At 67.0% G+C, this 42,756-nt stretch carries 32 protein-coding genes and 3 pseudogenes (1 of these 35 cut by a window edge); 18 read left to right on the top strand and 17 right to left on the bottom strand.

Features of this window, described 5'->3' with window-relative positions; genetic code table 11:
* Positions 1 to 97: 97 nt before the first annotated feature.
* Positions 98 to 691: pseudogene (locus tag ABIC51_RS22690) on the bottom strand (IS256-like element ISBcen18 family transposase); the annotation flags it as partial.
* A gap of 222 nt (positions 692 to 913) precedes the next feature.
* Between ABIC51_RS22690 and ABIC51_RS22685 the strand changes: the two are divergent.
* Positions 914 to 2,095, top strand: a complete 1,182-nt coding sequence (locus ABIC51_RS22685) for a hypothetical protein (RefSeq protein WP_275934596.1) — start codon at positions 914 to 916, stop codon at positions 2,093 to 2,095.
* Here ABIC51_RS22685 and ABIC51_RS22680 read toward each other — a convergent pair.
* Positions 2,067 to 3,265, bottom strand: a protein-coding gene (locus ABIC51_RS22680; RefSeq protein ID WP_166488176.1) for an IS3 family transposase whose coding sequence is annotated in 2 segments (ribosomal slippage) — positions 2,067 to 2,950 and positions 2,950 to 3,265 — 1,200 coding nt in all. Because the reading frame shifts where the segments join, the coding sequence is not laid out codon by codon here. The two genes, ABIC51_RS22685 and ABIC51_RS22680, sit on opposite strands and share 29 nt — an antisense overlap.
* 66 nt (positions 3,266 to 3,331) lie before the next feature.
* Between ABIC51_RS22680 and ABIC51_RS22675 the strand changes: the two genes are divergently transcribed.
* Positions 3,332 to 4,075, top strand: coding sequence for a hypothetical protein (locus ABIC51_RS22675; protein WP_275934598.1), 744 nt, complete (start codon positions 3,332 to 3,334; stop codon positions 4,073 to 4,075).
* 363 nt (positions 4,076 to 4,438) lie between these two features.
* On the opposite strand, the pseudogene ABIC51_RS22670 reads toward ABIC51_RS22675, so the two are convergent.
* Positions 4,439 to 4,960: pseudogene (locus ABIC51_RS22670) on the bottom strand (mechanosensitive ion channel family protein); the annotation flags it as partial.
* A gap of 493 nt (positions 4,961 to 5,453) precedes the next feature.
* Here ABIC51_RS22670 and ABIC51_RS22665 point away from each other — a divergent pair.
* Entirely contained in the window at positions 5,454 to 7,172 is a 1,719-nt protein-coding gene (locus tag ABIC51_RS22665) for a SulP family inorganic anion transporter (protein ID WP_175897537.1), read from the top strand.
* A gap of 8 nt (positions 7,173 to 7,180) precedes the next feature.
* On the opposite strand, the gene ABIC51_RS22660 is transcribed toward ABIC51_RS22665, so the two are convergent.
* Positions 7,181 to 8,056 (bottom strand): LysR substrate-binding domain-containing protein, encoded by an 876-nt coding sequence (locus ABIC51_RS22660; RefSeq protein ID WP_175897536.1) that lies wholly within the window; start codon positions 8,054 to 8,056, stop codon positions 7,181 to 7,183.
* Positions 8,057 to 8,151: 95 nt separating this feature from the next.
* On the opposite strand from ABIC51_RS22660, the gene ABIC51_RS22655 reads away from it, so the two are divergent.
* Positions 8,152 to 8,751 carry a LysE family translocator gene (locus ABIC51_RS22655; RefSeq protein ID WP_027791871.1) on the top strand — a complete coding sequence of 200 codons (600 nt, stop codon included), beginning with the start codon at positions 8,152 to 8,154 and terminating at the stop codon, positions 8,749 to 8,751.
* A gap of 36 nt (positions 8,752 to 8,787) precedes the next feature.
* Here the strand turns inward: ABIC51_RS22655 and ABIC51_RS22650 are convergent, their stop codons facing one another.
* The 5 genes from ABIC51_RS22650 to ABIC51_RS22630 all read right to left on the bottom strand — a co-directional run bounded on the left by ABIC51_RS22650 (position 8,788) and on the right by ABIC51_RS22630 (position 12,757).
* Positions 8,788 to 10,242 (bottom strand): DHA2 family efflux MFS transporter permease subunit, encoded by a 1,455-nt coding sequence (locus tag ABIC51_RS22650; protein WP_175897535.1) that lies wholly within the window; start codon positions 10,240 to 10,242, stop codon positions 8,788 to 8,790.
* Positions 10,239 to 10,802 (bottom strand): isochorismatase family protein, encoded by a 564-nt coding sequence (locus tag ABIC51_RS22645; RefSeq protein WP_175897534.1) that lies wholly within the window; start codon positions 10,800 to 10,802, stop codon positions 10,239 to 10,241. Before ABIC51_RS22645 ends, ABIC51_RS22650 begins: the two co-directional genes overlap by 4 nt.
* 68 nt (positions 10,803 to 10,870) lie before the next feature.
* The gene (locus tag ABIC51_RS22640; RefSeq protein ID WP_027791868.1) at positions 10,871 to 11,326 is read right to left on the bottom strand and encodes a MarR family winged helix-turn-helix transcriptional regulator; all 456 of its coding nucleotides are present in this window, start codon (positions 11,324 to 11,326) and stop codon (positions 10,871 to 10,873) included.
* 73 nt (positions 11,327 to 11,399) lie between these two features.
* Positions 11,400 to 11,633 (bottom strand): DUF7661 family protein, encoded by a 234-nt coding sequence (locus tag ABIC51_RS22635; protein ID WP_027791867.1) that lies wholly within the window; start codon positions 11,631 to 11,633, stop codon positions 11,400 to 11,402.
* A 41-nt stretch (positions 11,634 to 11,674) separates the two neighbouring features.
* Entirely contained in the window at positions 11,675 to 12,757 is a 1,083-nt protein-coding gene (locus tag ABIC51_RS22630; RefSeq protein ID WP_146253924.1) for a serine hydrolase, read from the bottom strand.
* A 230-nt stretch (positions 12,758 to 12,987) separates the two neighbouring features.
* Between ABIC51_RS22630 and ABIC51_RS22625 the strand changes: the two genes are divergently transcribed.
* A complete protein-coding gene (locus ABIC51_RS22625) occupies positions 12,988 to 13,977 on the top strand; it encodes a YxiH-YxzG fusion protein (RefSeq protein ID WP_175897533.1) in 990 nt (329 codons plus the stop codon).
* Here ABIC51_RS22625 and ABIC51_RS22620 read toward each other — a convergent pair.
* Entirely contained in the window at positions 13,974 to 14,252 is a 279-nt protein-coding gene (locus ABIC51_RS22620) for a hypothetical protein (protein ID WP_059854141.1), read from the bottom strand. The genes ABIC51_RS22625 and ABIC51_RS22620 overlap by 4 nt on opposite strands.
* Before the next feature lie 51 nt (positions 14,253 to 14,303).
* Between ABIC51_RS22620 and ABIC51_RS22615 the strand changes: the two are divergent.
* Together ABIC51_RS22615 and ABIC51_RS22610 are read left to right on the top strand one after the other, a co-directional pair.
* Positions 14,304 to 15,179 (top strand): annotated as a pseudogene (locus ABIC51_RS22615) (LysR family transcriptional regulator).
* Between the two features lie 75 nt (positions 15,180 to 15,254).
* On the top strand, positions 15,255 to 15,539 hold the full coding sequence (locus ABIC51_RS22610; protein ID WP_027791863.1) for a transcriptional regulator: 285 nt from the start codon (positions 15,255 to 15,257) through the stop codon (positions 15,537 to 15,539).
* A gap of 70 nt (positions 15,540 to 15,609) precedes the next feature.
* Here the strand turns inward: ABIC51_RS22610 and ABIC51_RS22605 are convergent, their stop codons facing one another.
* From ABIC51_RS22605 to ABIC51_RS22595, 3 genes are all read right to left on the bottom strand, one after another.
* Positions 15,610 to 16,353: a transporter gene (locus ABIC51_RS22605; protein WP_175897532.1), complete on the bottom strand. Its 744-nt coding sequence runs from the start codon at positions 16,351 to 16,353 to the stop codon at positions 15,610 to 15,612.
* 79 nt (positions 16,354 to 16,432) lie between these two features.
* Positions 16,433 to 19,198: a magnesium-translocating P-type ATPase gene (gene mgtA / locus ABIC51_RS22600; RefSeq protein ID WP_146253928.1), complete on the bottom strand. Its 2,766-nt coding sequence runs from the start codon at positions 19,196 to 19,198 to the stop codon at positions 16,433 to 16,435.
* Positions 19,199 to 19,910: 712 nt separating this feature from the next.
* A complete protein-coding gene (locus ABIC51_RS22595; RefSeq protein ID WP_059697405.1) occupies positions 19,911 to 21,572 on the bottom strand; it encodes a S8 family peptidase in 1,662 nt (553 codons plus the stop codon).
* 421 nt (positions 21,573 to 21,993) lie between these two features.
* Between ABIC51_RS22595 and ABIC51_RS22590 the strand changes: the two genes are divergently transcribed.
* The 3 genes from ABIC51_RS22590 to ABIC51_RS22580 all read left to right on the top strand — a co-directional run bounded on the left by ABIC51_RS22590 (position 21,994) and on the right by ABIC51_RS22580 (position 25,083).
* A complete protein-coding gene (locus ABIC51_RS22590; RefSeq protein ID WP_049098212.1) occupies positions 21,994 to 22,890 on the top strand; it encodes a glutamate/aspartate ABC transporter substrate-binding protein in 897 nt (298 codons plus the stop codon).
* A gap of 396 nt (positions 22,891 to 23,286) precedes the next feature.
* Positions 23,287 to 24,540: a multidrug effflux MFS transporter gene (locus tag ABIC51_RS22585; RefSeq protein WP_027791858.1), complete on the top strand. Its 1,254-nt coding sequence runs from the start codon at positions 23,287 to 23,289 to the stop codon at positions 24,538 to 24,540.
* Between the two features lie 21 nt (positions 24,541 to 24,561).
* Positions 24,562 to 25,083 (top strand): GNAT family N-acetyltransferase, encoded by a 522-nt coding sequence (locus tag ABIC51_RS22580; RefSeq protein WP_175852993.1) that lies wholly within the window; start codon positions 24,562 to 24,564, stop codon positions 25,081 to 25,083.
* Positions 25,084 to 25,135: 52 nt separating this feature from the next.
* Here the strand turns inward: ABIC51_RS22580 and ABIC51_RS22575 are convergent, their stop codons facing one another.
* On the bottom strand, positions 25,136 to 25,828 hold the full coding sequence (locus tag ABIC51_RS22575; protein WP_354006641.1) for a hypothetical protein: 693 nt from the start codon (positions 25,826 to 25,828) through the stop codon (positions 25,136 to 25,138).
* A 208-nt stretch (positions 25,829 to 26,036) separates the two neighbouring features.
* On the bottom strand, positions 26,037 to 26,354 hold the full coding sequence (locus ABIC51_RS22570) for a hypothetical protein (RefSeq protein WP_134255110.1): 318 nt from the start codon (positions 26,352 to 26,354) through the stop codon (positions 26,037 to 26,039).
* Between ABIC51_RS22570 and ABIC51_RS22565 the strand changes: the two genes are divergently transcribed.
* Together ABIC51_RS22565 and ABIC51_RS22560 are read left to right on the top strand one after the other, a co-directional pair.
* Positions 26,353 to 27,546: a TPM domain-containing protein gene (locus ABIC51_RS22565; protein WP_175897529.1), complete on the top strand. Its 1,194-nt coding sequence runs from the start codon at positions 26,353 to 26,355 to the stop codon at positions 27,544 to 27,546. The two genes, ABIC51_RS22570 and ABIC51_RS22565, sit on opposite strands and share 2 nt — an antisense overlap.
* Before the next feature lie 81 nt (positions 27,547 to 27,627).
* Positions 27,628 to 28,254, top strand: coding sequence for a LemA family protein (locus tag ABIC51_RS22560; protein ID WP_175897725.1), 627 nt, complete (start codon positions 27,628 to 27,630; stop codon positions 28,252 to 28,254).
* 41 nt (positions 28,255 to 28,295) lie between these two features.
* Here ABIC51_RS22560 and pbpC read toward each other — a convergent pair whose 3' ends face one another.
* Both pbpC and ABIC51_RS22550 read right to left on the bottom strand, forming a co-directional pair.
* A complete protein-coding gene (pbpC, locus tag ABIC51_RS22555) occupies positions 28,296 to 30,539 on the bottom strand; it encodes a penicillin-binding protein 1C (RefSeq protein ID WP_226127899.1) in 2,244 nt (747 codons plus the stop codon).
* A 10-nt stretch (positions 30,540 to 30,549) separates the two neighbouring features.
* Positions 30,550 to 36,606 (bottom strand): alpha-2-macroglobulin family protein, encoded by a 6,057-nt coding sequence (locus tag ABIC51_RS22550; protein ID WP_175897527.1) that lies wholly within the window; start codon positions 36,604 to 36,606, stop codon positions 30,550 to 30,552.
* Positions 36,607 to 36,916: 310 nt separating this feature from the next.
* Between ABIC51_RS22550 and ABIC51_RS22545 the strand changes: the two genes are divergently transcribed.
* The 6 genes from ABIC51_RS22545 to ABIC51_RS22520 form a co-directional block, all read left to right on the top strand.
* A complete protein-coding gene (locus ABIC51_RS22545; RefSeq protein WP_027791852.1) occupies positions 36,917 to 37,423 on the top strand; it encodes a sugar dehydrogenase complex small subunit in 507 nt (168 codons plus the stop codon).
* Complete coding sequence (locus ABIC51_RS22540; protein WP_027791851.1) at positions 37,423 to 39,042, top strand: GMC family oxidoreductase; 1,620 nt, start codon at positions 37,423 to 37,425, stop codon at positions 39,040 to 39,042. Before ABIC51_RS22545 ends, ABIC51_RS22540 begins: the two co-directional genes overlap by 1 nt.
* Positions 39,043 to 39,044: 2 nt before the next feature.
* Positions 39,045 to 40,322 (top strand): cytochrome c, encoded by a 1,278-nt coding sequence (locus ABIC51_RS22535; RefSeq protein WP_175852984.1) that lies wholly within the window; start codon positions 39,045 to 39,047, stop codon positions 40,320 to 40,322.
* 185 nt (positions 40,323 to 40,507) lie between these two features.
* On the top strand, positions 40,508 to 40,927 hold the full coding sequence (locus ABIC51_RS22530) for a DoxX family protein (protein WP_027791849.1): 420 nt from the start codon (positions 40,508 to 40,510) through the stop codon (positions 40,925 to 40,927).
* Between the two features lie 63 nt (positions 40,928 to 40,990).
* Complete coding sequence (locus tag ABIC51_RS22525) at positions 40,991 to 42,097, top strand: porin (RefSeq protein ID WP_027791848.1); 1,107 nt, start codon at positions 40,991 to 40,993, stop codon at positions 42,095 to 42,097.
* A gap of 619 nt (positions 42,098 to 42,716) precedes the next feature.
* On the top strand, positions 42,717 to 42,756 hold the start of the coding sequence (locus ABIC51_RS22520; RefSeq protein WP_354006640.1) for a type VI secretion system Vgr family protein. The gene runs 2,465 nt beyond the window's last position; the window shows 40 of its 2,505 coding nt (coding positions 1-40); its start codon is at positions 42,717 to 42,719; its stop codon lies beyond the right edge, outside the window.

Raw genomic sequence — 42,756 nt, 5'->3', positions numbered from 1 at the left:
GAACCCATTCGATCACGTCGCCGGTTGATCACCGTCCGAACAGGGTGGGGAATTTTACTTCGACACTTCTGGGGAAATTACGTCCGAGGTTGACACTGACCACCCCGTCGTCGCGGATCTTGACCCGCAGCGCATCGAAGAACACGACCGGATACATCGCCTCGAGTGGGCGGCTCTGCCAGCTTAGCGCCTCGGCCATCACCTCGTCGGTGACCGAGCTGATGAAGTCGGGCGACACTTCGGTGCCGTAGTGCTCGGCCAGAAACCCTTGAATCTCGCGCACGCTCATGCCACGCGCGTACATCGCGATGATGCGTTCGTCGAAGCCGGTGAAGCGGCGCTCGTGCTTGGGAATCAGGATCGGCTCGAAGCTGCCGTCACGGTCACGAGGGACTTCGACACGAACCGGGCCGCGATCCGTGATGACCGTCTTGCCGCTGGCGCCGTTGCGCTCGTTGGCTTGTCCGGCCGGCTTGGACTGGCCCGACGGGTAGCCCAGATGCAGATTCATCTCGGCGCCCATCGCGCGTTCGATGACCGCCTTGTTGAACGCCAGCATCAGATCCTGAACCTCGGTCGGCGTCATCGGCCCCTTGACCAACTGGTCCAGCAGTTCCTTGGGCAACTCGGGCAGCGGCCCGCGGGCCGCTGCCTGACGCGCTACGGTTTGTCTCTTCTTTTTCATCGGCATATCCATGACTTTTATACCTCATGATATGCCCCGCCCACGAAATGACGGATAGGTCCCGCTGCGCTGCATGCGCCTCATCGATCTCTGGTACCGACAATTCAGTTCATCGGGCGATTTGCTCGTGTTGACCGAGCGACAGGAAAAGGCACTCTCATCGCTCCGCTAGCTCGCGTCCAGAATGCGACTACCGCGCTCCTGAAAGAGGGTGTTGATCTTGCGCGAATGATTGATGAAGCGGCGGCCGCTGAGCTGGCGGGGGATGCAGACGGCCAAGCGCTACTCGAACGCCTTCCCGTCAAGCGAATCGCAGAGTCTGACTACGAAGCGGTTTCGCCTTTGGCACTGGAGCTTTACGCCCACGTGCGGGTATTCCACTGTTCTCAAGCTCCCGACTTTGCGGCAATCGGGGACCGCATCACGCGCCACGTGCGGGTGATGAAGCAATGGTCCTCGGACGACGGGACCGTCAGCCTCCTACTTACTGCCGACGAAAATCCGCCCAGCTGGGCAACGTCGGATGTGCTGTCGAACATTCGCCATGATGCATTCCTTTTTATCTATTATCCGACTACCCAGCGGTGTTATATCGGCTCGACACGACGTACAGAGAAAATATACCTTGGGCTAATGAACAAGGTCTGTCCGTCGGCACATCAAGCACTAAGCTATGAAGAAACGAGTCGTGCGCGCGCGGGACTGCAGGCCGTTAAGTTCTATAACGTAGGCCTAAAAAACAATACGTTCAACTCGCAAGCGGAAACCTATAGAACTCTTACAGGGCCAGCCGCAGAGCGGGCGGTGAATGCGGGAGACGGCCGTGCTTACTCTCAAGGCCACTACTTCGGAAGCGGTATAGCTGGTGACATCAAGGAGACCATTGGGGCGAGCAGCAGTTCTCGGATTTGGAGCAATCAGCGACTAACTGTAGCGGAGTTTTTGAGTTGGGTAGGGAGAATAGACACTCGGCTGACAGGAAGTGCACCGTTTGCAGCAACACAGCTGGACCTGGTTCGCGCGACCACAACATTACGTGTGCTTCCGGATACGGTTATAGCGGGAACTTGGCCGAAGGCAGGCTTCAAGGCGAATCACCGCATACGTTACCGCCGTGGTGCCGGAGAGCGACCAATGTACCGACGACTTACTGACTGGGAGTTTTGCAGTTTTGAATCGCGCCCCGCTGAAGCACGGTTGCATTTTTCGGTGACGTCCGAAGATATCAGCGTGCGCATGAGATTCGCAGTTGGCCAGGGCAATATGGTTTCGCAGGCCGAGGAGGATGCAAGGCTGGAAATCGAGTCGGCCATCGACTCGTGGATGCCCCTCGCTGAGTGGTTGTGGAGTTGCCCCTGTAACTCAGGACACGCGGACACCGTTAGGTTGATGACACCGCATTACGCCTGAACTCGCGAGGCGAGCGGTATTTCAAGGCTTTGTGCGGGTGGCGCTCATTGTAGTGTTCAAACGCGATAGCCAGACGCGAGAGCGCTGTTGGTGCGTCAGACTTGTCCATATAGGCGACGTAATTGTCCTTCATGGTCTTCACGAACGATTCCGCCATGCCATTGCTCTGCGGCGAACGGACCGGTGTGGTCAGCGGCTCAAGACCCAGTTCGCGAGCGAAGCTGCGCGTGCGGTGGTCGATGTAGGCCGAGCCGTTGTCCGTCAGCCATTCAATGGGCTGCGCGGCCTGCGTGGTGCCGAAGCGCTGTTCGACGGCGGCCAGCATCACGTCGCGCACCACATCACCGCTATGCCCGCCGGTCGTTGCTGCCCAGCTAATCGCCTCGCGGTCGCAGCAGTCCAGCGCAAACGTCACGCGCAGCGGCGTACCATCGTCGCACCGAAACTCGAAGCCATCGGAGCACCAGCGGGTGTTGCTGCGGTCCACCGCAACGCGACCGTCATGTCGCCGCTTATCTCGCCGCACGCCAGGGCGGCGCAGCAGCAACTGATGCTCCCGCATGACCCGATACACGCGCTTGACGTTGATGCACGGCGCACCGCTCTGCTCCCGACTGCGGCGCAGCAGCGCCCAGACACGGCGGTAGCCGTAGGTGGGAAGGTGCGCCACATGGGCCTGAATCTCCTCGACCAGCCCGGCATCGTTGGTCACGCGGGCACGGCGACCATCGCGCCAGTCGGACGAGCGAGCTCGCTTCACCGCCACGGCAGAGCGCGCCACGCCGAGAACTTCGCAGACCGTCTTCATCGGTCGTCCCCCGGCAGCAAGGGCGAGCGCGCAATCAGGTTTTTTGAACGGCCCCATTCCACGGCTTCTTTCAGGATTTCGACCTCCAGCGTCTTCTTCCCAAGTAGCCGTTGCAGTTCCTTGATTTCCTTGATGGCGGCGGCCAGCTCAGATGCCGGCACAACGGTTTCGCCTGCCTTCACCGCCGCCAGACTGCCTTCCTGGTATTGCTTGCGCCAGCCGAACACTTGGTTGGCGTTGACGCCGTGCCGACGTGCAACGGCCGACACCGACGCTCCCGGCTCCAATGTTTCCTGCACGATGGCGATTTTTTCTTGCGCCGTGCGCCGACGACGGCGCTCCGGCTCGGTCAGAATTTCGATGCTTTCCACGTAATGACTAGGCTTACTGATAGGCACAAGACTATCCCTTATTTTAAGAGAGTCCTCGTGTCCTCAGATACGTGGGGTCGCTCCAGGTTGTCCGAGCATCCCCCCATTTTCTACGCAGCTGACAAATCATCATTTGAAGGGATGAATTTGATGGCGGCGCCACAGCTCCAGACCCGTGCACTCGCCCAAGGTGACGCCGAAGTGATTGACTGGAACGGTTGCGATGTGACCATAGAGTTTCTCGTCGATGATGGGACACCGCGCGCGCTGGAGCGCAGAGCGCAACTTGCAGGGCGCGCGACTGTGCAAGAACACTTGGAGCGACATCTTCTGGACCAGGTAGACGTCATTGCGCTGTTCTACGACCACAGGTCTGGCGAGGCTGCAGACTACATAGCTGTAAGTGTTGGGCAACACGCGGACGTCAAGATTACCCTGTACCACTGCAAGGGGGCGGGGGGCTCCCCGAGTGGTGGGCGGGTTGGCGACGTGTACGAAGTCGCTGGGCAGTTGGTCAAATCGGTCTACTACTGTGATGCGAGCATCCTGCTTGGGCATATGCAAGACAGAATGAACGCCCGTTACGCATCGCCCTCACGATTTTTGCGTGGTAGCTTGGACATGCTTCGGCAATTAATTGAGGACACGATGGCAACGAAGCTAAGCTTTATCGTCGTGGGCGTCCAGCCGGGAATTCGACGCAGCATAGTCAATGAACGTCTGGTCGACCTCATGGTGTTTGGGGTCGACTATGCCCGGCAGGGTGGCGCAGCGAATGCCTATTGGCTGATAAGCGAGTAGTGCCTTGCGCGTCGCGTGAAGCAGTTGCGGCAAATAGGTTTCTGAGAACGACGGATAAGCGGGTCCTATGTTCTTCGTCAGGCGTAAAGGGGCGGCCTTGCGTTGAATGACGCCGTCGTGCAGCTTGGCGAACAGAGCTGGCGCTTCCATTGATGCGGGTTCGCGCCGCGACGGCGGCTCTGGATTTGATCAGCGCTGGGCGGGCGGGTTGAGAGTTCGGATGCCTCATGGAAGATTTATGGTTCAAATGCCGTGCACATGGAAGATTTATGGTGTATGTGGTCGTTTATGGTACCGGTTTCTTCCTTTCGTTTTTGACAAAACGTGGAAGTTATATGGTTGTTTCGCCGGAAGCCAATTGAGTTCCTCCACAATCAGCATCAGCACCGCCGACATCGCACCGATGCCGGACAGCAGCAGGCCGATCTGCTTGCCGGTTGCGTCGCCGATCACGACGAGCGCGGCCGTGATGAACATCACGAGCTTGACGAGCTGCATCGCGCCTTTCAGCGACAGGCGCGGCTGGTCGCGCTGGTACGTGCGATGCGCGTGTTCGAGCGCCGAAAGCGTCGCGCTCACGGTCATCGTCACGAGGAACACGATCAGCGCGAACAGCACCTTGTCGGCGACCTGCGCGGCCGTATCGGGAATGCCGGGCACCACGCCGAGCCCGAGCTTGATCACGACGAACGGGACGATGCGGTTCAGCCACTTGAATGCGCCGAACTCGAACAGCGCGTCGTCGACGCGCGTGGCGGAAAGCCGCGCGAGCCGCGCGACCACGCGGAACAGCAGGAAATGGACGACGGCGGTGATCGCGCCGGCGGCGGCGAGCAGGATGAGGATGCCGACGAGCGGCGCAAACCAGGATTCGTTCAGGGTCATAGGGGCAAACAGGGGCCTTCTCGTGCGTTGAACCGGCGCCGCGACGCGGCGCGCGCCCGGTGAAGGGCGCATGAAAGGGACCGTGATTGTGCCATCGGGTTCCGGGCACGTCGCCGTGAACGCGCGGCGCGCGGCTCCCGGATCGGCTCACCATTGCGCAGGTCTCCTCTGCAATCGGGTGAGGGCGGGTGACGAAAGCGCGTCACCGCAAGCCGGTGCGCGCGCGGGTTGCCGGATGCGCCGCCGGTTCGTCCGGAATCGGCGCGACGCCGCTGCGGCGGGCCTGCGCGCTTCAATGCGCGTGCACGGCGATCCATGCAATCATGCGGGCGTCGCAGGGTTGTCGGCGTGCCGTTCGCCGTTGCGCGCGGGCCATCCGTCGACGGTGAGCGACACGTGCCGCCTTCGCGCACTTGCCATGCGATGCCTGCCGGGGGCACGATGCGCGAACGACTTCGCGAACCACGTCACCCCGTATTCACGCACTTCACGCATGCAAGATTCCAACGAAAGCCGCCCGTCAGGCGTGCGGCTGCTGAAAGGCATCCTCCCGATCCGCCGTGGCGGGGCCGTCCGCGACATTCTCGCGGGCATTTCGCTCGCGTCGATGGACATCCCGCAGGTGCTCGGCTACGCGCGCATCGCCGGCATGCCAGCCGTCACGGGCCTCTACACGGTGTGCCTGCCGCTCGTCGCGTTCGCGATCTTCGGCGCGTCGCGGCATCTGGTGGTGGCCGCCGATTCCGCGACCGCGACGATCTTCGCGAGCCGGCTGTCGTCGATGGCGCCGGCCGGCAGCGCCGAATACGTGGCGCTGGCCGGCATGGTCGCGCTGCTGACCGCCGCGATGCTGCTGCTCGCACGCATCTTCAAGCTCGGTTTTCTCGCCGACTTCCTGTCGCGCACGGTGCTGGTCGGCTTTCTCGCCGGCGTCGGCGTGCAGGTGTCGATCGCGATGCTCGGCGACATGCTCGGGCTGGCCGTACCGTACCCGGCGTCGCGCAGCCTGGCGCAGCTCGACTACGTCGTCACGCATCTCGTCCACACGAACCGGCCGACGTTTGCGCTCGCGGCGCTCGTCGTCGTCGCGATTCTCGCCGGCAAGCGGTTCCTGCCGCGCGTGCCGATGCCGATGATCGCGGTCGCGGGCAGCATCGCGGCGAGCGGCACGTTCGGATTCGCCGCGCACGGCATCGCGGTGCTCGGGCCGGTCGCGGGCGGGCTGCCGCCGCTGCGCTGGCCGTCCGTCACGTGGCAGCAGTTCCTCGATCTCGTACCGGTCGCCGCGTCGTGTTTCGTGATGATCATTGCGCAGAGCGCGGCCGCCGCGCGCGTGTTCGCGCAGCAGTATCGCGAGGACGTCGATACCAATGCCGACATCCTCGGCCTCGCGGCCGCGAACGCCGCGGCGGCGGTGGGCGGCGCGTTTGTCGTCAACGGCAGCCCGACGCAGACGGCGATGGCCGACGGCGCGGGCGTGCGCAGCCAGATCGGGCATCTCGCGTTTGCGGCCGTGGTGGCGGTGGTCCTGCTGTTCTTCAGCACGACGCTGCAGTATCTGCCGCATGCGGTGCTGGCCGGCATCGTGTTCACGATCGCGCTCGGGTTGATCAACGTGCGCAGCCTCGCCGCGATCCGCAGGGAAAGCCCCGGCGAGTTCACGCTTGCGCTGGTCACGGCCGTGGCCGTCGTGACGGTCGGCGTCGAGCACGGCATCCTGCTGGCCGTCGCGCTGTCGCTGATGCGGCACGTGCGCCACAGCTACCAGCCGCACACGATGGTGCTCGAACCGGTCGAAGGGAACGGCAGGTGGCAGCCGGTGCCCACGCGGCGGGGCGCGATGACGGCGCCGGGGCTGATCGTCTACCGGTTCGGCTCCGACCTGTTTTTCGCGAACGATCACCTGTTCGCCGCCGAAGTGACCGAGCTCGTCGATGCGGCGCCGGTGCCGGCGCGCTGGTTCGTCATCGATGCGGGGGCCGTCACCGACATCGATTATTCGGCCGCGCGCACGCTGACCGATCTCGTCAGGATGCTGCACGCGCGCGGGATCGGCGTGCTGTTCGGGCGTGTCAACCGCTACCTGCGCGCGGACATGGATCGTCACCGGATCACGGAGATCGTCGGCGCGTCGTGCATCTTCCCGACGCTGCACCAGGCGCTCGAGGCCGCCGGCACGACGCCGGCGCCGCAGGAGCCGGGCACCGTGTAGCGTCGGCCCTATGCAGCCGCGCGCAGGCGCGCGAAGCCGTTGCGCAGGTGGCGCGCGAGTTCCGTCGCGGCCGGCGTGTGCTGGCCGCGCGGCAGATGAAGGTTGATCGCGAAGTTCGGCAGCGCGGGCAGGCCGCTGCCGGCCGGCAGGATGTCGAGGTCGGCCGGCACGGTCGACGCGAGCCACGCGGTGACGGCGAGGTCGGAGCGCACGGTCGCGGTGGTGGCGTCGATGCTGCCGTTCTCGAACACGGTGCGCCACGCGCGATCGCAGCCGCGCAGCGCGTCGAGCACCGTCGGGCGGAACGCGCAGGTCGGCGCGACCATCGATACGGGCAGCGGCGTGTTCCGGTACGCGGTGCCGCCTTTCGCGCCGACCCAGACCAGGCGGTCGACGGCGATGCACTCGCCGCGTGACGGCCCGACCGGCGCCTCGATCAGCGCGACGTCGAGTTCGCCCTGCGCGAGCCCCCGGTGCAGCTCCGGCGACGCCTCACACACGAGCGTGAGCGCGACCTGCGGATGCGCCTGCGCATAACCCTTCAGGATCGGCGCGAGACAGGTGCCGACGAGATCCTGCGGCGCGCCGAGGCGCACGGGGCCGTCGACCGCGCCGGCCGTCATGTTGGCCAGCAGCGCATCGTGCACGGCGAGCAGCCGGCGCGCCTGCCCGAGCAGCCGCTCGCCGTCCGCCGTGAGCAGCAGGTTGCGGTGCTCGCGGACGAACAGCGGGCCGGACAGCGTTTCGAGCCGCGCGACCTGCTGGCTGATCGCGCCTTGCGTCAGGTGCAGCGCGCGGCTGGCCGCCGTCATGCTGCGATGATCGGCGACCGTGACGAAGGCGCGCAGCAGCGCGATGTCGAGATGACGTGCCATGCGGCGCATTATGAACGCTAATGACAGGCATAAAAAGCTTTCGCTGTCGTAATGGCGGGATCGCGCGTAAAACAGGGCTTCGACGACGCCAACCGGGAGCTTCCGTGCCGTTCCGAGACTACCTGCCGCTGATGCTGTTCGTGATCGTGTCCACCGTGACGCCAGGCGGCGCGACGACGCTCGCCACTGCGTCGGGCGCGCATTTCGGCTATCGGCGTTCGCTGCCGATGATGGCCGGCATCGCGGCCGGCCTGGCGTCGATGGCCGCGGCGGCCGCGGCCGGGCTCGGCGGCGTGCTGCTTGCGCTGCCCGCGTTGCAACTCGTAATGAAGGCGGTCGGTTCGGTGTACCTCGTGTGGCTGGCCGTGCGCATCGGGCGCGGCGGCAAGCCGCGGCTGGATGCCGAGGTGCACCGGCCGCAGGGTTTCATCAGCGGCGTCTGGATGCTCTGGCACAACCCGAAAGGCTGGGCGATGACGCTCGGCGCGGCCGCGTCGTTCGCCGCGCTCGCGTCCGGCCCGGCCCGGCTCGGCATATTGCTCGGGCTGGCGTTCGGCGTGGCCGCGATGGCGTCGCTGTCGCTCTGGTGTTTCGCCGGGCTGCTGTTCGCGCGGGTGTTGCGCACGGAGCGGCAGTGGCACTGCCTGAATGCGGCGCTCGGCGTGCTGCTCGTGATCTCGATCGTGCCGATGTGGCTGCCGTAGCGGGTCGGCCGCACGTGTCGTGCGGCCGACCGAAGGTCAGCGCGAACCGGCGCGCGCGGTGCCGGCCGGCTGCCCGCCCGCACCGGCCGACCACAACGGCAGGCGCAGCGTCGTGACGACGCTTGCCGCGTGCAGCACGCAAAGCAGGCCGAACGCCCACGCATACGCGTTTGCCGGCGTGCCGCCGCCCGCCGCCGATTCGACCTGCAGCCGCCATGCGAGGAACAGCGTGCACACGGTGGTGAACGTCGGGCCGCCGAGACGCTGCACGATATTGAGCGAGGTCGTCGCCATCGGCAGGTTGCGGCGCTCGACCGACGCATACGCGGCGGCGATCGACGGCGCGCCGATCGCGCTCTGGCCCATGCCGCGCAGGAACAGCGCCGGCACGAGCAGGTAAGGGTCGTAGCCGGTCAGCGCGAGGAACACGAACGGCAGCGTCGCGAGGAGTGCGAGCAACGCGCCGGCCGAGGCCAGCCGGCGCACGCCGAACCGGCTCGTCAGTGCGCCCATCGACGGATACGTGACGAGCATGCCGAGGCCCATCGGCGCGAGCAGCCAGCCCATTTCGCCGGGCGTGCGCCCGCACGCCTGGATCAGGAACACAGGAATCAGCATCTGGCCCGCGAACAGCGCGCCGTTCGACAGGAACTGCGTCGACGCGGCCGCGCCGAACACCTTGCCGCGAAACAGCGCAAGGTCGATCAGCGCATCGTCGCCGTTGCGCGTCTCGGCCCGCAGGAACGCGGCGAGCAACAGCGCCGACACGACGATCGCCGCGATGCCGGGCGCTTCGTTGATCCGCTCGATGCCGTACAGGAACAGCACGAGCCCCGGCGACAGCAGCGCGAGGCCGACCCAGTCGAGCGTGCGCCGTTGCGCGTCGTCGCGGTCGGCGAGCAGGAACCGCGCGGCCAGCACGAGCGCCAGCACGCCGACGGGCAGGTTCACGAGAAACAGCCAGCGCCACGACGCGTGTTGCAGGATCGCGCCGGCCACGACCGGGCCGAGGATCGGCGCGAGCAGCACGGGCACGGCCGCATAGCCGATCACGCGCGCCATCTGCTGGCCGGCGACACGCGCGATCATCATCTGCGCCATCGGCGCGAGCAGCCCGCCGCTGACCCCTTGCAGCACGCGGAAGGCGATCAGCGACGGCGCGGACCATGCGAGCCCGCACAGGGCCGACGTGAGCGTGAATACCGAGAAGCACCACAGATACAGCGCCTTTGCGCCGATCCGGTCGACGAGCCAGCCGTTCAGCGGCAGCACCAGCGTCAGCGCGAGCAGGTAGCCGCTCGTCACCCACTGGATCGTCGCGAGGCTCGCGTGCAGGTCGGTCGCGAGGCTCGACAGCGACACGTTGACGATCGTCGCGTCGAGCTGCGACAGCAGCGAGCCGAGCGTGGCGACCGCGCCGACCTTCCAGATCGACGGATCGAGCCGGCCGGCCGCGCGGCCCGGCGCCGGCTGCGCGCGTTCGCCGCTCACACGCCGCGCCGGTCGAGCAGCGCGACGATGTCCTGCGTCGTGCCCGTCTCGCCGAGGCGCGGGAACAGGCGCTCGACGCTGTTCGCATGCGCGTCCGCGTTGAGGTCGGTCATCGCGTCGATGGCGAGCGTGACGTTGTAGCCGAGTTCGTGCGCCTGCCGTGCGGTCGACTCGACGCCGATGCTCGTCGCGACGCCGGCCAGCACGATCTGCGTGACGCCGGCGGCCTTCAGGTGCGCGTCGAGGCCGGTGCCGGTAAACGCGCCCCAGGTCTTTTTCGTCACGACGTGGTCGCCGGGCTGACGGTTCAGTTCGGGGACGAGCTCGGTCCAGTCGGGGGGCAGCGCACCGGTGCGCGCCTGCTGCTGCGTGCGGCCCGGCGCAACGCCGGCGACGTTGACGAGCACGACCGGCAGGCCGCGGCCGCGGAATGCGTCGAGCAGCGCGCGGCTGTGTGCGACCACCGGCTCGACCGGGTGCGCGGTGGGGAGGGCGACGATGCCTTTCTGCAGGTCGATGACGACGAGTGCCGTGTTCGTGTCGAGACGGGTTGCGCTCATGATGGGGGCTCCGTGGAAGGGACGAGGAAAGCCGTGCGCGCGAATGCCGCGAGGCGCGCGGGCCGGGTTCACTGCTCGCCGATGCGGCGGATCAGCGGGATTGCGGCGGCGAGCGTGTCGATGTCTGCGGGGTCGAGCTGCTCGATCGCGGCGCCGAGCCACTTGTGCTTGGCGGCGTTGCGCTTGAGCCGTGCGTCGAGGCCGGCCGCGGTCAGCCGGAACAGGATCTGGCGGCCGTCGGTCGGATGCGGTTCGCGCTCGACGAGACCGTCTTCCTCGAGGCTCGCGAGAATCGCCTTCATCGATTGAGGCTTCATCGCTTCGGCGCGCGCAAGATCGGCGGTCGTCATCGGCCCGTGCCGCTGGAGTCGCGCGAGCGCGCTCGTCTGGGACATGCCGAGCCCGTCGGATTCGATCTCGGAGCGGAGCCGGCGGACCAGCTGGCCGACCGCGAGGGTCAGGTCGGCAGCGACGATATCGGCGGAAACGCCGGATTTGCGTGGAGGGTTCATGCGGCGGATCATAGAACACGACAGCTAAACTTGCAAGTTTAGCTGTCGAATTGACCGCCGGTTCGAGGTACGGCCGGGTGTGCGGTTACGCGCGGCGGAGCGGGACCGGTACGACCTCGTTGTATCTCGGGGTCGCGCTCTCGTGCAGCAGGTCGCCGAGGTATTGCGCGAGTTCGTCGGCGGCGAGCGCGGACGGAATGTGCAGGTTGGCCGCGCGTCGCTTGCCTTCGGTGCCGAGATCGAACACGGCCCAGCGGTCGTCCTTGCGCACGACGGCGAGTAGACGGCCAAATGCGTTGAAGCGGTATTCGTCCTGCATGGCTGCGCTCCCGTAGGTGACTGCGCCGGCCGCCCGCGCGCTCACTGGATCGAGCAGGACAGCCAGCGATGGATCTTGATGGCATCGCTCGAGACGCCCGCACGCGTCGGTGCGCCGAGCAGCACGACCGTTTCGCGGCGGCCCTTCACACGCATGCGCATCACGACGCCGTGCCCCGACTCGTTGATGAAGCCGGTTTTCTGCAGCCGGATCGGCAGGCGGCGGTAGCGGACGAGCGGGTCGGAATTCACGTACACCAGCTCGCCGTCGCCCGGGCGTACGGTGGTGGACGTATCCGTCGAGAAATAGCGGATCAGCGGGTCCTGCGCCGCCGCGCCGACGAGCTTCGCGAGATCCTCGGCCGTCGACACGTTGTGCGGCGACAGGCCGGTCGGCTCGCGGAAGTGCGTATGGTGCATGCCGAGCCGGCGCGCTTCGCGATTCATCGCGTTGACGAACGCGGCGCGCCCGCCCGGATAGTCGCGGCTCAGCGCGGCGGCCGCGCGGTTTTCCGACGACATCAGCGCGATATGGAACATCTCGCGGCGCGACAGTTCCGAGCCCACCTGCAGGCGCGAGCCGGTGAACTTGATCGTGTCGCGGTCGCGCGCGGTGACGCGCAGCACGCCGTTCAGCGGACGGTCGGCATCGCGCGCGACGACGGCCGTCATCAGCTTCGAGATCGACGCGATCGGCCGCACCGTGCGTGCGTTGCGCGCCAGCAGCGGCGTGCCGGAGTCGACGTCGAGCACGTAGGCCGCACGCGAATGCAGGGCATTGACCGCGCGCGGGGTGTAGCCGCAGCTTGCCATCAGACGCGGTTTCGCGGCGGCCGGGCGCGGGCGGACGGCGGTCGTGCGCTTCGCGCGGCGATGCGGGGCCGGGGCGGCGTGACGCTTGATCGTCTGATGCTTCGCACTCGGGCGACGATGCTTGACCGCCTTGTGCTTGCGGTGGGGTTTCTTCTTGACGGCTTTCTTGTGCGGATGCGCGTGGGCCTGCGCGGTGCGATGCGGCTGCGCGCGCTGCGCGGACGCGTTCGCGGCGAACGCGAGCAGCAGGAACGAGAGAGCGAGGATCAGCGTGGTCCGGGCGCGAGGCACGCGCGCGATGAGGCCGGTCAAGCGAAAGTCTCCTTTCCACGCGCGAGGTGGCGGCGCGGAATGCATGGGCGGTCAGCGGGTGCGGGAAATTATAAGGTCGATCGCGGGAGGATGACGATAGCAGCCGGCCGTCGGCGCGCTGTTTTGCCGGCTGCCGCTGCGGTGCGCCGCGTTTTGCGTCGATATGTCGCGCCGGCGTGACAAACGATGGTACGGCCGGCAAGATGGCGAGCCCATCGCCAGGAGAACCCATGTCCCGCCAACCGCACGCGCTGCCCGTGCTGCCGCTTGCATCGATCGGCAGCCTGTCCGCGACAGGTGAACTCGTTGCCTTCAACGTCGGCGCGGACGATGCGTTGTACACGGCATTTGCACTGGAATCGCTCGACGACCGGACACGCTCCGACGGCGCTTCGTTCGCGATCACGACACCGTCGGCTGCGCGGCGCTATCGCTTGATTGCGTGGCGGGACGGCGAAACGCTGCTCGATCTCGTCGTCGACAACGAACCGTTCGATATTCACGAGATCCAGCCGGTGGGAGACGATCTGCTGGTGGTTTGCTGTCGATCCTCTTATCGCGGGCCGGACGACTTCGACCTGAACGGCCGCCTCTATCGCCGCGACGGCACGCGTTGCGGAGAAATACTGCTGGGCGACGGCATCCGGTCCGTGCAGGTCACGGGCACGGGGGAAATCTGGACGTCCTATTTCGACGAGGGTGTCTTCGGCAATTTCGGCTGGGGGGCGCCGGTCGGGGCGTCCGGACTGGCCGCCTGGAGCCGGCGCGGCGAGCAGCTTCATGCGTTCTCGCCGCCCGAGGGGCTGGGCCCGATCGACGACTGTTATGCGCTCAACGTTCAGGGCGACCACGACGTCTGGTTGTATTACTACAGCGAATTCGCGCTCGTCCACTTGCGCTACCGGCAGCCTGTTGCGTCATGGCGTATTCCGGTCAAGGGCAGTCACGCGTTCGCGGTGATGGAAGACCAAGCGCAACACGGCGGGTTCGTGGCGCTGCTGTGCGGGGCATACGGCGATCGCGACGTGTTGCAGCTCGTGCGTCTGGGCACCGATGGCCAGGTACGGGTGGTACGCGCGTATCGCATGCTGAATGGTGATTCGGCGCCTGTGGGTGTGGCACGCGCGGTCGGCCGTGGTCGTGCGCTGTACGTTGTCGGCACGGACGGCAACGTGTATCGGATCGACATGGCGGGGCTTTGCGCGGCCGGTACCGCTTAACGCGGCCAGTTCCGCCGCGACACGACCGCGAAACTGATCGCGATCGACCCCGTTACCACGCGCGGCGGCGGGTCGTCGAGCGCATCGCCGAAGCGAAAACGGCGGCTGCGTCCGTCGCTGCGTTCGGCACGACGTTTCGGCGCACGTGTATCGGCCGCGGCGGTGCGTTCGTTCGCGACGGCCGTATCGCACGGCTGGTCGGCCACGCAGTCGGCGGCATGATCGAGGGGCATGACAGTCGGTTCCGGGAAGGGCATGCCCGTATTGAACGTCATTGCATTCGATCGGTAAAATGAATGTTTCAATCGTTACGATTCCTTTTAAGAATGGAATTGAAACTGCTGCGTACGTTCCTGACCGTCACCGAGCTGTGCCATTTCAGCCGCGCGGCCGATGCGCTGCACATGAGCTAGCCGGCACTGAGCAAGCAGATCGGCGCGCTGGAGGCGAGCCTCGGCGGCAAGCTGTTCGAGCGCGGGCGGCACGGCGCGGAGCTGACGCCGTTCGGCGAGCGTTTCCTGCCCGACGCGCAGGCGCTCGTGCGCGATGCCGACGAGATCCTCGCGCGCGCACGGGAGGCGACCAGCGGGCAGCGCGGGCATCTGCGGCTCGGCATTTGCCTGTCGGTGCTGACGATCGTGCCGAAGCGGGTCGCGGAGTTTCGTCGCCGCAATCCGGGCATTGCGGTCACGTTGAGCGACCTGTCGTCGTCCGAGCAGACACGCCGGCTGCACGCGGGCAAGCTCGATGCCGGGTTTCTGCGCTTGCCGGCCGACGAAGGTTTGTCGTCGTTCAAGGTGGTCGACGAGGGGCTCGCGCTGGCGGTGCCGCCGCATCTCGGCTTCAAGCGCGTGCCGGCCGATCTCGACGTGCTCAACGAGATCGGCTTCATCGCGCTGCAGCGTGCGCGGGGCCCGGGGCTCGCCGCGCAGATCGATCGATGGTGCGTCGAGCGCCGCTTCGTGCCGCACGTGACACAGCAGGCCGAGGACGTGCAGTCGGTGCTGACGTCGGTCGCGGCCGGTGTCGGCGTCGCGTTCATTCCGTCGCGCGCGCAGTACCTGCTGCGCGATGCGACGGTGCTGCCGCTCGATGGCCGGGACGCAAAGTGGAGCGTCGGGCTGGCTTGGCGGTCGGATCGCGACGATCCCGTGACCACGCGCTTCGTGTCGTTCATGCGCGCCGCGATCAAGGACGCCTGACGGGCGAAGCGATATAGTCTCCGCAATCGGCGCTGAATGCGCGAATGAATCTCCTGTCTGCTACGGACCGAATCGATGACCTCAGAATCCGACGAATCCCCGCTCGATCCCGCACTCGTCGCGACGCTCGCAACGCTGAACGACGCCGCGAGCGATCCGGCCGGCAAGACCTGGTCGTTGCCGAAGATCGCGAAACGCACGCAACTGCCGATGAGCACGCTGCGCCGCGTGCTGACGCAGCTCGACGCCGCGGGCCTGAGTACGACGACGCTGAACGAAGACGGCACCGGCAGCGCCGCGCTGACCGACGAAGGGCGCGCCGTGTGCGCGCAACTGTTCGGCGCGAACGACACGCAATGAAAAACGGGCCGCTGGAAGCGGCCCGTCGTCTGGCGGTTCGGTATGCGGTTCGATGCCGCACACCTGCGTGTCACCACCGCACCGTGACGCCGCCCATCACCGAATGATCGTAGGTCTGGTCGTTCAGCCCGCGCCGATAGCCGATGTCGAGATCGAGCCACGGCTTCGGCGAATAGATCGCGCCCGCGATCGCGAACGCGGGATTCGCGCCGGCGCCGCGCTCCGTGTTGCGCGACGTGCCGATGTCGGCCACGATCTGCAGCTTGTCGGTCGCCTTGTAGATCGCCGCGCCCGACACGGCCCAGATCGACGTCAGGTCGCCCTGGCGATTCGGCTGGTACGTCATGCCCGCATTCGCGAGGAACGAAAATCGCGCGACGTCGAGCTGTGCGAGCAGCGTTGCGCCGGCACCCGCGCGGCCGGTGCCGAGCCCGCGCCGGTCGTTGCCGGTCGGCGTCGTCAGTTTCGGCTTCAGCGCGACCGACAGCGGGCCGCGTTCGACGAACCGCCATTTCATGCCGATCTCGACATCGCCGAGCCCGGCGCCATGTTCGTCGGAGCGTGCCTGCAGATGCGTGTAAGGCACGTTCACGTAGAGATCGACGCGTTCGCCGAACCCGCGCGTGAGCGTCGCGTTCCACAGCTGGTGGCGGCCGTTTTCTTCCTGTTTCGAGGTTTCCTCGGCGTTGAACTCGAACTGCCGGTTCGCGTTGCCCTGCGTGCCCGTGTCGTCGCTGACGAGCGGATGGGTGGCGAGGGCATCGAACGGCGCGAGGAGGGCGCTCGCGGCTGCGAGCGGAAGCATTCTCTTCATTGCATCACCTGTGTCGTGCATGGCGGGCCGGCCGGCCCACGGCGAAGCGCGTGGGCCGGCCGGCTTCAGGCCGGGACCATCAGAACCACTGCTTGTAGCGGCGCACGTAGATCGTCTTGACGATCTGCGCGAGCAGGATATAGCCGACCATCGTCGCGGCGAGCCACAGCCAGAAGGTGCCCGGCAGGTGCATGAAGCCGAGCGACTCCGCGAACGGCGAGAACGGCAGCCAGCAGCCGATCGCGATCGCGGTGAACGTCGACAGCAGCACCGGCAGCGCGGCCGTGCTCTGCAGGAACGGGATCTTCTGCGTGCGCAGCAGGTGCACGACGAGCGTCTGCGATACGAGGCTCTCGATGAACCAGCCCGAGTTCATCACGATCTGGCCGCCCGCACCGCCGTTCAGGTGATACATCGCACCCGCGCCGAATACCGTCCACATCAGGATGTACGTCGTGATGTCGAACACCGACGACGTCGGCCCGACCCACAGCATGAAGCGGCTGATGTTGCCGGCTTCCCACTTGCGCGGCTTCTTCAGGAACTCGGGGTCCATCTTGTCCCACGGCAGCAGCATCTGCGACGTGTCGTAGATCAGGTTCAGCACGAGCAGCTGCGTCGCGAGCATCGGCTCCCACGGCAGGAACGCGCTCGCGACGAGCACCGAGAACACGTTGCCGAAGTTCGAGCTCGCGGTCATGTTCAGGTACTTCAGGATGTTGCCGAACGTCTCGCGGCCCTTGATCACGCCTTCCTCGAGCACCATCAGGCTCTTTTCGAGCAGGATGATGTCGGCGGTTTCCTTCGCGATGTCGGCGCCGCTGTCGACCGAGATGCCGACGTCGGCGTCGCGCAGCGCGGGGGCGTCGTTGATGCCGTCGCCGAGGAAGCCGACCGTGTGGCCGTTCGCCTGCAGCGCCTTGACGATGCGTGCCTTCTGCAGCGGCGTCAGTTTCGCGAACACGGTCGTGCGTTCGACGACCTGCGCGAGCGTCGCGTCGTCGAGCGCTTCGATCTCCGTGCCGAGAATCGGCTTGCCGGGTTCGAGGCCGACCTGGCGGCACACCTTCATCGTGACGATCGGGTTGTCGCCCGTCAGCACCTTCACCGCGACACCGTTTTCGCGCAGCGCGGCGAGCGCCGGTGCGGCCGATTCCTTCGGCGGGTCGAGGAAGGTCAGGAAGCCGCGCACGACAAGGTCGTGTTCGTCGGCGGTGCGGTACTGCTGGCGCTCGTCGCCGCGCGGGATCGTGCGCGTCGCGAGCACGAGCACGCGGAAGCCGTCCTCGTTGTACGCGCTCGCCTGTTCGAGCAGCCGCTTGCGCGCGACGAAGTCGAGCGGACGCACGCCGTCTTCATCCTGCACGTGCGTGGAGACGGCCAGCATCTCCTCGACCGCGCCCTTGCAGATCAGCAGGTGCGTGCCGCGCGTATCCTCGACGACGACCGACAGGCGGCGCCGGACGAAGTCGAACGGCAGTTCGTCGATCTTCTTGTAGCCCTGCGGCTTCACGCGCTCGCCGATCTCGTCGGCACGTGCGACGACCGCGATGTCGATCAGGTTCTTCTGCCCGCTCTGGTGGAAGCTGTTCAGCCAGCCGAGCCGCAGGATGTCCTCGTTCTTGTGGCCCGACAGGTCGAGGTGATGCTCGAGGATGATCTTGTCCTGCGTGAGCGTGCCGGTCTTGTCGGTGCACAGCACGTCCATCGCGCCGAAGTTCTGCACCGAATTCAGGCGTTTCACGACGACCTTGCGGCGCGCCATCGCGACCGCGCCGCGCGCGAGGTTCGCGCTGACGATCATCGGCAGCATCTCGGGCGTGAGGCCCACGGCCACCGCGAGCGCGAACGTGAGCGCGCTCAGCCAGTCGCCCTTGGTCAGACCGTTGATCATGAACACGATCGGCACCATCACGAACATGAACTTGATCAGCAGCCAGCTCACGCTCGCGACGCCGCGGTCGAAGCTCGTCTCGATGCGCTTGTGGCTCACGACGTTGCGCGCGAGCGAGCCGAAGTAGGTGTCCTCGCCGGTCGCGACGACGACGGCCGTCGCCGTGCCGCTGACGACGTTGGTGCCCATGAAGCAGACGTTCTCGAGATCGAGCAACGATGCCGACGTATCGGTCGCCGCACCGGCCGCGCGCGTGCCGGCGGATTTGCCCGCGACCGCGCCGAGCGTGTCGTACTTCTCGACCGGCAGCGCCTCGCCGGTCAGCACGGCCTGGCTGATGAACAGGTCGCGCGACGCGAGCAGGCGCACGTCCGCCGGGATCATGTCGCCGGCCGACAGGTGCACGATGTCGCCGGTCACGACTTCGCGCATCGGCACCTCGCGGCGGGACGGCTCGGACGTGTCGGTCACCGCGCGCTGCACGGTCGCGGTCGTGCGGACCATCGCCTTCAGCTTCTCGGCCGCGCGCAGCGAGCGGAATTCCTGCACGAAACGCAGCAGCGCGCTGATCGTGACCATCGTCAGCAGGATCGTCATGCCGACGTAGTCGCGATCGTCGGGTGCGGCGAACCAGACGTCGGTGAAGAAGCTGATGGCGGCCAGCACCAGCAGCACGTAGACGAACGGGTTGTGGAACGAGAGCAGCAGCTGGCGGGTCCAGTGCGGCGGCTTGTCGTGCGCGATTTCGTTCGGGCCGTCGTGCTGCAGGCGGCCGGCGGCCTGATCGTAGGTGAGGCCGCGCGTGCTGGTGTTCAGCGACTTCAGCGTGTCTTCGAGCGGACGGGCCGCTTCTTGCGCGGCGCGCATGATGCGCGGTTCGTTCTGCGGGCCGGTGCCGGCCTTGATGAAGCCGCGTTGTTTCTTGTGCGAGGTGTTGTGTCGTGTTGTCATGAGTCGCTCCTTGCGCACGAGGCGGCGGGCGGGGAGCGACCGTGACGTTATCGACGCACGAGCGCTCCCCGCCGCGTCGCGTCAGGCGCGATCGGCTGTGGATCGGTGATGGCGGGAACGCTCGCCGGCGCGTGCGGTGCGGCCGGAGGGGCGATGCGCGGCGTCGCACCGGCGAGCGGTAATCGACTACTGTCGTCTGAGTTCATCTGCACTCCTGTCGGTTGCGGGTGATCGGCACGGGCGATCGAAGGCGACGCGCGCACGAAGGCGCGCGGCCAGACGGCACGCGAACGGAAGGCGCACGCGGCTGACGCTGCGCGCAACACGAACGCACGCGCGCGACGGCGCGGCGCGTGCGTTCGACAACATCGAAAATTCGGCGGGAGATCTGGCCGGTCAGGCCGGAAGGGCGCCGCATCCTGCTTCCCGGGATGCGGCAGAAGACGAGGCTCTGCGCGTTTTCCTCAGGCAGCAGTCAAGTTGGTCAGGCACCAACTACAACTCGCATCGGTGTTCACAGAACACTCCATGTAATTAGACGGGAGCGATGGTAATGGGTCGCTGTGCGAAGCGTCAACCCTTTTGTCGGTCGTTATTTCGGGAAACATGATCGGGGTGATGTGTGCGTGGCGCAGCCCCGGATTGCCGCGAATGAAACGGCCGCGCGCATGCGTGATCGGCATGCGCGCGGCCGCGTGGAAGCAGGGGCGGGTTACTGGCCGGCTGCCGCGATGGCGGCCCCTGCGTCGACAATGCCCGAGCCTGCCGGCATCGCGGTGCACGACGTGCCGGCCGCGAGCTTGGTCGTGCGCGCGCCGCCTTGCAGCTTCTGCTGGATCTGCGCGGGCGTGAGGGTGCCGTTCACCGACAGCATCAGCGCGGCGACGCCCGACACCTGCGGCGTCGCAAGGCTGGTGCCGTTCGCGAGGCCGTAGGTGTCCGAGCCCGGCGTCGTGGTGCCGGTGTTCGACGTCGACAGGATGTTGACGCCCGGCGCGCTCAGCGAGACATCGGCGCCGAAGTTGCTGAACGAGGCACGGCGGCCGGTCGCATCGGTGGCGCCGACGCTGATCACGCCGCGGCAGTTCGCAGGCTGGTCGAGCCCGGTCGACAGGCCGTCGTTGCCGGCTGCGACGACGACGGTCACACCCTTCGCGGTCACGTCGTCGATGGCCTGCTGGAACGTCGTGCTGCACGCGCCGACACCGCCGAGGCTCAGGTTGATGACCTTCGCGGGGCGCGGGTTCGTCGGCACGCCGTTCACCGGGATGCCGGCTGCCCAGCGCATCCCGTCGGCGATGTCGCTCGTCACGCCGCCGCACTTGCCGAGCACGCGTACCGGCAGGATCTGGCTGAGCCACGACACGCCGGCGATGCCGGTGCCGTTGTTGGCGGTCGCGCCGATCACGCCCATCACGCGCGTGCCGTGCCAGCTGCTGTCGCTCGGTTGGCTCGCGCAGTGATAGTACGGGCCGTTTGCGTTGTCGAGTTCCTGTTGCGTGACCCAGTCGCCCGGATCGGTTGCGTCAGGGTTGCGCGTCAGGCCGTTGTTGCTGGTGTTGACGTTGCTGATGAAGCTGTATCCGGACAGCACGTTGCCCATGAGGTCGGCATGCGGCCGGTAGCCGGTGTCGAGCACGGCCGTGACGACGGTCGGCGAACCCTTGGTCACGTTCCAGGCGGGCGGCAGGTCGATGCCGGCGGTCGGGTCGGACAGGTACCACTGCTGGTTGTAGAGCGGATCGCTCGGCGTGTCGCGGATCTGCATCGGGTGATCCGGTTCCGCGTAGTCGACGTCCGAATCGGCCGCGAATGCCTGCGCGAGCGCGGCTGCGTCGGTGGCTGCCATGCGCTGGCCGAGCGACAGCACGGCCGCGCCGTTCGAGATCGTCCGTTCGACCTGTACGTTCACCGGGGCTTGCCCGACCGTGCTCGCATAGGCGCGTGCACTGCCGGCGACCGGTGCCGTCCAGCGCGTCATCGAGCGCTGGATGACCGCGTCGAGCCGCGTCCCGTTGTCGATGGCCGCCATCGCGCGCGTGGCCGTCAGCGTCTTCAGCTTGACGATCAGGTGATCGATCGGCGCTTCTGCCGGCGCGGCCTGCGCCGCCATCTGCACGGCGGCCTGCTGCGTCGCGCATGCATTGTTGCCGGCCGAGGCGGGCGGGGTCGTCGGAGTGCCGGGAGCGGGCGTCGGGGCGGGGGCAGGTGCCGGTGCCGGCGCCGCGTTGGAAGAAGACGGGTTGCTGCCGTCGCCGCCGCCACCGCCGCCGCAACCGGCGAGGGGCAGAAGGGCGGCGGCGGACAGCATGCCGGCGAGCATGCGCGCATGTGCAGAGCGCGCCAGCGCAAGATTGAAACGCTTGGTTCTCATGTTGAAACTCGATCCTCGTAGATAACCGTCGTGCCGGCGGTGGCGCTGGTCCGGCTGACCCGGACCTTGTCGTTTTTGTCTGGCGGCCGCGGCAAGCTTGCTGCGACGCGCCATGCACTGGGTAACGGCTGGCGCGGCGGCTTCTTGAGTACGTTTCACGAGAAAAACCGGGGCTGGCGCAAACGATTACGTTGCTGCGCCGCAGCACGAACACGTGTTTGGAACGTATGGCACAGAAGGCGGGGTGAGCCCGCGTGCGGCCGGTCGGGCGAAATGTGCGGCGGGGGCCGGTTTGCGCGGCACGGCAAACGTCTTTCAATGCACGGCCACGGTGGAAGGTTGCTTACGCTTTCCCTGATGCGACGCGAATTTTGTCGGGCGTAGGATCGCGATTCGATCAACGTTTCGTCAGGAGAAAAGCATGGATCGCCGCTTATGCTGGCTGGCCGTCGCGCTGTCCTGTGCGCTGGCGGGTACCGCGCACGCGCAGGCCCTCACCGGCACGCTGAAGAAGATCAAGGACACGGGCGTCGTGTCGCTCGGCATTCGCGAATCGTCGGTGCCGTTCTCGTATTCGGACAACCAGCAGAAGAACATCGGCTATTCGCGCGACATCGCATCGCGCATCGTCGACCAGCTGAAGACGGAATTGAACCTGCCGAACCTCTCGGTGAAGGAGATCCCGATCACGTCGCAGAACCGGATTCCGCTGCTGCAGAACGGGACGATCGATTTCGAATGCGGATCGACGACGAACACGCTCGAACGGCAGAAGCAGGCCGCGTTCTCGAACAGCATCTTTCTTTATGGCATCCGCTTCAGCACGCGCAAGGATTCGGGCGTGAAGGATTTCGCGGACCTGGCCGGCAAGACGGTCGCGACGACGGCCGGCACGTCGGACGAGCGCCTGCTGCGCAAGCTCAACGAAGAGAAGGCGATGAACATGACGATCATCAGCGCCAAGGATCATGCCGAAGCGTTCATGAACGTCACGACCGGGCGCGCGGTGGCGTTCGTGATGGACGAGCCGTTGCTGTACGGCGAGATCGCGAAGGACCGCAACCCGGGCGCGTATACGGTGACGGGCACGCCGCTGGTTCACGAGAATTACGCGTGCATGATGCGCAGGGACGATCCGGCGTTCAAGCGCGTGGTCGACGGCGTGATTGCGAAGATGCAGACGTCGGGCGCGGCCGAGAAGCTCTACGACCAATGGTTCACGCAGCCGATCCCGCCGAAAGGCGTGAGCCTCAACTATCCGCTGTCGGCGGAGATGAAGCAGCTGTTCAGGAATCCGACGGATCAGGCGCAGTATTGACCGGATGCGGTGCTGATCGACATTCGGTAATGAAAAACCGCCGGTGCGTGCCGGCGGTCGCGGTTTGGAAGGCAAGTGGCTGGAACAGCATCAGGTCTTGATCTCCGGGCCGCGCGCGACCGGTGTCGCCGGGGACGCCGGGGACGCCGGGGACGCTCGAGGTACCGGCCCAAGTCAGGATTCGAGCGGCCTGAAGTGGCCCGAAGCGTCTGCTGCAATGCCCGTAGCGGATTTCCGGGTATGCCGCAATCGGCATTCAACCTCGTCCGTGCCAGGGGAATCCGGCGGCATGACGCGACAACAGGCACAATACGGCATTCGACATGACGCACGGGTGTTCGCGGTTCGAACATCGCACGACCGCGTCACCGCTGTCCGACATCCTCCCCAGTCGTCATGAACGCCACGCTCACTCCCGCGCGCGAGTCGAACTCGCCGCGTTTCCTGTTGTTCCTGATCTGCCTGTTCGCGTCCGCGGGCCAGCTCGCAATTGACATCTACGTGCCCGCGCTGCCCGACATGGCACGGTCGTTCGCGACCACGCCGCAGGCGATCCAGTCGAGCGTGTCCGGCTACATGGCCGCCTACGCGCTCGGCCAGCTCATCTTCGGGCCGGTCGCCGACGCATACGGGCGCAAGCGCGTGCTGGCGTTCGGGCTCGTGATCTACACAATCGGCTGTCTGCTGTCGCTCGGCGCGCAGAACCTGGAGACGTTCGTGCTGGCGCGCTGCCTGCAGGGTTTCGGGATCGCGACCACCAACCTGCTCGCGAAGGCGATCATCACCGATTCGTTCTCCGGCCAGGCGCTGATGCACGCGTTCACGTACATGTCGATCGCGTGGGGGCTCGCGCCGATCATCGCGCCGGTGATCGGCGCGCACCTGCAGGAATGGTTCGGCTGGCGCGCGTGCCTCGTGTTCCTGCTGGTGTACTCGCTGGTGATGTGGGCACTGCTGTGGCGATACCGCGAAACCTTGCCGAAGCCGGTGCATCTCGAGCCGCGCACGCTGATGACGAACGCGGGCAAGGTGCTGGCGAGCCCGGTGTTCCAGAGCTGCTTCCTCGCACAGGGGCTGTGCTACAGCATCCTGCTGGTGTTCAACATCGTCGGGCCGTTCATGGTGCAGACCACGCTGCACAAGCCGCCGACCTTCTTCGGTTATCTCGCGCTCGGCATCGGGCTCATGTATTTCCTCGGCGGGCTGTCGAACCGCATTCACGGCCGCGGGCTGCCGAGTGCCGAGCAACGGCTGCGTATCGGCGCGCGCGTGATGGCGGGGGCGTCGGTCGCGATGCTGGTGCTGGCGCTGACCGTCGGGCTGCGCGTGTGGACGCTCGCGACGCCGGTGCTCGTGATGGGTTTCTGCGCGGGTGCGATGTACCCGACGCTGATGGCCAAGGGCAATTCGCTGTTTCCGCATATCGCCGGCCTGACGAGCGCGATCCTCGGATGCGCGCTGCTGCTCGTGTCGTCCGCGATGATGGGGCTGGCCGGTTTCGTGTCGATCCATGTCCTGACGCCGCTCGCGGTCTTCTTCGTCGCGCTGTCCTGCATCGTCGTGTGGATGGTCACCAAGCTGCTGCGGTACCTGTCGCAGCAGCAGGCCGAGGCCGCGCCCGTCGCGTGCGGGCGTGGGGAGGCCGCGTAAATGCCGCCTGTCGACCGCCCCATGAACCCGATCCTGCTGAACCGCGTCGCCCGAACCGACGCCGCCGACCTGATCGCCGCCAATCGCGCGAGCCGGAGCCATCATCTGCCGTGGGTCGACTCGTTCACCGACCAGGCGGGATTCGACCAGTGGTTCGGCCGCTGCCTGACGGGGCCGAACGTCGGCTTCGTCGCGCGCGAGCGCGCGTCCGGGGCGGTGGTCGGCGTGGTGAACCTCAACGAGATCGTCGGCGGCGTGTTCCAGAGCGCGTATCTCGGGTACTACGGGATGGTGGCGTTCAGCCGCAAGGGGCTGATGACCGACGCCATGCGCGCGGCGATCGGTGTCGCGTTCGGTGAACTCGGGCTGCATCGGCTCGAAGCGAACATCCAGCCGGGCAACCATGCGTCGATTGCGCTGGTTCGGCGGCTCGGCTTCACGAAAGAGGGGTTTTCTCCGCGTTATCTGCGCATCGACGGCGCATGGCGCGACCACGAACGGTGGGCGCTGCTGGCCGACGACGCGCCCGAAGCGCGCGCCTGACGCGCGATACCAGGCAATAACGGGCGACGTTCGTCCCGCCGCCGGCCGCTTGTCAAAGCGGATGCGTCGCGCCGGCCTGCGTGAGCAGCGAAACCGCAGCCGGATCCGGCATCCCGTTCGCGTCGATCGCGCCGGCTTTCGCGAGCGCGACGAGATCGCTGTCGACACCCGGTTGCCCGACCGTGAACGACGTGGTCAGGAACGCCGGCGCCGTGAGCGTGACCGAATAGCGCTGCTGCAGGTTCGTCACCACGGCCGATTGCGCGGCCTGTACGGTGTTCGGGCTGTTCATCGCCTGCTGGTAGCGCGGATTGCCCTGGAAATTGCCGATCAATGCGGCGGTGTTCGTGCCGAGCTGGGCGGCGAGATAGACCAGCATCAGCTCGGTCTCGGGCGTCGTATTGAACGTGCCGCCCGCGTACGCGAGCGAATGCAGGCTCGTGCCGCCCGACGTCACGGTGACGACGCACGGCAGCTCGGCATTGACCGTCACGCGGTAGTTGCCGCCGCCGTCCGTCAGTGTCGTCGCCGAGCCCGTCACGTAGCTGACCGTCACCTGCGCGCTCGCGAGCGCGTCGCCCGTCGCGGCCGTGCCCGACAGCGCGACGGTTTGCGTGTTGTTGTTGTTGAAGCAGACGTCCACGCCGAAGCAGGCATCGCCGTTGCACGCCTGAAGCGCTGCGAGGGTGGCGAGGCAGAGCGTGCCCAGCGCGGGGCGGATGAAACGCCTGGGGTGCAGGTTCATGGTCGCTGGCCTTGAGGAGAGTGGGGCAACCGGCAGGCGCCGACGGTGCGGCGTCGTTCACATTCTATGTCCCGAAGCGGTGCACTGCTTGCCCGTTTCGGTCGTCTGGCCGGCCTGCGGCCGGACGCGGCCGGACGACGAGCGCGTCGTGCAGCGGCACGCTGGAATGACGAGATCCGGAAGTCGGCCGGAAACCTTTCAGTTCCTTTCACAATTGGTTATGCTGCGGGACGATTAAAAACGACGAGAGAACGTGCCGTTCCCGATGGAGCCGGCGCGCCGTTTCCGACATGAATTCGAAACGACAGACGGGCCGGCCGTGCGCGCCGGGCGGCGAGGGCGATCCGGCATCGCGGGCAGGCACGGCCCGAACCGGCATTCGGCACCCACGCGGCACCAGGGGCGTGACCGGCAGGTCCGGCTTCCGGAAGGCCGCTGCCTTGCTCGCGGGCGCGATCTTGCTGTTCGGCGGCACGGCCATCGCGGCGCCGGCCGAAGATGACAGCGTCGCCGTCGCGGCGTCCATGGCCGCCACGCTTTCCACCCCGACCCGGTCGGCCTGCACACACGTGGCCGCCGCCGCAGCCTATCCGGTCGCCCCGAAGCCGGAAGCCGCACCGCCGTTGAAAGGCCGCGTGACGGACACGACGGGCGTGCTGAGCGCGGCCTGCGCCTCCGAGCTGACCGACCGCCTCGCCGCGCTCGAACAACGGCTCGGCGTACAGGTCGCGATCCTGCTGGTCGGGTCGACCGGACAATCGACGATCGAACAGTTTGCGACCACCGTGTTCGACCAATGGAAACTCGGCAAGGCCGAGGTCAACAACGGCCTGCTGCTCGTCGCCGCGCTCAACGACCATACCGTGCGGATCGAAGTCGGCTACGGGCTCGAAGGCACGATTCCGGACATCGTCGCGGGCCGGATCATTCGCGAGCGGATCGTGCCGGCATTCCGCGAGAACCGCATTGAAGCCGGCATCAGCGATGCGCTGGACGCGCTGACGCACGAAATGATGCCGGCCGACGTCGCCGCGCCGGAGCAGCCTGCACCCGCCACGGCGTTCGACGGGCGCGACGAAGCATACGAAACGGCCGCGGCGACCGCGACGGATGCCGCGAACCCGCCGCCCCGCGACGCGCGAGCCGGCGGCGCAAAATACCAGTCGAACGGCCTGCCCGAGCGGAAACGCCCGAACACGGGCGGCGTGCGGTTCTGGTTCCTGCTCGGGGTCGCCAACGTCGTGCTCGGCGTGGTCGCGCAGTGGCGCAAGCTGCGCCGCAGGGTGGCGCTCCTGGCCGCCTGGCTCGTGGCGGCCGTCGTGCCGGTCGTGATGCTGCCGGTCGGCGTGATCTTCAACGGCAATCTCGAAGCCATGCTGGGCGCCGCGGCGTTCGTTCCGGCGGTCGCCGGTGTCGGGCCGTGCCTGCTCGGCATCAACCTGTTCCTGTCGGCGCGCGTGCGCAAAATCACCGCGATCGTGGGCGGGACGCTGTTCATGATCGTCGCGATCGGGCGCGAAATGGACTATTCGGTCGGGGAAGTGCTGTCCGGCATCTTCGGCGTGCTGTGCGTACTCGCCGTGATCTGGGCGAAGCTGACGGGCGGCGGCTCGTCTTCGTCGTCATCCTCGTCCGGCTCCCGGTCGCAATCGGGTTCCGATTCGTTCCGCGGCGGCGGCGGGTCGAGCGGCGGTGGCGGCGCATCGGGCCGCTGGTAGCGTCCATGCGCAGCCTGCCTGCGCGCCTGATTCCTTTCACCTGCCGCTCCACCCGGAGCGTTCAACCGGAAACAACCCATGATGAAATGGTTTCGAATCCTGCTCGTGTGCTGCGTGCTGACCCCGCTCTCGGGGTGCGGCTACAACGCGATCCAGTCGTCCGACGAGGACATCAATGCCGCATGGTCCGAAGTGCTGAACCAGTATCAGCGCCGCGCCGACCTCGTGCCGAATCTCGCCGCGTCGGTGAAGGGCTACGCGTCGCACGAGGCGCGCGTGCTGACCGAGGTGGCATCGGCCCGTGCGCGCGTGGGCAGCGTGCAGATGACGCCGGAGATGGCGAAGGACCCGGCCGCGCTCGCGGCGTTCGACCAGCGGCAGGGCGAGCTGTCCGGGGCGCTGAGCCGGCTGATGGTGGTGTCCGAGCGCTATCCGGAGCTGAAGGCGAACGAAGCGTTCCGCGACCTGCAGACCCAGCTCGAAGGCACGGAAAACCGCATCGCGGTCGCGCGCGGCCGCTACATCAAGACGGTGCAGCACTACAACGTGCAGATCCGCCAGTTCCCGGGCGTCGTGATCGCGAAGATCTTCGGCTACCAGCCGCGCCCGAATTTCAGCGTCGCGAACGAAGCGGCGGTTTCAACCGCGCCGGCACTCGATTTCTCCGCGCAGTCGCAACCGGCGAAGGCAAACACGGCCGGCGAGTAAGGCCGGAGCGTCACGTCGAAACGTCCGACCGAAGCGCGCATTCAGGGCTTGCGCGCGGCCGCCTTCGCGAACGCGCCGCGCACCTCGAAGCCGATCGCGTCGGCAACATTGCCGCGCGCATCGACGAGTTCGAGCCGGTGCCGGCCCGGCCACGGCATCCACGCGATGCGGTCGGCATGCCCGATTACCTTGTCGTCGAGCCGCCACGCGAACTTCGCGGCGTGCCCGGCCGAGCGCTCGAACCAGATCCGCTGATTCTTCGGCGGAATGTCCGGGTCGATCGCGAAGATCGTGCCGTCGGTCGGCGTGCCGATCGTCAGCGGCGCACGCGCGCCGTCCTTGCCCGGCGTGACGGGCGCGGCGAGCCGGATCGTGTCGACCGCCGTGCCCGCGACGAACCATTCGTTGCGTGACGGTTCGATGTCGCGCTCGAAGGTGATGCGGCGCGTCTCGACGCCGGCCGGCGCGCGCGGCGCGCGGCTCGGCACGTCGCGGTGCAGGTAGCCGACGACGGCCGACCACACCGGCGACGCGCCCGTGACGCCCGACACGTCCCACATCGGCGAGCCGTCCGCATTGCCGACCCACACGCCGACCGTATAGCGCGACGTGAAACCGACGGTCCAGTTGTCGCGCATGTCCTTGCTCGTGCCGGTCTTGACTGCCGAGAAGAAGCGTGTTGCGAGCGGATTGTCGAAGCCGAACGTGCGCACGCGTGCGTTGTTGTCGGAAAGGATGTCGGTCACGACGAAGCTGGCTGCCTCGCTGAACACGCGCGTGCCGTCGGCCGTGCGGGCGGGCGAGGCGGCCGATGCGCCGGATGCCGGTGCCGGCGCCGGCCGGTCGACGACCTGGCGGGCGACGCCGCCGTTCGCGAGCGCGCGGTACGCGTTGGTCAGCGACAGCAGCGTGACGTCCGCACTGCCGAGCGCGAGGCTGAAGCCGTAGTAGTCGCCTTCCTGCGCGAGCGGCAGGCCGAGCGCGGTCAGCGTGCGCGCGAAGCGGTGCGGCGTGACGAGCACGAGCGTGCGCACGGCCGGCACGTTCAACGAGCCGCCGAGCGCGCTGCGCACGCTCACCCAGCCCTTGAAATCCTTGTCGTAGTTCTGCGGGATGTACAGGCCGCCGCCGGCGGCGAGGTTGATCGGCGCGTCGTCGAGCAGCGACGCGGCCGTCAGCCGTTTCTCGTCGATCGCCTGCGCGTACAGGAACGGCTTGAGCGTCGAGCCAGCCTGTCGCGGCGCGAGCACGGCATCGACGTCGCGCGCGCTCGACAGCGCGCCGGACGAGCCGACCCATGCACGAATCTCGCCGGTCGCGTTGTCGATCACGACGACCGCACCGTCCTGCACGTTGCGCCGGTGCGCGGGCGCGTTGAGTTCGGTCAGCGCGCGCATCAGCGTGTCGCGCGCGAAGCGCTGCAGCGGCGCGTCGAGCGTCGTGCGCACCTGCGCGCCGGCCGCCGGCCGGACCTCGGCCGCGATGCGTCGCGCGAAGTGCGGGGCGAGGGCGGCGCCGTCGTCGCGCGCGGCGCTGGCCGGCCGCGCGGTGACCAGCTGCACGTAGCCGTCGAGCGAAGCACACGCCGGCTCCGCGTGCATGTCGCGCAGGATCCGGCACGCGCGCTCGGCGACCTTCGCGGGCGTGGCGTTGGGCGCACGCACGAGCGCGGCCGCGATCGCGGCTTCGCGTGCGTCGAGGCCCGACGGTGCCTTGCCGAACAGCACCTGAGACAGCGCGGCGAGGCCGATCGTCTCGCCGCGGAACGGCACGAGGTTCAGGTATGCCTCGAGCACCTGGTCCTTGCGCCAGCCGCGTTCGAGCAGCAGCGCGTTGACGGCCTGCGAGGCCTTCTGCGGCAGCGAGCGCTGGCCCGACCGGCGCGGCGAATCGCTGAGCAGCCCGGCGAGCTGCATCGTGACGGTCGATGCGCCGCGCGTGCGTTCGTTCCACAGGTTGCCCCACGCGGCGCCGGCGATGCCGCGCCAGTCGACGCCGCTGTGTTCGTAAAAGCGCTTGTCTTCCGATACGACGATCGCCTCGCGAAAGGCGGGCGACACGTCCGCGAGCGACACCCAGTCGCCGCGCCGTTCGGTGAGGTCGACGCGCGTGCGCTGCAGCGGCGTGCCGTCGCGCGCGAGCAGCACCCAGTCGGAGCTGCGCCAGTTGCGGCGCACTTCGTCGTAGCCCGGCAGCGCATGCGCGACGAGCGGCGCGGCCAGCACGACGGCGACGAATACGCGGCCGGCGAAACGCGCCGGCCGCGGCAATACCTGATCGATCATCGCGTACTCGTTACTTGCCCGCTTCGGCCGGCTTCACGGTCATCGGCGGGTTCGGCCACAGGCCGTACACGGACGGCGCGTACAGCGCCTCGACGCGCGTCGGCGGCAGCCCGAACGTGCCGACGTTGTTCAGCCGCACCGTGTACTCGACCGAGAATTTGCCCTTCGGCAGATAGTCGTAGTACGCACGGTAGCCGTCGAAGTCGCGCTCGATGAACGCCGGCCAGGCGCCGTCCGGCGTCTTCTCGCCCTGCGTCGCGGCTTCGGAGTCGCGGCCGAGGCCCGAACCGAGGATCGTCGAGCCGGCCGGAACCGGATCGTTGACGACGACCCACGTCATGTCGCTCTGCGCGTCGATGTCGAGATGCACGCGCACGACGTCGCCGCGCGTCAGCACGCCCTTGACGGCGGGCGACACGGGCGTGACGGTCTTCGTGATCCGGTAGCCGGCCGCGAACGGCGAACGCAGCGGCACGGCCGCGAGGCTTTCGATCGTGGCCCACGGGCGGCCGGTGCCGTCTTGCGTGACGGACAGCGTGGCCGGTGCCTGCGACGCGCGCGGCCACGGCAGCATCACGCTGCGGGCCGCGGCGGCGCGGGTGGCCGGGGTGGCTGGGGTGGTCGATGCAGCCGGGTCGGCGGGCGCGGGCGCCGGCGCCTGCGACCACGAGATCGTGCGCTCGTCGCCGCCGAGCGCGACCTTCGTCGCGCCGGCAACCGGCGTGCTCTCGTAAGTGCGCGAGAAGCGCTCGACCGCGAGCAGGCCGAGCGCGTTCGACGTGGTCGTCTGCCATGCGCCCTGGCGCTGCAGGGCGAGCAGGCCGGCCGTCACGCGCGGCATCTCGTCCTTCCACGCCGGATCGCCGGCGAATTCCAGCGCGAGGCGGGCCGCGTTGGTCTCGTTGCTGGTCATCAGCCACCACAGGTCGTCGTCGCGCGCGGTCGAGAACACGAGCTGCGTGCCCTGGTACGTGAGGCGTGCCCGCAGGATCTGCTCGACCTGCGCGCGTTTCTCGTCGCGTTGCGGGATGTCCTTCACGCGCGTGAGGATCGCGTGATAGTCGATCACCGCCGACGTCGGCCACTGGTTCGGCGCGATCTCGATCGAGCCGAGCATGCGGCCCTGCGCGGCGCCGTAGCGCGATAGCGCTTCGATCGCGGCGAGCTTGCGGAGGTCGCGATCCTGGCGCGGCGCCCACGTGTTGCGCTCGAGGCGGCCGTCGACGAAGCGCGCGAGCCCGGCTTCGAGCTGCGTGCGAAGGTCTTCCGGCAGCGCGAAGCGCGGGTCGAGACGGCTCGCCTCGTCGGACACCACGAGCAGGTACGACGACAGCGTCGCGCTGCCGGCGTGCGAATCGTCGGACGACGGCGGGAAGTAGCTCGCGAGCCCGTCGCTGTCGAGATAGACGGGCATGCGGGCGATCAGCGCCTGCCATTGCGCGGGATCGCGCAGGCCGATCGCGCGCGACGTCTGCTGTTCGAGGCAGCGGTACGGATAGCGCTCGAACCAGCGCTTCACGCCGGGCAGTCCGTCGGCGAGCTTCGACTGCAGCGACACGGCGATGCCGCCGCGCGGCAAGCCTTGCGCGTTGTTCGCGGCGCCGGCCGGGGAGGCCACCGGCACCGTCAGCGTGCCGTCGACCTGCGCGAGCGTCGCCTGCTGTACCGTGACCGGCAGCGCGGGCACGACCTTCTGCGCGACCGCCAGCGCGTCGGACGCGCGCTTGCCGCCTTGTTCGGCCGCTTCGATGCGCCAGTTCAGCGCACCGGCCGCGTCGAGCGCCTGCTCGGGCACGGTGATCGTCCATGCGACTTCGGTTGCCGTATTGGCCGCCAGCGACACGGTTTGCGGTGCGACATCGAGGCCCGTCACGCGCGGCGTCACGACGACCTGCATCGCGCGGTCGGTCGTGTTGCGCAGCGTGACTTGCGCGCGGAACGCATCGCCTTCGCGCACGAGCGGCGGCAGGCCGGAGATCAACTGCAGATCCTGCGTACTGCGGATCGACGTGCTGCCGGTGCCGAAGCGGTCGGGGCCGACCGCCGCGATCGCGACGATCCGGAAGCGCGTGAGCGCGTCGTTCAGCGGCACCTCGACGGTCGCGCTGCCGTTGGCGTCCAGCGTCACGCGCGGATTCCACAGCAGCAGCGTGTCGAACAGCTCGCGCGTCGGCGCGCTGCCCCCGCCGCCGCCGGCCGGCACGGCCTTGCGGCCGAAGTGGCGGCGGCCGACGATTTCCATCTGCGCGGTGGCCGTCTCGACGCCGTACGCGCGTCGCCGCAGCATCGCGTCGAGCAGGTCCCAGCTGTTGTTCGGCATCAGTTCGAGCAGCGCCTCGTCGACGGCCGCGACCGCGATCTGCGTGCCGGCCGGCGCGGGCTGGCCGTTCGGCAGCGTGACCTTCACGTGCGCCTGCGCCTTGCTGCGCACGGTGTAGCGCGTCGCGTCGGTCGTCACGGTCACGCCGAGACGGTGCACGCCGGTGCCGACCTTGATCTCGCCGAGGCCGTAGCGGAACGCGGGTTTCGACAGGTCGACGAACGCGGTCGGCGCCTCATAGTGACGGCCCTCGCGCCAGAATGCGCGTGCCCATTCGACCGGTGCCTTCCAGCCCCACGTGAAGAACGAGTACCACGGCACCTCGCGAATCCGGCCGCGCAGCGCGAGCACCGATACATAGACGTTCGGCCCCCACGTGTCGCCGACCTTCAGGTCGACCGTCGGGTTCTTGCCGTTCAGTTCGACGATGTGCGTTTCCATCACGCCGCCGCGCTCGACCGCCACCAGCGCGGTCGCGTAGCGGAACGGCATGCGCACCTGGAAGCGGGCGGTTTCGCCCGGTTCGTACGAGGTTTTCTCGGGGATCACGTCGATCCGGTCGGTGTTGTCGCCGCCGAACCAGAGTTCGTCTTCGCGCGTGACCCATACCGAGGTCGACGCGTTCGACGTGCGGCCGTCGCCGTCCTTGGCCACCGCGATCAGCTGCACGTTGCCGGCCTGTTCGAGCGTCGCGTCGCAGGCCATGCGGCCCTTGTCGTCGGTCTTGCCCGAGCACAGCACGCCGAGGTCGCGGGTGTCGCTCTTGTTGTCGTACGCATAGAAGCCGCCGACCATCCGCTTGCGCGACGACGTCGTGATGCGCGCGACGCCCTTGATCTCGATCGGCACCGACGCACGCGGCTTGCCTTGCAGGTCGACCGCCAGCGCCTGCACGGGCACGCGCTGGCCGACCGAGACCCAGCGGCCCGCCTTGATGCCGGCCACCACCGCGGCCGGCCACAGGATCGTGTCGCCGCGAATCGTCTGCACTTCGCCGTTCGGGTCCGCGAACGTCGCTTCGAGCGCGATGCGCTTCGGTGCGTCGACGTCGGGCAGGCCCTTCAGCGTGACCGAGCCCGCACCGTTGCGGTCGAGCGTCAGCGGCAGCTTGTCGGCGATCAGCTTCGTCGCGTCGGGATCGTTGTTCGACGACGACGCGTTGTCGCCGTCCTGCGAATCGTCGTCGGCATTGCCGTCGCTCGTGTCGGGGCGATACGGCGTGAAGCTGAAATCCTCGAAGCGATCGGCGAACGGCGGCGATGCCCACTTCATCAGCGCCGACACCTGCACGGGCAGGTTCGATGCGCCACCGCCCGACACGTAGTCGATCTGCACCGCGAGCGGCGCCTCCTTCACGGCGACGAGCGGGCTCTTCTGCGCGTCGCGCGCGCCGATCGATCCCTTCAGCACCGGCAGGCGGAACGCCTCGACGCGGAAGCTGCCGCTGTAGTAGGTGGACGTGGGCGAGTCTTCCGGGCCGCCTTCGAGCTCGACGCTGTATTCACCGAGCTTCGCGGCGGCCGGCAGCGTGAACTGCGAATCCGCGCTGTGATCGGCCGCCCATGTGAGCGGCAGCTTGTAGGTCTGGCCCGTGCCGAGATGGCGGATCGTCACGCGCGTCGGGTATTGCGACGGGAACGCGAGGCTCTGCAGCGTCTCGGACCGGATGAAGTGCTTCATCGACACGGTTTCGCCCGCGCGCAGCAGCGTGCGGTCGAACACCGTATGCGCGCGCACGGTCCGTGCGCTGTCGGTATCGGTCGGCACGTTGAAGCGCCACGATTCGATCCCGCGGTTCCAGCCCGAGCTGACGAACGCCATGTCGGGGCCCGTCTTCGGATCGTTCACGCGGGCCGACACGAAGTAGTCGTCGAAGCGCTGCTCCGAGTCGGACGAGTTGCAAGCGCGCTTCGATTCGAACGCGCCGTCGATCTTCAGCAGCCCCTGCGCATCGGTCGTGCCGGATGCGATTTCGTCGCCGTTGCAGTCCGACACGCGGATCTGCGCGTTCGGCACGGGCTTGCCCTTGTCGAGCGTCGTGACCCACACGAGGTTGTTTTCGCGGCCCTGTTTCAGGTGCACGCCGAGGTTGGTGACGAGCACCGTGGTGCGCACGTACATGCTCGACGGCTTCGCGAGCAGCGAGCGGCCGAGCGCGGGCGACGCGAGTTCGAGCACGTAGAAGCCGGGCTTGTCGATCGGCACGCCGACGACCTCGAACGGGCGCAGCGCCTTCGGGTCCGCCTTCGGCAGCGTCAGCGCCTGCACGCCGGGCTGGCCCTTGAGCAGGGTCAGCGAGCGCACGTCGATGCGGCGATCCTTCGGTGCGGGCGCCTTCTCGCCGGCCTCGCGCGGCACGTAGACGGGGTGCTGGCCCTTGCGTTCGAGCAGGCCGGGAATCTGGCTGTCGATCGAGCCGGCCGTCATCGACCAGTTGTCGAAGCGGTCGACGGTGCGCATCCACTGACGAATCGCGGTGTCGTCGTCGACCTTCAGGTTCGAGAACTGCGCGCCCTGGGTATTGAGGCCGTCGATATGCAGGTCGGCCTCGACGTTGCGCAGCGTGACGGGCACGAGCGCGGGCGTATCGGGTTCGGCGAAGCGCTCGACGATCCCGAAGGTGCCCGACGAGAACTTCGCGAGCGGCGGCATCGGCGCGGTGCGCGTCGCGAGCGGGAACAGGTCGGCGTTCGACAGCGGCCGATCGGTCACGTCGCGCAGGCCCGACGGCAATTCGATCGTCAGGCCGGCCTGCTCGGGCAGCGGCGGGTTGAACGTGACGGTGGTGACTTCCTCGCTCTTGTCGTCGGCCGCGAAGGTCGGCGACAGCGAACCGTCAGGGCCGCGCAGCTTGATCGCCTCGGCGTTCTTGCGCGAGATCGGCGCGTTGAACGACAGCGTGAGCGGGCGCAGCGGCGTGCAGGGCGCCTTCGCGTTCTCGCGTTCGCACGAGAAGCTCGCGGCGAACGGTGCGCGCACGGTGAAATCGAAGCGCCGTTCCGTTTCGTTCGGGATCCCGCTCGGGCTCGTGACGCCCTTGCCGTACACGAGCTGCATCTTCGCGCTCGCCGGCAGCGCCTGCGCGCACGACAGCGTCAGCACGCGCGCGGCATCCTTCTTCAGCCCGAAGTGATCGAGCAGCGCGTTGCGCGCATCGTCGTCGGCGGCCGTGACGGGAATGCGGTTGCCGATGCCGGCCGCTTCGCACCAGATGTTCGCGAGCGCCGAACGCGGTTCGGCCGGGCCGTTCAGCTTGAGCACGAATACCTGGTGTTCCTCGATCTCGCGCGAGCCGGGGCGGACGTTCACCGGGAACGGGCCGCCCGTCTGGAACGTGAAGCGGCGCGGGCCGCTGGCCGCATTGCCGGCGACCGAACGCAACGTGTCGTTGAGCGCGACCGAGCAGCGCACGCCGGGCGGCAGGTCGTTTTCGAAATCGTAAACCCAGGTCTTGTCGTCGAGCCAGTGACCCTGGCCGCGCGCGGCCGCGGAATCGTTGCAGGTGACGCGCGCGGGATTCGGCGCGGACGCCGAGCCGAACGCGACCATCGGTTCGTCGAACTTGACGACGCTCTGCCGGACTTCGGTGACGGTGCCTTGCGGCGAGACGCTCACCGTGCGGGCCGCGCCGGCATGCAGCGACAGTGCCGTGGCGCCGCCGAGCGCCGCGACGGCGCCAAGGCGCCAGAGCAGCCGGGTGGTGTGGTGGATGCGTTCCGTTTTGTTCTGTTTGTCGTGCTGCTTCATCGCTCGATCGCCCTCGGAGGGAAGCTTTCTGTTTGATTGCACGCGATTCTAACCGACCGACATGCGCCTGCATCGTCGCGCGCAGTCAGTGTGTCGCCGGTGTACGACATGGGTGCGTCGGCCGCAACTTTGTCGCGCCGACGATACAAAAAAGCAGCGAAATGTCGATTGTCTCGGATTGCGGAACATTTAATGGACTATAAAAAGATTGTTCGATCCGATTTGTGCGCGTACATTTCAGGTCCGCGCCAATGTTTGAGAAATATCAAGCGTGGTTTTCCCGAATCCGGTGTTCGAGAGAAAAGGAAACATGCACAACGACAACACTCCCCACTCGCGTCGCACTGGCGACGCAGCCGTAACAGGCATCACTCGGCGTCAATGGCTGCAGGGCGCACTGGCGCTGACGGCGGCGGGCCTCACGGGCTCGCTGGCGTTGCGGGCCCTGGCCGACGATCCCGGCACCGCGCCGCTCGATACGTTCATGACGCTCTCCGAAGCATTGACAGGCAAGAAGGGGCTGAGCCGCGTGCTCGGCCAGCGCTTCCTGCAGGCCTTGCAGAAGGGTTCGTTCAAGACCGCCGACAGCCTGCCGCAACTCGCCGGCGCACTCGCGTCCGGTTCGCTGAATCCCGATCAGGAAACACTCGCGCTGAAGATTCTTGAAGCGTGGTATCTCGGCATCGTCGACAACGTCGTGATTACCTACGAAGAAGCATTAATGTTCAGCGTCGTGTCCGATACGCTCGTGATCCCGTCGTATTGCCCCAACAAACCCGGCTTCTGGGCCGACAAACCGATCGAGAGGCAAGCCTGATGGCCGATACCGATACGCAAAAGGCCGACGTCGTCGTCGTCGGCTCGGGTGTCGCAGGCGCGATCGTCGCGCACCAGCTCGCGATGGCGGGCAAGTCCGTGATCCTGCTGGAAGCCGGCCCGCGCATGCCGCGCTGGGAAATCGTCGAGCGCTTCCGCAACCAGGTCGACAAGACCGACTTCATGGCCCCGTACCCGTCGAGCGCGTGGGCGCCGCATCCGGAATACGGCCCGCCGAACGACTACCTGATCCTGAAGGGCGAGCACAAGTTCAACTCGCAGTACATCCGTGCGGTGGGCGGCACGACGTGGCACTGGGCCGCGTCGGCGTGGCGCTTCATCCCAAACGACTTCAAGATGAAGACCGTGTACGGTGTCGGCCGCGACTGGCCGATCCAGTACGACGACATCGAGCATTGGTACCAGCGCGCCGAGGAGGAACTCGGCGTGTGGGGCCCGGGCCCCGAGGAAGACCTGTACTCGCCGCGCAAGGAGCCGTACCCGATGCCGCCGCTGCCGTTGTCGTTCAACGAGCAGACGATCAAGAGCGCGCTCAACGGCTATGACCCGAAGTTCCACGTGGTGACCGAGCCGGTCGCGCGCAACAGCCGCCCGTACGACGGCCGGCCCACTTGTTGCGGGAACAACAACTGCATGCCGATCTGCCCGATCGGCGCGATGTACAACGGCATCGTGCACGTCGAGAAGGCCGAGCAGGCCGGCGCGAAGCTGATCGACAGCGCGGTCGTCTACAAGCTCGAGACCGGGCCGGACAAGCGCATCACCGCCGCGGTCTACAAGGACAAGACGGGTGCCGACCATCGCGTCGAAGGCAAGTACTTCGTGATTGCCGCGAACGGCATCGAGACGCCGAAGATCCTGCTGATGTCCGCGAACCGCGATTTCCCGAACGGTGTCGCGAACAGCTCGGACATGGTCGGCCGCAACCTGATGGACCACCCGGGCACCGGCGTGTCGTTCTACGCGAACGAGAAGCTGTGGCCGGGCCGCGGCCCGCAGGAGATGACGTCGCTGATCGGCTTCCGCGACGGGCCGTTCCGCGCGACCGAAGCCGCGAAGAAGATCCACCTGTCGAACATGTCGCGCATCAACCAGGAGACGCAGAAGATCTTCAAGGCCGGCAAGCTGATGAAGCCCGAGGAGCTCGACGCGCAGATCCGCGATCGTTCCGCGCGCTACGTGCAGTTCGACTGCTTCCACGAAATCCTGCCGCAGCCCGAGAACCGCATCGTGCCGAGCAAGACGGCCACCGACGCGGTCGGCATCCCGCGCCCGGAGATCACCTATGCGATCGACGACTACGTGAAGCGCGGCGCCGTCCACACGCGCGAGGTCTACGCGACGGCCGCGAAGGTGCTGGGCGGCACCGAAGTCGTCTTCAACGACGAGTTCGCGCCGAACAACCACATCACGGGCGCGACGATCATGGGCGCGGATGCACGCGACTCGGTCGTCGACAAGGACTGCCGCACGTTCGACCATCCGAACCTGTTCATCTCGAGCAGCTCGACGATGCCGACCGTCGGTACGGTGAACGTGACGCTGACGATCGCGGCGCTTGCGCTGCGGATGTCGGACACGCTGAAGAAGGAAGTCTGACCGTGCGGAAATCTACTCTCACCTTCCTCCTCGCCGGCTGCCTCGCGCTGCCGGGCCTCGCAAGCGCGGCCGATGCGGCCGATCCGGCGCTGGTCAAGCGCGGCGAATACCTCGCGGTCGCGGGCGACTGCATGGCCTGCCACACCGCGAAGGGCGGCAAGCCGTTCGCGGGCGGTCTCGGCATGCCGATCCCGATGCTCGGCAAGATCTATACGAGCAACATCACGCCCGATCCCGAGACGGGCATCGGCAACTGGTCGGCCGAGGACTTCGAGCGCGCGGTGCGCCACGGGGTGTCGAAGAACGGCGACAACCTGTATCCGGCGATGCCGTACGTGTCGTACGCGAAGATCAACGACGACGACGTGCAGGCGCTGTATGCGTACTTCATGCACGGCGTCGAGCCGGTCAAGCAGGCGCCGCCGAAGAACGAGATTCCCGCGCTGCTGAGCATGCGCTGGCCGCTGAAGATCTGGAACTGGCTGTTCCTGAAGGACGGCGCGTACGAGCCGAAGCCGGCGCAGAGCGCCGAGTGGAACCGCGGCGCGTATCTCGTGCAGGGCCTCGCGCACTGCAGCACGTGCCACACGCCGCGCGGCATCGCGATGCAAGAGAAGTCGCTCGACGAGACGGGCGGCAGCTTCCTGTCGGGTTCGGTGCTGGCGGGCTGGGACGGCTACAACATCACGTCCGACCCGAACGCGGGGATCGGCGGCTGGACGCAGCAGCAGCTCGTCCAGTACCTGCGCACCGGTACCGTGCCGGGTCTCGCGCAGGCGGCCGGGCCGATGGCCGAGGCGATCGAGCACAGCTTCTCGAAGATGACCGAAGCCGACATCGGTGCGATCTCGACGTACATTCGCACGGTGCCGGCGGTTGCCGGCGGCGACGCGAAGCAGTCGCGCTCGTCGTGGGGCAAGCCGGCCGAGGACGGCCTGACGCTGCGCGGCGCCGCACTCGCGTCGTCGGGCATCGATCCGGCGCGGCTGTATCTCGGCAACTGCGCGACCTGCCACCAGATGCAGGGCAAGGGCACGCCGGACGGTTATTACCCGCCGCTGTTCCACAACTCGACGGTGGGCGCACCGAATCCGACCAACCTCGTGCAGGTGATCCTGAACGGCGTGCAGCGCAAGGCCGGCAGCGAGGACGTCGGGATGCCGGCGTTCCGCCACGAGTTGTCGGATGCGCAGATCGCCGCGCTGACGAACTACCTGACCGGGCAGTTCGGCAATCCGGCCGCGAAGGTGACCGAGCAGGACGTCGCGAAGCTGCGCTGATGCGGCGCGCGACGAAGCAGGGCGATAACTGACAAGAGGAGGAGCACAGCACATCGGGTTGTTGCCCGATGCCGGTTGTTGCAGAGCGGGACGGGCGGCGCAGGCGGCCGTCCGTCCTGGTTCATTCGCATTCCGGTGCGCCGGGCGTATTTGCGCCATGCGCATCGCTTTCGTTGATCGACACCATGACACCGAATCAACCGTTTCTCGCGTCCCAGCGCGATGTGCTGCTGCTGCTTGCTCGGATCCTGCTCGTGATCCTGTTCGTGATGTTCGGCTGGAAGAAGATCGTCGACTTCCCCGGTACCATCGCGTTCATGGGTTCGGAAGGCGCGCCCGCGCCGATCATTTCCGCCGCGATCTCCGTCGTGATGGAGCTGTTCGTCGGGGTCGCGATCCTGGTCGGCTTCCAGACGCGCGCGCTCGCGCTGCTGCTGGCGCTCTATACGATCGGCACCGGCATCATCGGCCATCACTACTGGACGATGACGGGCGGCGAGCAGATCAACAACATGATTCATTTCTACAAGAACATCGCGATCTCCGGCGGCCTGCTGGCGCTTTGCGCGGCGGGCCCCGGACGTTTCTCGATCGATCGCGGATAAACGGACCCGGGGCGCGCGCATGGGGCGTGCGCTGGAAGGTCGAGACTCCGAGGGGGCATCATTTTGCGACTCAAACATTTCGCATGGCTGATCGCGGCCGCCACACCGGCGGCCGCTTTTGCTCAGACGAGCGTGATGCTGTACGGCCGCATCGACGGCGGCATCGAATACCTGAACCACATCGCGCAGCCGAACGGCGGCAGCGCGACCCGCTGGAGTGCCGAAGGCGGCGACTGGGGCACCAGCATGTTCGGCTTGAAGGGCTTCGAGGATCTAGGCGGCGGGCTGTCGACGGTCTTCAACCTGGAGACAGCGTTCCAGGTGATGAACGGCACGACGGGCGGCGGGCGCATGTGGTCGCGGCGCGCGTATGTCGGGCTGAAGAGCGACACGTGGGGCCAGCTGCAGGCCGGCCGAAACCTGTTCATCGACAGCGACGGGGTGTGGGAATTCGACCCGTTCGTCCAGCAGGCGTTTTCGTCGGCATCGCTCGTGCGCGGCCGCAACTGGCAGCAGACCAGCAACAACATCGAATATCACAGCCCCGTGATCGGCGGCTTCGACGTGCAGGCGCAATACGCGTTCGGCAACCAGTCGCGCGGCTTCAACTATGGAGCGGCCGACGATTTCGGCCGCTCGGACGGGATCATGATCTCGTACCACTCGCCGGTGCTCGACGTGCGCGGCATCTACGACGAGCTGCGCGACAACAACGGCAAGTTCAGCAACATCTTCACCGCGTCGCGCGAATATTTCGTCGGTGCGAACGTCAAGGTGTCGAAGTTCAAGATCCAGGGCGCGTATACGCACTATCAGGCGCCGGACAGCCCGGCCGGGGTGGCCGATCGCGCCGATCACTACTGGCTCGGTGCGACCTACACCGCGACGCCGCAATGGGCCGTGACGGGCGGCGGTTACTACGTGAAGGTGGGCGACGGCGGCGGCGACGCGTCGCACGATCCGTCGGGGCACGCGATGATGTACGTGCTCGGCACCACGTACAACCTGTCGAAGCGCACGTTCCTGTACGGCACGGTCGCGTATGTGCGCAACGGCGGCAACTCGAACTTTTCGCTGCTCGCGACGCCGCGCGACGCGACGTCGGGTACGAGCCCGATGACGGGCGAGTCGCAGACGGGGGCGTATGTGGGGATGATGCATACGTTCTGAGCGGGGCAGCGCCAGATACGCAAAAGGCACGGGTGATCGAACCCGTGCCTTTTGCGTTTACAGCGCTTGCGAAGCGTTGTGGCAAGCATATTGATGTCGGTGGATGGAATCGGAGGCATCGTGTCGACCGCAGTATTTCTCATGTCTGATGTAGCCTGCCGCACGTTGCTTGGCTATCGATTAGCTGCCAGAGGGCGCGCAGCTTGCATGAGCATTGCGTTGCGGGGAGTCCGCGCTTGGTGGCTTCACAGTTTCTGACGTTTATGGACTGAAAGCTTCAAGGCAAACGACGGTTATTCGATTTATCGCTATCTGGCTGGCCCGGACTACGGTACGCGCTGTCGTTACCGCTGCCGAATGCCGTGACCCCACGGGCTGCATGCCTGTGCAGCCTGAAGATATCGTTGCGCTCGAAAGCATGACGAAAGTTGCATCCGAGTTGGATTTGATATGATGAATTGAGGCTCGGTCCGGCGTGCGGCTTGAATCGTGTCTATGCCATAAATGCCCGCGCAGTGTCCGGGAAATTCTGGGCCTTTTCCTATTTCGATGAGATACCAATCTGCCGCCCGGCGCTTTCCGGCGGCCGTTTTTGTTACTACACGGACGGGGTAGCTTGATGGTTTCCGATCTCCTGAACAAGGCACTGCGCACGCAAT

Source organism: Burkholderia sp. 572, assembly GCF_040545135.1.
In the GTDB taxonomy this organism is placed as follows: domain Bacteria; phylum Pseudomonadota; class Gammaproteobacteria; order Burkholderiales; family Burkholderiaceae; genus Burkholderia; species Burkholderia cepacia.
The sequence above is the reverse complement of the archived record's forward strand: the minus strand, read 5'-3'. Positions and strand labels throughout refer to the sequence as shown.

What these genes read in the sequence shown, in the direction of transcription:
- ABIC51_RS22605 (WP_175897532.1), bottom strand. Translation starts at nt 16,353, where the DNA reads ATGAAGAGAATGCTTCCGCTCGCAGCCGCGAGCGCCCTCCTCGCGCCG.
- ABIC51_RS22545 (WP_027791852.1), top strand. Translation starts at nt 36,917, where the DNA reads ATGCACAACGACAACACTCCCCACTCGCGTCGCACTGGCGACGCAGCC.
- ABIC51_RS22585 (WP_027791858.1), top strand. Translation starts at nt 23,287, where the DNA reads ATGAACGCCACGCTCACTCCCGCGCGCGAGTCGAACTCGCCGCGTTTC.
- ABIC51_RS22560 (WP_175897725.1), top strand. Translation starts at nt 27,628, where the DNA reads ATGAAATGGTTTCGAATCCTGCTCGTGTGCTGCGTGCTGACCCCGCTC.
- ABIC51_RS22660 (WP_175897536.1), bottom strand. Translation starts at nt 8,056, where the DNA reads ATGCGCCGCATGGCACGTCATCTCGACATCGCGCTGCTGCGCGCCTTC.
- ABIC51_RS22595 (WP_059697405.1), bottom strand. Translation starts at nt 21,572, where the DNA reads ATGAGAACCAAGCGTTTCAATCTTGCGCTGGCGCGCTCTGCACATGCG.
- ABIC51_RS22570 (WP_134255110.1), bottom strand. Translation starts at nt 26,354, where the DNA reads ATGGACGCCGCGACGGCGACGCTGTCATCTTCGGCCGGCGCCGCGATG.
- ABIC51_RS22640 (WP_027791868.1), bottom strand. Translation starts at nt 11,326, where the DNA reads ATGATCCGCCGCATGAACCCTCCACGCAAATCCGGCGTTTCCGCCGAT.
- ABIC51_RS22580 (WP_175852993.1), top strand. Translation starts at nt 24,562, where the DNA reads ATGAACCCGATCCTGCTGAACCGCGTCGCCCGAACCGACGCCGCCGAC.
- ABIC51_RS22575 (WP_354006641.1), bottom strand. Translation starts at nt 25,828, where the DNA reads ATGAACCTGCACCCCAGGCGTTTCATCCGCCCCGCGCTGGGCACGCTC.
- ABIC51_RS22685 (WP_275934596.1), top strand. Translation starts at nt 914, where the DNA reads ATGATTGATGAAGCGGCGGCCGCTGAGCTGGCGGGGGATGCAGACGGC.
- ABIC51_RS22565 (WP_175897529.1), top strand. Translation starts at nt 26,353, where the DNA reads ATGGCCGCCACGCTTTCCACCCCGACCCGGTCGGCCTGCACACACGTG.
- pbpC (WP_226127899.1), bottom strand. Translation starts at nt 30,539, where the DNA reads ATGATCGATCAGGTATTGCCGCGGCCGGCGCGTTTCGCCGGCCGCGTA.
- ABIC51_RS22610 (WP_027791863.1), top strand. Translation starts at nt 15,255, where the DNA reads ATGACCTCAGAATCCGACGAATCCCCGCTCGATCCCGCACTCGTCGCG.
- ABIC51_RS22645 (WP_175897534.1), bottom strand. Translation starts at nt 10,802, where the DNA reads ATGAGCGCAACCCGTCTCGACACGAACACGGCACTCGTCGTCATCGAC.
- ABIC51_RS22550 (WP_175897527.1), bottom strand. Translation starts at nt 36,606, where the DNA reads ATGAAGCAGCACGACAAACAGAACAAAACGGAACGCATCCACCACACC.
- ABIC51_RS22665 (WP_175897537.1), top strand. Translation starts at nt 5,454, where the DNA reads ATGCAAGATTCCAACGAAAGCCGCCCGTCAGGCGTGCGGCTGCTGAAA.
- mgtA (WP_146253928.1), bottom strand. Translation starts at nt 19,198, where the DNA reads ATGACAACACGACACAACACCTCGCACAAGAAACAACGCGGCTTCATC.
- ABIC51_RS22620 (WP_059854141.1), bottom strand. Translation starts at nt 14,252, where the DNA reads ATGACGTTCAATACGGGCATGCCCTTCCCGGAACCGACTGTCATGCCC.
- ABIC51_RS22625 (WP_175897533.1), top strand. Translation starts at nt 12,988, where the DNA reads ATGTCCCGCCAACCGCACGCGCTGCCCGTGCTGCCGCTTGCATCGATC.
- ABIC51_RS22635 (WP_027791867.1), bottom strand. Translation starts at nt 11,633, where the DNA reads ATGCAGGACGAATACCGCTTCAACGCATTTGGCCGTCTACTCGCCGTC.
- ABIC51_RS22590 (WP_049098212.1), top strand. Translation starts at nt 21,994, where the DNA reads ATGGATCGCCGCTTATGCTGGCTGGCCGTCGCGCTGTCCTGTGCGCTG.
- ABIC51_RS22530 (WP_027791849.1), top strand. Translation starts at nt 40,508, where the DNA reads ATGACACCGAATCAACCGTTTCTCGCGTCCCAGCGCGATGTGCTGCTG.
- ABIC51_RS22540 (WP_027791851.1), top strand. Translation starts at nt 37,423, where the DNA reads ATGGCCGATACCGATACGCAAAAGGCCGACGTCGTCGTCGTCGGCTCG.